At 45.6% G+C, this 55836-nt stretch carries 60 protein-coding genes (1 of these 60 only partly in view); 29 read left to right on the top strand and 31 right to left on the bottom strand.

The genetic code is table 11. The features are described 5' to 3' along the window. Together AC07NA_RS25730 and AC07NA_RS25725 are read right to left on the bottom strand one after the other, a co-directional pair. Positions 1-332 carry the 5' end (the start) of an HNH endonuclease gene (locus AC07NA_RS25730; protein ID WP_494900893.1) on the bottom strand. Its footprint begins 661 nt before the window's first position, so 332 of the gene's 993 nt are visible here — the first part of the coding sequence; its start codon is at positions 330-332; its stop codon lies off the left edge, out of view. 106 nt (positions 333-438) lie between these two features. Beyond that, complete coding sequence (locus AC07NA_RS25725) at positions 439-1587, bottom strand: hypothetical protein (protein ID WP_494900892.1); 1149 nt, start codon at positions 1585-1587, stop codon at positions 439-441. 537 nt (positions 1588-2124) lie between these two features. Between AC07NA_RS25725 and AC07NA_RS25720 the strand changes: the two genes are divergently transcribed. After that, positions 2125-2697 carry a GNAT family N-acetyltransferase gene (locus AC07NA_RS25720; protein ID WP_494900890.1) on the top strand — a complete coding sequence of 191 codons (573 nt, stop codon included), beginning with the start codon at positions 2125-2127 and terminating at the stop codon, positions 2695-2697. A gap of 70 nt (positions 2698-2767) precedes the next feature. Further along, positions 2768-3796, top strand: a complete 1029-nt coding sequence (locus AC07NA_RS25715; protein WP_494900889.1) for an HNH endonuclease domain-containing protein — start codon at positions 2768-2770, stop codon at positions 3794-3796. 223 nt (positions 3797-4019) lie between these two features. Here AC07NA_RS25715 and AC07NA_RS25710 read toward each other — a convergent pair whose 3' ends face one another. Further along, complete coding sequence (locus AC07NA_RS25710) at positions 4020-5435, bottom strand: PAS domain S-box protein (RefSeq protein ID WP_494900887.1); 1416 nt, start codon at positions 5433-5435, stop codon at positions 4020-4022. Positions 5436-5966: 531 nt separating this feature from the next. Between AC07NA_RS25710 and AC07NA_RS25705 the strand changes: the two genes are divergently transcribed. After that, positions 5967-7154, top strand: coding sequence for a glutathione-independent formaldehyde dehydrogenase (locus tag AC07NA_RS25705; RefSeq protein ID WP_494900885.1), 1188 nt, complete (start codon positions 5967-5969; stop codon positions 7152-7154). Between the two features lie 168 nt (positions 7155-7322). On the opposite strand, the gene AC07NA_RS25700 is transcribed toward AC07NA_RS25705, so the two are convergent. Both AC07NA_RS25700 and AC07NA_RS25695 read right to left on the bottom strand, forming a co-directional pair. Then, a complete protein-coding gene (locus AC07NA_RS25700) occupies positions 7323-7943 on the bottom strand; it encodes a TMEM175 family protein (protein ID WP_494900884.1) in 621 nt (206 codons plus the stop codon). Between the two features lie 206 nt (positions 7944-8149). Continuing rightward, a complete protein-coding gene (locus AC07NA_RS25695; protein WP_494900882.1) occupies positions 8150-8443 on the bottom strand; it encodes a putative quinol monooxygenase in 294 nt (97 codons plus the stop codon). A gap of 966 nt (positions 8444-9409) precedes the next feature. Between AC07NA_RS25695 and AC07NA_RS25690 the strand changes: the two genes are divergently transcribed. Beyond that, positions 9410-10309, top strand: coding sequence for a helix-turn-helix domain-containing protein (locus AC07NA_RS25690; protein WP_494900880.1), 900 nt, complete (start codon positions 9410-9412; stop codon positions 10307-10309). 170 nt (positions 10310-10479) lie between these two features. On the opposite strand, the gene AC07NA_RS25685 is transcribed toward AC07NA_RS25690, so the two are convergent. Continuing rightward, positions 10480-10653: a hypothetical protein gene (locus tag AC07NA_RS25685; RefSeq protein ID WP_494900878.1), complete on the bottom strand. Its 174-nt coding sequence runs from the start codon at positions 10651-10653 to the stop codon at positions 10480-10482. A 4-nt stretch (positions 10654-10657) separates the two neighbouring features. Next, positions 10658-10927, bottom strand: a complete 270-nt coding sequence (locus tag AC07NA_RS25680) for a hypothetical protein (protein WP_494900876.1) — start codon at positions 10925-10927, stop codon at positions 10658-10660. Positions 10928-11271: 344 nt separating this feature from the next. Here AC07NA_RS25680 and AC07NA_RS25675 point away from each other — a divergent pair, with 344 nt between their 5' ends. Next, on the top strand, positions 11272-11511 hold the full coding sequence (locus AC07NA_RS25675; RefSeq protein ID WP_345212283.1) for a hypothetical protein: 240 nt from the start codon (positions 11272-11274) through the stop codon (positions 11509-11511). Between the two features lie 141 nt (positions 11512-11652). Further along, a complete protein-coding gene (locus AC07NA_RS25670) occupies positions 11653-12033 on the top strand; it encodes a hypothetical protein (protein ID WP_494900875.1) in 381 nt (126 codons plus the stop codon). Positions 12034-12274: 241 nt separating this feature from the next. Here AC07NA_RS25670 and AC07NA_RS25665 read toward each other — a convergent pair whose 3' ends face one another. Together AC07NA_RS25665 and AC07NA_RS25660 are read right to left on the bottom strand one after the other, a co-directional pair. Next, the gene (locus tag AC07NA_RS25665; RefSeq protein ID WP_494900873.1) at positions 12275-12430 is read right to left on the bottom strand and encodes a DUF5131 family protein; all 156 of its coding nucleotides are present in this window, start codon (positions 12428-12430) and stop codon (positions 12275-12277) included. A gap of 52 nt (positions 12431-12482) precedes the next feature. Next, positions 12483-12989 carry a DUF5131 family protein gene (locus AC07NA_RS25660; protein WP_494900872.1) on the bottom strand — a complete coding sequence of 169 codons (507 nt, stop codon included), beginning with the start codon at positions 12987-12989 and terminating at the stop codon, positions 12483-12485. A gap of 825 nt (positions 12990-13814) precedes the next feature. Here AC07NA_RS25660 and AC07NA_RS25655 point away from each other — a divergent pair. Further along, positions 13815-14141: a hypothetical protein gene (locus AC07NA_RS25655; protein ID WP_494900871.1), complete on the top strand. Its 327-nt coding sequence runs from the start codon at positions 13815-13817 to the stop codon at positions 14139-14141. Positions 14142-14146: 5 nt separating this feature from the next. After that, positions 14147-14296, top strand: a complete 150-nt coding sequence (locus tag AC07NA_RS25650) for a hypothetical protein (protein WP_494900870.1) — start codon at positions 14147-14149, stop codon at positions 14294-14296. Positions 14297-14471: 175 nt separating this feature from the next. Here the strand turns inward: AC07NA_RS25650 and AC07NA_RS25645 are convergent, their stop codons facing one another. Beyond that, a complete protein-coding gene (locus AC07NA_RS25645) occupies positions 14472-15590 on the bottom strand; it encodes a redoxin domain-containing protein (RefSeq protein WP_494900868.1) in 1119 nt (372 codons plus the stop codon). Positions 15591-16101: 511 nt separating this feature from the next. Next, positions 16102-16398: an ATP-binding protein gene (locus tag AC07NA_RS25640; protein WP_494900866.1), complete on the bottom strand. Its 297-nt coding sequence runs from the start codon at positions 16396-16398 to the stop codon at positions 16102-16104. 347 nt (positions 16399-16745) lie between these two features. Here AC07NA_RS25640 and AC07NA_RS25635 point away from each other — a divergent pair, with 347 nt between their 5' ends. The 4 genes from AC07NA_RS25635 to AC07NA_RS25620 all read left to right on the top strand — a co-directional run bounded on the left by AC07NA_RS25635 (position 16746) and on the right by AC07NA_RS25620 (position 20364). After that, a complete protein-coding gene (locus tag AC07NA_RS25635; RefSeq protein WP_345212276.1) occupies positions 16746-16928 on the top strand; it encodes a DUF3606 domain-containing protein in 183 nt (60 codons plus the stop codon). Positions 16929-16993: 65 nt separating this feature from the next. Beyond that, a complete protein-coding gene (locus AC07NA_RS25630) occupies positions 16994-17167 on the top strand; it encodes a DUF3606 domain-containing protein (protein WP_494900865.1) in 174 nt (57 codons plus the stop codon). A gap of 4 nt (positions 17168-17171) precedes the next feature. Further along, positions 17172-19913 (top strand): DNA ligase D, encoded by a 2742-nt coding sequence (gene ligD / locus AC07NA_RS25625; protein WP_494900863.1) that lies wholly within the window; start codon positions 17172-17174, stop codon positions 19911-19913. A 1-nt stretch (position 19914) separates the two neighbouring features. Continuing rightward, positions 19915-20364, top strand: coding sequence for a hypothetical protein (locus tag AC07NA_RS25620; RefSeq protein ID WP_494900862.1), 450 nt, complete (start codon positions 19915-19917; stop codon positions 20362-20364). A gap of 82 nt (positions 20365-20446) precedes the next feature. On the opposite strand, the gene AC07NA_RS25615 is transcribed toward AC07NA_RS25620, so the two are convergent. Genes AC07NA_RS25615 through AC07NA_RS25600 form a run of 4 tightly spaced genes read right to left on the bottom strand, consistent with a single transcriptional unit; the run spans position 20447 to position 21896 of the window. Further along, on the bottom strand, positions 20447-20953 hold the full coding sequence (locus AC07NA_RS25615) for a 2'-5' RNA ligase family protein (protein WP_494900860.1): 507 nt from the start codon (positions 20951-20953) through the stop codon (positions 20447-20449). Next, positions 20926-21072 carry a DUF2256 domain-containing protein gene (locus tag AC07NA_RS25610; protein WP_494900858.1) on the bottom strand — a complete coding sequence of 49 codons (147 nt, stop codon included), beginning with the start codon at positions 21070-21072 and terminating at the stop codon, positions 20926-20928. Before AC07NA_RS25610 ends, AC07NA_RS25615 begins: the two co-directional genes overlap by 28 nt. Continuing rightward, a complete protein-coding gene (locus tag AC07NA_RS25605; RefSeq protein WP_494900857.1) occupies positions 21059-21541 on the bottom strand; it encodes a DUF4385 domain-containing protein in 483 nt (160 codons plus the stop codon). The genes AC07NA_RS25610 and AC07NA_RS25605 overlap by 14 nt, the downstream gene beginning before the upstream one ends. Positions 21542-21545: 4 nt before the next feature. After that, a complete protein-coding gene (locus AC07NA_RS25600; RefSeq protein ID WP_494900855.1) occupies positions 21546-21896 on the bottom strand; it encodes a hypothetical protein in 351 nt (116 codons plus the stop codon). A gap of 975 nt (positions 21897-22871) precedes the next feature. Between AC07NA_RS25600 and AC07NA_RS25595 the strand changes: the two genes are divergently transcribed. The 7 genes from AC07NA_RS25595 (at position 22872) to AC07NA_RS25565 (ending at position 27582) form a co-directional block, all read left to right on the top strand. Continuing rightward, the gene (locus tag AC07NA_RS25595) at positions 22872-23006 is read left to right on the top strand and encodes a hypothetical protein (protein ID WP_494900853.1); all 135 of its coding nucleotides are present in this window, start codon (positions 22872-22874) and stop codon (positions 23004-23006) included. Between the two features lie 324 nt (positions 23007-23330). Beyond that, positions 23331-24194, top strand: coding sequence for an STAS domain-containing protein (locus AC07NA_RS25590; protein WP_494900852.1), 864 nt, complete (start codon positions 23331-23333; stop codon positions 24192-24194). 11 nt (positions 24195-24205) lie between these two features. Next, positions 24206-24616, top strand: a complete 411-nt coding sequence (locus AC07NA_RS25585; RefSeq protein WP_345212247.1) for an STAS domain-containing protein — start codon at positions 24206-24208, stop codon at positions 24614-24616. Then, positions 24597-25010 (top strand): anti-sigma regulatory factor, encoded by a 414-nt coding sequence (locus tag AC07NA_RS25580; protein ID WP_345212246.1) that lies wholly within the window; start codon positions 24597-24599, stop codon positions 25008-25010. The genes AC07NA_RS25585 and AC07NA_RS25580 overlap by 20 nt, the downstream gene beginning before the upstream one ends. Further along, positions 25003-26013 (top strand): PP2C family protein-serine/threonine phosphatase, encoded by a 1011-nt coding sequence (locus AC07NA_RS25575; protein ID WP_494900849.1) that lies wholly within the window; start codon positions 25003-25005, stop codon positions 26011-26013. Before AC07NA_RS25580 ends, AC07NA_RS25575 begins: the two co-directional genes overlap by 8 nt. Further along, entirely contained in the window at positions 26010-27224 is a 1215-nt protein-coding gene (locus tag AC07NA_RS25570) for an ATP-binding protein (RefSeq protein ID WP_494900847.1), read from the top strand. The genes AC07NA_RS25575 and AC07NA_RS25570 overlap by 4 nt, the downstream gene beginning before the upstream one ends. Continuing rightward, complete coding sequence (locus AC07NA_RS25565) at positions 27208-27582, top strand: response regulator (protein ID WP_494900845.1); 375 nt, start codon at positions 27208-27210, stop codon at positions 27580-27582. Before AC07NA_RS25570 ends, AC07NA_RS25565 begins: the two co-directional genes overlap by 17 nt. A gap of 343 nt (positions 27583-27925) precedes the next feature. On the opposite strand, the gene AC07NA_RS25560 is transcribed toward AC07NA_RS25565, so the two are convergent. Together AC07NA_RS25560 and AC07NA_RS25555 are read right to left on the bottom strand one after the other, a co-directional pair. Then, positions 27926-31993 carry a chemotaxis protein CheB gene (locus AC07NA_RS25560; RefSeq protein ID WP_494900843.1) on the bottom strand — a complete coding sequence of 1356 codons (4068 nt, stop codon included), beginning with the start codon at positions 31991-31993 and terminating at the stop codon, positions 27926-27928. A gap of 6 nt (positions 31994-31999) precedes the next feature. Further along, on the bottom strand, positions 32000-33517 hold the full coding sequence (locus AC07NA_RS25555) for a GAF domain-containing protein (protein WP_494900842.1): 1518 nt from the start codon (positions 33515-33517) through the stop codon (positions 32000-32002). 673 nt (positions 33518-34190) lie between these two features. Here AC07NA_RS25555 and AC07NA_RS25550 point away from each other — a divergent pair. Further along, positions 34191-35207 (top strand): SMP-30/gluconolactonase/LRE family protein, encoded by a 1017-nt coding sequence (locus tag AC07NA_RS25550; protein ID WP_494900841.1) that lies wholly within the window; start codon positions 34191-34193, stop codon positions 35205-35207. On the opposite strand, the gene AC07NA_RS25545 is transcribed toward AC07NA_RS25550, so the two are convergent. From AC07NA_RS25545 to AC07NA_RS25535, 3 genes are all read right to left on the bottom strand, one after another. After that, positions 35191-35601, bottom strand: coding sequence for a hypothetical protein (locus tag AC07NA_RS25545; protein WP_494900840.1), 411 nt, complete (start codon positions 35599-35601; stop codon positions 35191-35193). The two genes, AC07NA_RS25550 and AC07NA_RS25545, sit on opposite strands and share 17 nt — an antisense overlap. Before the next feature lie 273 nt (positions 35602-35874). Beyond that, complete coding sequence (locus AC07NA_RS25540) at positions 35875-36291, bottom strand: hypothetical protein (protein WP_494900839.1); 417 nt, start codon at positions 36289-36291, stop codon at positions 35875-35877. 217 nt (positions 36292-36508) lie between these two features. Beyond that, positions 36509-37057 (bottom strand): lipocalin family protein, encoded by a 549-nt coding sequence (locus AC07NA_RS25535; protein WP_494900838.1) that lies wholly within the window; start codon positions 37055-37057, stop codon positions 36509-36511. An 85-nt stretch (positions 37058-37142) separates the two neighbouring features. Between AC07NA_RS25535 and AC07NA_RS25530 the strand changes: the two genes are divergently transcribed. The 4 genes from AC07NA_RS25530 to AC07NA_RS25515 all read left to right on the top strand — a co-directional run bounded on the left by AC07NA_RS25530 (position 37143) and on the right by AC07NA_RS25515 (position 40411). After that, positions 37143-38018: an NmrA family NAD(P)-binding protein gene (locus AC07NA_RS25530; RefSeq protein ID WP_494900837.1), complete on the top strand. Its 876-nt coding sequence runs from the start codon at positions 37143-37145 to the stop codon at positions 38016-38018. 269 nt (positions 38019-38287) lie between these two features. Then, entirely contained in the window at positions 38288-38725 is a 438-nt protein-coding gene (locus AC07NA_RS25525; protein WP_494900836.1) for an antibiotic biosynthesis monooxygenase, read from the top strand. A gap of 223 nt (positions 38726-38948) precedes the next feature. Beyond that, positions 38949-39917, top strand: a complete 969-nt coding sequence (locus AC07NA_RS25520) for an SDR family oxidoreductase (RefSeq protein ID WP_494900834.1) — start codon at positions 38949-38951, stop codon at positions 39915-39917. Further along, positions 39899-40411, top strand: a complete 513-nt coding sequence (locus AC07NA_RS25515; RefSeq protein WP_494900832.1) for a DUF4385 domain-containing protein — start codon at positions 39899-39901, stop codon at positions 40409-40411. Before AC07NA_RS25520 ends, AC07NA_RS25515 begins: the two co-directional genes overlap by 19 nt. 279 nt (positions 40412-40690) lie before the next feature. On the opposite strand, the gene AC07NA_RS25510 is transcribed toward AC07NA_RS25515, so the two are convergent. The 3 genes from AC07NA_RS25510 to AC07NA_RS25500 all read right to left on the bottom strand — a co-directional run bounded on the left by AC07NA_RS25510 (position 40691) and on the right by AC07NA_RS25500 (position 42136). Beyond that, positions 40691-40834, bottom strand: coding sequence for a DUF2256 domain-containing protein (locus AC07NA_RS25510; protein WP_494900830.1), 144 nt, complete (start codon positions 40832-40834; stop codon positions 40691-40693). A gap of 127 nt (positions 40835-40961) precedes the next feature. Continuing rightward, the gene (locus AC07NA_RS25505; protein ID WP_494900828.1) at positions 40962-41621 is read right to left on the bottom strand and encodes a flavodoxin family protein; all 660 of its coding nucleotides are present in this window, start codon (positions 41619-41621) and stop codon (positions 40962-40964) included. A 59-nt stretch (positions 41622-41680) separates the two neighbouring features. Beyond that, a complete protein-coding gene (locus tag AC07NA_RS25500) occupies positions 41681-42136 on the bottom strand; it encodes a ferritin-like domain-containing protein (protein ID WP_494900826.1) in 456 nt (151 codons plus the stop codon). A 191-nt stretch (positions 42137-42327) separates the two neighbouring features. Here AC07NA_RS25500 and AC07NA_RS25495 point away from each other — a divergent pair, with 191 nt between their 5' ends. Then, positions 42328-42798, top strand: coding sequence for an ankyrin repeat domain-containing protein (locus AC07NA_RS25495; protein WP_494900824.1), 471 nt, complete (start codon positions 42328-42330; stop codon positions 42796-42798). A 45-nt stretch (positions 42799-42843) separates the two neighbouring features. On the opposite strand, the gene AC07NA_RS25490 is transcribed toward AC07NA_RS25495, so the two are convergent. Continuing rightward, positions 42844-45069, bottom strand: a complete 2226-nt coding sequence (locus tag AC07NA_RS25490) for a catalase (RefSeq protein WP_494900822.1) — start codon at positions 45067-45069, stop codon at positions 42844-42846. 22 nt (positions 45070-45091) lie between these two features. Beyond that, positions 45092-45643: a YciE/YciF ferroxidase family protein gene (locus AC07NA_RS25485; RefSeq protein ID WP_494900820.1), complete on the bottom strand. Its 552-nt coding sequence runs from the start codon at positions 45641-45643 to the stop codon at positions 45092-45094. A gap of 132 nt (positions 45644-45775) precedes the next feature. Between AC07NA_RS25485 and AC07NA_RS25480 the strand changes: the two genes are divergently transcribed. From AC07NA_RS25480 to AC07NA_RS25470, 3 genes are read left to right on the top strand one after another with little or no spacing between them, the layout of a single operon-like run. After that, entirely contained in the window at positions 45776-47287 is a 1512-nt protein-coding gene (locus tag AC07NA_RS25480; protein ID WP_494900818.1) for an excinuclease ABC subunit UvrA, read from the top strand. Continuing rightward, on the top strand, positions 47266-48306 hold the full coding sequence (locus AC07NA_RS25475) for an AAA family ATPase (RefSeq protein ID WP_494900816.1): 1041 nt from the start codon (positions 47266-47268) through the stop codon (positions 48304-48306). Before AC07NA_RS25480 ends, AC07NA_RS25475 begins: the two co-directional genes overlap by 22 nt. A 57-nt stretch (positions 48307-48363) precedes the next feature. Further along, the gene (locus tag AC07NA_RS25470; RefSeq protein ID WP_494900814.1) at positions 48364-48774 is read left to right on the top strand and encodes a response regulator; all 411 of its coding nucleotides are present in this window, start codon (positions 48364-48366) and stop codon (positions 48772-48774) included. Positions 48775-48822: 48 nt separating this feature from the next. Here the strand turns inward: AC07NA_RS25470 and AC07NA_RS25465 are convergent, their stop codons facing one another. From AC07NA_RS25465 to AC07NA_RS25440, 6 genes are read right to left on the bottom strand one after another with little or no spacing between them, the layout of a single operon-like run. Then, complete coding sequence (locus AC07NA_RS25465; protein WP_494900813.1) at positions 48823-49566, bottom strand: DUF72 domain-containing protein; 744 nt, start codon at positions 49564-49566, stop codon at positions 48823-48825. Position 49567: 1 nt separating this feature from the next. After that, positions 49568-50299, bottom strand: a complete 732-nt coding sequence (locus tag AC07NA_RS25460; RefSeq protein WP_494900811.1) for a DUF3891 family protein — start codon at positions 50297-50299, stop codon at positions 49568-49570. 4 nt (positions 50300-50303) lie between these two features. Next, positions 50304-51803, bottom strand: a complete 1500-nt coding sequence (locus AC07NA_RS25455; protein ID WP_494900809.1) for a DEAD/DEAH box helicase — start codon at positions 51801-51803, stop codon at positions 50304-50306. 11 nt (positions 51804-51814) lie between these two features. After that, entirely contained in the window at positions 51815-53011 is a 1197-nt protein-coding gene (locus AC07NA_RS25450; protein ID WP_494900807.1) for a DUF2252 domain-containing protein, read from the bottom strand. 3 nt (positions 53012-53014) lie between these two features. After that, positions 53015-53989, bottom strand: coding sequence for a gluconolaconase (locus tag AC07NA_RS25445; RefSeq protein ID WP_494900805.1), 975 nt, complete (start codon positions 53987-53989; stop codon positions 53015-53017). A 7-nt stretch (positions 53990-53996) separates the two neighbouring features. Next, positions 53997-55196: a PQQ-dependent sugar dehydrogenase gene (locus AC07NA_RS25440; protein ID WP_494900803.1), complete on the bottom strand. Its 1200-nt coding sequence runs from the start codon at positions 55194-55196 to the stop codon at positions 53997-53999. Between the two features lie 116 nt (positions 55197-55312). Between AC07NA_RS25440 and AC07NA_RS25435 the strand changes: the two genes are divergently transcribed. After that, positions 55313-55774, top strand: a complete 462-nt coding sequence (locus AC07NA_RS25435) for a S1/P1 nuclease (protein ID WP_494900801.1) — start codon at positions 55313-55315, stop codon at positions 55772-55774. Positions 55775-55836 lie beyond the last annotated feature (62 nt).

Here is a 55836-nt window from a genome sequence, read left to right as displayed (position 1 = left end):
TATTCCACAACAGGTTCCTGGCCGGGTAATCGGGTGATGATCCTGGCCATAGGCTTTAATCGTTTACCGACCATTTTAGCTGATCCATCTGCGGCTTTCAATGCCAGAACGACCTGCCCTTTTTCTCTTTGACGTTCTACACCCAAATGGTCAACGAGCATACCCAGCCGGTTGTTGAGCGCCTGATCTATTGTCCCTCCGAATCCCTCATTGCATTGCTTGCAAAGCAGCCATTTAGACCGCCACCTGCCGCCAATGCCATTATTGATAATATGCTCAAGGGAATTATTGGTTTCGTCAAAAGGAACTCCGCAGCTATAACAATTGTCCATAGAATATGCTGATCATGCGCTTAATGCTGCATGATCTAATTTACGAAAAAAATGGCCGGATCATCACCCGGCCATTTGTCTTTACATTTCAGCGCTTTGCAAGACTTTATTGCCTGACAATATTGGGCAGTTCGGCATCAAATAATTCAGCGAACCTTTTCCCGGAAAGAATAAGCCCCTGATATCTGGGATCATTTGCCAGATTGGCCCCCCATTCCGTAGCCGACCGTCTTTGGGTAGGCGTACCGTGATGCAGGACATTGTCGAAATCGCAATCACCGACACTGAAAAATATATCAAGGAATTGCTGCGCTCTTTTCCATTGTCTGGCATGACCTTCGGTATGCGAAAGAAAATAAGCCGCAAAGGCATCAGCCATTAATTCCGTGCGCCGGCTGAGTTCCGCGGAAGGTTTGATACTATAATCGAGTATCCCCAGGTCATATTGGATCTGGTGGCCGAACTCATGAGCCAGGATCGCCTGTGGCGCAATATCTCCGTAGCCTAACTGATCATAGGCACGCAAAAAGCCGTCACCGATAATAAGCTTGTCGGGCACCTGCCCAATGCAGGTATAACGTTTTTCCTGGTGCGCATAGGCATTGAACGTCAGAAAGGGATGATTGCCGTTAAGGTATTCGGGGTAAGTTTTCAACGAAGCAATGACCTCGTCGGCATATTTTTTTGAAAGCTCAGGACTATATCCGAGCTGCGTTCGGTAGGTGGTGTATACCTTTTCCCGGTCGCGCAGCTGCGAACCGTGCGCAGCGACCAAAAGGATATCCCTCGCTTCAATGTCCCAGAAGCGCTTGAGGTCCTTAAAAGTTTCCTTTAACTGGTGGGTGTATTCACCGTTGAGCCCAAAATATTGTTCCCGGGGATCCTTTTCAAACAGCATGGCGACGTAGATCGACAGGTAAGGTAATTTCAGATCTTCCCTGCTGGTCATGTCACGGGCCCCCTGACTCCATCCGGTAAATTGTTTGACAAGCCACACGTTGATCGGCGTTACAACGCTGCATGGCGTGGGCTCAACACCCATTGCGCGAAGTAAAAGATCCCGGTTTTGCTTCTCCGGTTCCGGTGTAAAAGCCAGATCCCGTTTGGTTCCGCTGTCAATAGCGCAGCCGGATACTTCATTTCCCGGTGGCTCAGGGTTTGTTGTCTGGTCCGAATTTTTTCTGCAGCCCCAAAAAAGAACTGCCGCACACACACTGATCACAGCGTACAGTTGAAGATGTTTAATTGATCTCATTTTAGTTAGATGTTAAGAATTAAAGATCTGTCAGCGCAACGAAAGGGTTCAGTTCCAAAGACAGGATACTTCTCCCATCCGGCTACTGTCAGATCAGGGCCGAAATTAGCTTTAAGGCCTTAACCAGGGAATTCTATTATGTGAACCGGCCTTTTGTATATGCCAATTCGGTTGGTTACGCTACCAATTCTTACCCGCCACTGAACCAGGACATCCCGTTCCGGCCGGGCTATCCGCTGTATCTTCTGTGAAGGATGCCGCTGCTATCCCTGATGCTGCCATGCCCCGCAGATCCGGTTCATGCAATCCGCTGCGCTGCTTTTCTTCTCCAGATCCCGGGCCGCGCTGCAAGAGCCCTGCAGGCGTATGCCACCCGCTTTTCGGACAAACCGTACGCTCCGCTAAACCGGCTTGTCCGGCGGGAACATCCGCCCGCAGGGCACTTGCCAGGGGAGCTTTGATTTTGGAAATGCCTGACTACTGCCTTTGTTATCAAATATCTTGACGTGATAAGGCAAACATTCTTATTTTGCGGATATGCTTCGACCTGTCTGCCTTGAAAACGATGACCATCTGATCCATCCGTTCCGCCCTGAGGACCTCAGCGGTTATAGTAAACTGGTGAACGAAATATTCCTTCTGTTGTCCGACGATGACACGCTGCTTTTTCTTCCCGAAAAACGCATGCGGTCGGTCTCCGATGCAGATGCCTGGCTCAAGGGAACGATCCTTAATTTTCATTGCGGACGAAACTTCATCCATTTTATCAGAGATAAGGAAACCGGGAAACTGGTGGGCATGATCGATATCATTTCCCCGGAACTGGCCATGTCTAAATACCGCCTGAGCGAGTATCCTTATTTTATCGAATTTTATCTGGCGGGCCGGGCGCACGGAAAAAGGATTATGTCTTCTCTTCTGCCCAAAGTTGTTGCTGAGCTGCGGAAGCGGGATATAGCTATGTTGGGTGCTGTGGTCAACCGCCGTAATACGGCAGCCCAAAAGGTGCTTTTCCGAACTGGTTTCCGTTACAGGTCGGCCTTTGATCCCATGCAGGACCTCTATGAATTATCGGCAGCCGATTTGATGCCGGTACGGCGGGCAGGGTAATGCTTTGGTGAAGTAATTATACCAGGGATCTTCTTTTTGAATTAGTCCCTTTATAAATATATATTTGAAAATGGATTTGCCTGAGCATAAAAATCTCCCTGTACATTTACTTACCTCATGCTTTAACCATACCGTCACTACGTATAAATTTTATTGGTTTCTTTCTTTACTGCAGCATGTAGAAACGGGACAAACAGTGATTCCTAAATACCGGCTTTTTGCAGATATGGTTGCGCACGCCTGGTACACCGTAAACTATTTCAAGATCTCTTTTGGAAAGCAGGATAGATTGCAACAGGCGATTGAGCAGCTTAAGTCGAGAGAAAATCTGACCATTGACGCAGGCCGACAGGCGATTTACAACTATTTGGATAATACTACTGATAAAGAAACTTTGCGCGATCTGCGCTATTTCAATGGCGAAGTACCTCACCGCTTTCTAAGCCCTTGGTTCCGGGCGGAAGATATGCAGGCAGCTTATGCTGCGTCGACACGTTTCGAAAACCAATGCCTTTACGCACTTTACTCCGATCATATTGAGGTAAACCCGTCCTGGACCGCTTACCTCCAACAGCATGCAGGCATACTTCGTGGTTTTTGCTACTGGCGCCTAACCATGTATCTTCAAGCCAAGAATCCTAATGTGCCGGACATTCCTAATAAACTGATCCGAACTCCGGTCCGTAAACCTTTGACCGAACAACGTAAATTCTGGGATATCGTCATCGGGGAACTCGGAAGCGTAGACTGCATCTATACTAACCGGAAACTTGTAAAAGGTGATTATGCTGTAGAGCATTTCCTTCCCTACGCCTTCGTGTCACATGACCTGATGTGGAACCTGATCCCTGCCGACCGTAGTTTCAATAGTTCAAAAAGCGATAAGTTGCCATCATTAGACCGGTATTTTCAGCCCTATTATGACCTGCAATCTTCGGCGATAGAAATTGTCAGAACGAAAGCCCCGAAAAATAAGTTCCTGGAAGATTATCTGACCATCATTCCTGATCTTTCTATGTTTCAAAGGGACCGGATATGGGAACAAGTGCAACCGCTGACCACAATCGCCAGGAATAATGGCTTTCTTACTTTGCTTTAGGAGCTGACCATTTGCGGAGATACCCGGTTTATTCGATGATCATTTCATGAAAAGTTAAGTATATTATCAATAGTAGACTCCCCGAATGTGGTGATTCATTCACGGCCATTCTCCACTTGTCACTTGCCAGGAATACTGCAAAGAGGAAAAATGATCAGATAATCTAGGACGAAGTAAAGCAAGTTAAAATCGTTCAATTAGAGCATCCCAAATTGAACTAACCCTAGTCATATTTATTTCTTATGATCAAGTCATCTGACACCTGGCTTGTTAACGTTGTGATATCCATTATCACTTTATCGAGCTCTTCCGCCGACCTTTTTAGCATCGGGATGATCTCAGCATTCTGCGAATCCTCCAACTTACAAAGCTGGGCAAGTCCAAGAATACTAGCGACCGGTGCGCGCACGCGGTGAGACTGGATCCAGGCGATCTGGCGGAGGCGCTCGTTCTGTTCTTCTATCTTATGTAAGTATTTTTGTGCCTCCGTAATATCCCTCAACAAACAATTGACACCGATGACCTGATCGTTAAGGTCCCGGATCGGGTTAAAGCTTACTTCATAATACATCCCCTCGTCATCAGACTCGCGTTGTCTGACAAGGCTGAATGCCTCACCGTCGAACGCCCGGTCATAACTTTCAAAAAAGATCTTTAAGTTTTCCTGCATGAAGTCAGCTTTGGTCACCTCGCCCTCGCTTTTACCGGTCAATTCCTTAACCCTATTCCAGAAAGCCTGGTTACCGGTGATGATGTTGGATCGACGGTCCACTGACCAGATCAGGTCGCGTGTATTGTTAATGATCGCGCGAAGGTTCTGTCCGTCATTGTAGATCTGCTCCTGGATCTTTTTTCGTTCCGTGATGTCTACAAAATAAACTGCGATACCGTTTTTGGTGGGGTAAACATTCAGTGAACCCCATACACCCAAAGGTGCATAAAGCTCCTCAAAATGTACGCTAATCCTTTCTGTCATTGCCCGCTCGTATTCTGCGTAGAAGCGGCCATCCCTGCTATTTGGAAAATAGTGCCAGAGATTTTTACCGATGATGTCCTCTTTTTTACAGCACAAGGCAACTTCTGCAGCTTTATTAATGAATGTCACTTCCCAGCGGCTGTTCAGTGCGTAGAAGCCATCTGTAATACTGTCGAGCATGTTCTCCATTTCGGCTGATTTTTCACTGACGATCTGATCAGCGCGCATCTTTTCATCCACGTTAACGACCAGGACCTGCCTTGCACCTCTTCCCTCAAAGATGGTATAGTGAATATATACGCTGACATAGAACCGTTGCCCGGCTTTATTGATATGCAGCCAGCGTCCTGCATCCATATGTTTTTTGGGAAGGTCTTTGTGAAATTCAAGCAAGGCAGGTATTTCCTCAGGCGGGCGGATGTCTGTAAGTTTAAGTTGCAGGAACTCTTCTTTGGTATAGCCATATTGTTCGATCGCTGCATCGTTGACCGCCAGGAAACAAAAGGTCTGATCGTCATAGATGTACATCGGGGTCGGAATGCCGTCAAAAAGTCTTTTGTAATCTTCCAAAGTATTTTTCTGCTGTATCCTCAAACGGAAATAGAGCACCCAACAGCCAAGCGCGACCGATCCCATGAGGACAAAGGCGAAAATAGTATACATGGCATAGAGGTTATAAAGGGTATAGCATGCAAGTTATGAATTCAAGATGATATTCCTTAAAGTTGTTTTAACCAATTTAATTGGAACTCTCGCCAATGGACCAGGTCTTTACTGTATTAAGTGCCAGTTTGTACCATACACTGAACTGAAAAGTTTACGTCTCCACAGGTCTTCCAAGTTCATACTATGTCTTTTTGATATCTTTTCAAAAACCCAACTCATAGAAAGAATCCAAACCATGATGACAAAACTTTTCATTCCCCAATCGCAGTACGATTATTGTCGGTTTTTTTTTAATGAAAATCATACATTTTCATTCGTCACAAAACGAATTTTGATCACTATTTATTTCCCCCATTAATCATACCAAAGCTCTGTGAATTAGCTAATTAAAAAAACCATATTTAACCTTTGGTTAAATATGCTAAGCTTCTAAACTATTATTGTATTTCATGTCCTAGGGGCTTTATGGGAATAGCCTTTGAGCCATTTTAGCTTTCTAAACAAAATTATTCACTTAATCAAAGTTTTATGAAAGCATTAGTTTATTACGGAGCCAAAGACGTAAGGGTATCAGAGGTGCCCGATCCAAAAATTGAACAACCCACTGACGTACTGGTCAGGATCACAACGACTAATATCTGTGGTTCTGATCTGCATATGTACGAAGGACGAACCAACATGGAAGAAGGACGTATTTTCGGCCACGAAAACCTCGGAGAGGTCATAGAGGTCGGTAACGCGGTAGTTAACATCAAGGTCGGTGACATGGTGTGTATGCCATTTAATATCGGATGTGGTCATTGTAAGAATTGCGAGAGCGGACTCACCGCCTTTTGTCTGACCATGAACCCTGGGTTCGCGGGTGCTGCATATGGCTTTGCCGGAATGGGGCCGTATGACGGAGGGCAGGCTGAATACCTGCGGGTGCCCTATGGCGACTTCAACTGCTTAAAACTGCCTGAAGATGCCAAAGAGAAGGAAAACGATTATGTGCTGTTATCTGATATTTTCCCTACTGGTTTTCATGCCACCCAGTTGGCCGGCGTTAAGCCTGGCGATAACGTGGTTATATATGGAGCCGGGCCGGTGGGTTTGATGGCAACCATCTCAGCGGGCATAAAAGGTGCGAACAAAATAATGGTAGTTGATGATCATCCGGACAGGTTAAAACTAGCCGAAGAGTTGGGTGGCATACCGATCGACTTTTCAAAAGCGCCAGCAGTTGAACAGGTCCTTGAATTGACAGATGGTATTGGAGCTGACCGAGGCTGCGAATGCGTAGGTTATCAGTGTTGTGATAAGCACGGACACGAACATAACAATATAACCATGAACGAACTGGTGCAAGCCGTTAAGTTCACAGGATCAATCGGTGTAGTTGGGGTCTTTGTTGCTCCAGACCCAAAAGCAGAAGATTCTCTTGCCAAGAAAGGTCATATGGATTTTGACTTTGGTAATTTTTGGTTGAAGGGACAAAGCATTGCAACCGGACAGGCAAACGTAAAATCTTATAACCGTCAGCTTTGCGGTTTGATCTCTTCAGGTAAAGCTAAACCATCGGTCATCATTTCTCATGAACTTTCGTTGGATGACGCACCAGATGGTTACAAGCATTTTGATACACGCGACAAAGGCTGGACCAAGGTGATCTTAAAACCAGGTAAGCAAGGCACCTCAAAAACACAGGCAGAAGAACGAGAGGCGTTAACTGCATAACGATAAAGCATTGCGTTCTATAAATGGAAAAGCTTGTAAGTTACAATACAGGCTTTTCCTTTTATTCGAAGATATTAAATGGACCTCAACGTGGGATACAGCCTTTTTAGCGTATCCCGTAACGTTTATATATAAACAGCTAGGATCATCTCATAGCTTAATTGACCTTCATCGCCTTTTCCTCTCCATGATCTTCCTTTCACTGAACCGAGGTAGCGCAAAATAGATGTATAATAACACAATAGGAATAATACTTAAAGGCACATTCCACATAGCAATAATTAAGGCAGCTAAATGTAGTGCAGGCGCAATGGCATATTCTTTTGTCAGCAATTTGATAAGCCCGGGATCTGTGTCTTCTTCTAAAAGTCCTTTCTTTCTGGTCGCATACCACCACACGCAATTATAAAATAATGTCATTAGCACCAATGTTGTATGATAAATCAATGCCGCCGTTCGTTCGTCTGGTCTGCCAACATGCCGTGCCAATAATCCTGTAGTAAAAGACTGGAGCGTAACAAACATTAAAAACAAAATATGCAATATGAGCAGGTACTGATCTGTAGGTTTGATATAAATGAACATGTTGTGATGGTTGGACCAGGCAACGCATATAAACAGGAAAGATGCGGCGAATGCAGCATAATGAGGCCAGTTCTTAAAGATCGCTGCCAGCAGATCAGTTCCGCCAGCTGGTTTAGGCAGTTCTGTAGCGAGTAATGTTGCCGCGATCGCTAAGACAGCATCGCTAAAATATTCAAGCCTGTCTGTTGGTCGGTGATTGTACATAAGAACCTTATTGAAATAAATGCTTTGTACCTTAAAATAAAGGGCCGTTGATCATGGCAATTGATCACAACGACCCTTTACTGATCGAACCCGATAATTTACCGGGATCACCGGAATCATCCGAGCTGATCTTATCCGTTATTGTGATATTGGCGGTGGGTGTCGAATGACGGCCTTTGGTCACCGCGGGCTTTTGTAATTAGCGATCACTTAAAGGCGAGTATTTTTACTTTGCCGATTACCGGTGTGGAAACGAGTAGTTCGTCTGCGCTAGCCATTAATGCTTTGGCGATCTCACCGCCGAGGTGAGCGTCCCGGCCGGCCTCATCAGCAAATGTATCGAATATGCCGAAGGTCGAAGATCCGATCTGAAGTGCATACCAGCGAATGGTTCCTGGTTCAGCTTCCGCTAAAGACAAAGCATTTGTAAGAAGGTCAGCAACTTGCTGTTCTTTACCGGGTTTAGCCTCGAATTGGGCCAGTAACGCTAAATTTTCCATTTGATCGATTTTTATAGAAAGGTTCGTTGGCGGCAATATACCGCCATGATACACAGCACACTAATAGTGCCACGATGAGAATTTTATATGTTGGTAATTCACTGACAATAAACAATTGCTTACAGGACGGCAAACACGGTATATCTTTGTATCCTAAAGTAAAATAAAACTGAGCCCGTGGTCTATCATTTCCAAAATGACATTTTATGGCATCAGCCTTTGACTGATCCACATTTGACATACCAAAATAACTGCTTGATAAAAAATGTAATGTTTAAGCCAATAGGTACCATAAAAGTGTCAAATAAGAAAATAAAAGTTTCCGGCGGAAATGACGGAGGTATATCAACAATGTGCTAAAAAAAATTATAAATTTTTAAAAAGTATCGCCGCTATTGTGGTCTGCCTACCAGCTCTAAGAAATGAAGCTATTGTGGTCGTACGTTTATGGCTGTCACTAAGGTCGAAATATTCCGCGCAGTCTTAAAAAGGCGAAGATTCGTAACGCAATCACTATTGAAATTATGCTTGATACACATCGAATTCCAGTTTTGCATCCAGAAAGTAATTCGTAGTTGGATATCAGTAAGCTACGATGTTTTGGTTACAAATCAGCACAAATTTTTCGTCCTGAATAGGCTATTTTTGTTGTGAATTTGTTAGCGGGATGTGGATAACTTTACTAAGTAGGCTAGCCGATTCATGACATTGATATTTATTACAAAACGAATAGTAGTTACAAAAAAGGATAGTAAATATTCGTCACCGTAGTAAGACGGTTTTCATATTTTTACAGTGATTGACCAGGGAGCTACTGAAATGCCATGGAATAAAAATAACTCTAAGAATAGGGCTAAATGTTTAGGAAATGGCTATTCGACGGCACTTTATGATTTCCATGCATCCTAAAAAGGTCTCAATAAGTGTAACTTTATCGGTTTTGACCACAACAATTAAACCTATTATATGGCTATTGTAAATAATATCTTTGATGTTAGCCTGAAAACGATAGGCTTGCTTCATGTGAACGGAGAGAGTCTGAATTTAATAAATTCGGATTCTTACAAGGCTTACATCAAAGCACTTTACCTTCCAAAAGGCTGTAAGATCAAAGTAGACTTCAGCGTATATCATACCGAGGGGCCGGCGCTGTTCTTTATCAGCCCTAATCAGGTATTAAGCATTGAAGGTTTATGTACAGAGTCTGGCTATTTCATATTTTACAACAGGGATTTTTATTGTATCCAGATACATGACGAAGAGGTAGCTTGCGATGGCTTATTATTCAATAATATCAATAACATGCCTATGACTACCGTACCTGAGGAAGAGGCGACCTTTATCAATTACCTTTTTACCCAGCTCGAAAGCGAATTCAGGTTAAAAGAATCATCCCATGAAGAGATGCTTCGCACTTATTTGAAGCAATTACTCATCAAATCAACCCGGTTGTGGAAGCAGCAACATTTTGATGGCGCATTGACAGATCAAAATAATGATCCGGAAACTTTCCGTCACTTCACCCAACTGGTAGAAGCGCATTATAAAGAGAAACATACCGTCGCTGATTACGCGGATCTGATGCTCGTTGCCCCTAAAACATTAACGCACAAATTCAAAAGAATGAATTTGCCACCGCCGAACGAGGTTATTAAAAATCGTATCATCTTAGAGGCCAAGCGACTCCTGGTGCACACGAGCATGACGACTAAAGAAATTGCTTATGAACTTGGATATGATGACCCGGCCTACTTTAGCCGTTTATTTTACATTAAGACCGGTGACTCGCCTTCAGTATTCAAAACTAAATTCTTGGGACAAAATAATAAGCCAAAGGCAGATCCCTACTTATTATCAGAAGCATAGATATTGTTAAGTGATGCATAGCGTATCGCTGACAAAGTGCGGTATATTTAATTCCAGGTATATAACAGACCTAAAGAAAGAGGCCAAAAACTTCGTATGCAGTGTTATAAGGAACCCAAAAGGGTTGCCGTTCGCTAAATGCGATAATTACCTACAAAGAGTAAAACAGATTAGATAACAACGATGAGATAATTCGGCATTAATCTTTTGAGCCGGTGGCCGAGGGTGTTACCAATATTATTTTTTATAACATCAAAGAAACCGGCAATACCACCTCTCCCGCCTTTAGTTTGATCGTCAAGGCCTTTGACTTGATCGCGCGAACCTTTTATGATGCTGGCCATCCTTTCACCGTATGGTGTACCACGCTCTGCTATGGATAACCTGCCGTAAGGTGATTAGCCTTTCCAGTGCTGCCTTACGCTGCGCTATCGATCCTTTTGCATTAAGCATCTCGCGGGAGTCATTCTTTAACTCCGCTGTAGATTGCTGTTGCCTGTATTTTTCCTCTGCAAGCATTTGGGCCAGTTGCTTACTTAGCGTAACCCGGTTAGTTACTGTAGCCTGTTGTTGGGAACCTGCAATGGCTTTTCCGTAGATCCGGACGATAATATACATAACATAAAATTTGACTCGGGATATCACTATGAAGAAATACTACGGCATGAAATATGCTTTAGATAAAAAAGCGATCGATGGCAACCATATATTCAGTGACAGACTCAAAAAACAAGGTGTATAAAGTTGCTTACAAAAGGGAAAATAATGAACATGTGTACAATATAACAGATGAGCAAGGCAGATACTGTGAAATAGCCTTCAATGAAGATTGGACGATATATAGTGTTACCGCTGTCTATTCGCCCGATATGGATACTCGTGAGTTGGGTAACCTGATAATGGAATATGTTCAATCATAATGTTTAATACTATTGTATATTCGCTACGTCAAATGCAGCAACATGGACGATTATAATTTTACAATAACAGTATACGGGGTGGAATTGATGGTGAAGCGCCACCCAAAGCTTAAAAGATTTTTTGAGGTGTTTAATCCCGATACATTTTACCTAATATGCTATAATTATTCGGGCAAATGGGATTTTGTAGAGATGAGGGATCGGTCGAAAAAGATTGACATACCGGAAGTTGGAGGCGCGATTATTGGCTATCTAAATCAGAGCGGGATTCCTATAGATTAAACCTTCACTTTCCTCAACAGTCTCCCAATGATCACGCACCTGGTACCATCTTCAAATTCAACAAGGAAATTACCGTTACGGCCGGATATTGCCATACTACAATGTATGCCATTGTTGTATATTTAAAACCTGATTTAAGCTATGGACATTGAAAAACTGTCGCCATTTTATGGCAAAACTACAGCGGGAACTGAGAGTAAGCAAACTACTGATCAAATATTCAAAGTTAAAATAAATGGACCCAACGTATCTTTCGAAACGTTGGCACTCTATTATTCAAATACTGGTGAGCCGATGGAACTGGCACTCATTTATGAGAACAACACGGGGGTTATGCGACCTTGCGTTTTAAAAAAGAGTCCCAATAGTCATTTCCTGAATTCGAGATACCGATTTGCACTTGAATTAGCAGCGGGAAAAATTGAAGCAGAGTTTGAAAAGAGGAAGGTTCCTTATATGAGATATCTTGATATTGTCGATCAGTTGCTGTCTGATTTTGAGGAGCAAGGACCAAATAGGTAGCCCAAGCATATATCACGATCGTACAAGCGGCAACAAGATAGTTGTGAACACCACCCATCACATTGAACGCGTTGGCACTGGTGATGATAGGAACAAGGGGTTGGATTTAGCTGATTTTTTGTTGAGTGAGTAGTAGCTCACGATATATTATACCATTCAGTTGTGAACCTCCTTTCGCATGTAAAAGATGGTTTTTATCAATGGTTGGATTGCCAGGTTTAACATTAAACTTTGGTTTTCCCTATTGTTTGAAAAAGAAAGGAACAGGGAATTTCTTACGTTGAACCCTAATACTGTCAATCCATTCAAATTTTACCGGCCTTGCTCCATGTTCGGATTCACCTCCTACTATCACCCAATGAATACCTCTAAGCGGTAAGTCATCAATATTCCCCAAAAGCGGTTCGATTGATAAAAATCTTGTTTTTGCTGGAACTAAGCTGAGTTCATCAATTCTTTAACATAGTTAGAATTTCGACATATACTCCCATCCAAATATTATCAGTCCATTTTAATTGGTCTGCAATAGCAATCAATCTGTCCGATCTTTTAGTTAAAAACTGGTATGTATGTTGCGGAGTGGTGTTCATAACTAAAAATACAGATTTTATAAAATCTGTAAGTATTTCGTCATGAAAAAAATCGCTCATTGAATTAACAAATACCACTTTTTCTTTTTTCCAAGTGAATGGAATATTCAATGTAGTTGGACGTAGTGTGATTTTAAATCCATCTTTATACTTATCAACACCCATTGCTTTTAGTCGCCTTGACATAACTATTGCATAGCAAAACTTACAGCCAGGACCGATTTTTTTACAACCTGTAACCGGATTCCACGTTTCCTCTGTCCATTCAATTGATGACAGGATCCGGCGCGGGTGCTGACAACAGTTGATCTGGAATCGATTATAACCAACGGGTATACTGAGGCTATTAAAGACGATGGCGGGCATACAAATATTAGATGAAGTTTATAATCAATCTTCAATTTAAGGATGGCAAAATCAGAGTGGAGCCGGATATTAAAAGCTTGATGGCATCCGCAATACTGGAAAATACGAACGTAAATACTACTTATCAAATTTAGACTCCAAAATAAAAGGTGAGACAAGTTGCATTTATGTAATTAGATCTACCGGAGAGGTGATATTGCTCAATCCTGAACTTAAAGATAAAATAGATGGGTTCGTAAATGTATTCATTCAAAAATTAATTATCAGGGTCGGATCAGATTGGTAGATACCGACCGCGCAAGTTGTGAGGCAAGAAAAACCTTGACGGTTGCAAAAATTACGAATCGCCTATCGAGAAAATGCCAATATTGGGATCTTTTTATACCCAATCGATAAATGATGATTGGACATTTTGAGTCAGTTGTAAATAGAGTATTGCTGTTAGTCACGATGATCCTTGAAAAGCAAATATATCAGCGATACAATTACTGCAAAAATTATTACTTTAAATATCCCGCGTTATTTGACTTTTCGGTAAAAAGAAAAAAAGCACTTGAAACATTTAAAGTGCCTCACATTGTCCGAAAGTATCAGTCTCACTAAACGAGACCGCGGTATCCTTGTTACTCCCAAGCTTTGGCATTTAGGGCATGTTAGTTGATTAGAATTTTCGATTGCAGGGGTAACAACCATTGCGACTATATAAGGTGATTAATATTGGCACTTTTTACGAGGATATGTTCCCTATGGTTTCGCAAAATTTAACATGGGTTAGTGACATTACAACTTCAGGTTTTAAAGTGAAAATATTGTTATTTTCACATCATGAAACGCAGTGACCTCCGTATAGGCAACACAATACTAATTCAAGGTGAGCCTTTTAATGTTGATATGTTTATGATGACCATGGACAACTTGGAGCCAATTCCTTTAACCGAGGACTGGCTATTTTTATTAGGGTTTAAGCTTGACACATTGGTTGAAGGGCAGCCTCCAGTATATTATATTACAGGGCATTATATGTACATAGAGCCGATTACTTTACAGCCAATGGACGGTGGTTATCCGATCTGTAAATATCAATTACAATTTGTTCATCAATTACAGAATCTTTATTTTGCACTTACAGGACTTGAATTAATAATAGATTAAAAAACATGAGACCGGAGGTTGAAATAGTATCAGAACTTGAAGACTTGAAACAATTTATGGAGCATTCAGATAATGAGCATCACGATTTACCAGAAATCGCCGCAAAGATAGTAGCTTTGGAATGGGCGCTGGCGGTGAGAGAGAAATTTAATTAATGCTAATCGATAGGCCGTTGCGTCGCTTGCGGGTAAGTCCATTTAAATAACCTGAGTTATTATGAATATTAGCTAACAATTAGGAAACACTTAATATCCATAATCTTTATTCACGGATATTACCGGTCTAAAAAATCACTTGTTTTAATGTACCCTGAAAAATTTACGATTAGCTCTAATTGAAAATTTCTGCAATTTTGTTCATCATTGTTCCCTCGTCGCCTGTTGAAAGTAATATTTTACCTTCTTTATCAATAAGCACATAGTGGGGCAGGTAATTAACGCCGTATAACGTGCTAACATTTCCGGGCTTACTTGGTGCACGCTCATCAACCACTTGCGTCCATGGCATAAGTTCCTTATCGAGCGCATTTTTCCAACTATTTTGATTTTGATCGTCTGATACACCTACTATGTTCAAACCTTTATCGTGATATTTGGCATACACGCTTTTCCAATTGGGGATAGCCGCCCTGCATGGTACACACCAGCTTGCCCAAAAATCTATCATTACAAAGGTGCCTTTCGTTTCAGATAGACTGAACTTGGTGTTATCCCTTTGTAACAATGCAAAGTTAGGTGCTGGTGTTCCTATATGTTTGTTCACAAGGTTGGCGGCAGTTACAGCGAGGTTTTTATAACATTCCGTTTTTTTTGCATCTCCGGTAAATTGAGCAACAGCGTCTTTGAATCCTGGGGGAGTATTATGATAAAACTGTTTAAATAATTCATAGTAGTCATTATATATATATACCGCTGCTATAGACGAAGGATTTTTATCGACATACTTTTTGATCCAGTTTTTTTGCTTTTCCACCATAAGTAGCTTTAATGAATCCATTTGAATCTGATTATCACCTCCATTTTTATAAATGGATTCCAAGGATGAGTAGTAATAACTATAGTCGGTTTCTTTCTTAAACCTAAGATAAATATCATTTATAGCCGAGCCTTTTTGATTTATTGACCATATCATTACCGAATTATCAGATTGATGCATTGCGCCAATGGTATCAATGTTAAACGTCATGTTTGAATTTTCTAAAAATGCTCGAAACATCCAGGTGCCCGGAGTAATAATAAAGCCATGCCTCTCGGAAATCTTTGCTTTGCCCTGCATTACAAATTTGCCGCTTTTAATAACAGCACTGTCGGCAAAACCACTTAGGTCTGCTTTGTACATCCGTATCATTCCGGAATCTATATCATTAACCGTTCCGTTGATAGTGTACTGCTGACCATGTGCCTCGATAGTTAAAAACAAAGCAAGCAGAATAACAATAGTGTTTCTCATTTTTTATTGTAGGCAGTTTAGCTACTCGATAGGCTAAATATAAAGCATAAGTGTTAAATTATGAAATGTGATGATGTCACTTTTAAGGCCGCTTTATATCATTGTTGCCGGGGACGGAAGTTATTAGTAACAAGGAAAAAGGTGTACATTATTGAACTTTTGACTGATAAAATCTTTAGCGCGGCAATTTCAGCAAGTATGATAGGTAGTTGAGATGTTGCGATTTTTTGTTTACCCAAATATATCTTTCCTGCCTTATCAAGTATATCTTTTTCGGATATCATTTAGATATTGCTGATGTACTGCAAGCGATGAATGCCCCAACAGCTCCATTGTTACCATTGGGTTATTAATCTTATCAATGGCCATCCGAGCGAATGTGCCGGGCGATGTGAGGGGATAATGGTTTTTTGATACATGCCTTTTCCGCGATCAGCTTCAGGTGCTTGTTAACAAATGTGGTAGCAGATCCTTTTTTGAAATCCTTTTAATTCATTATTTCCGAACTCGTTCACATAATATTCCGTTTTTTGATATATACTGGATTTCTTGAAAATATTAGCGTAATGATAGTTCCAAACTCTTGCCTTACATTGAAATCGCCATGTAACTCTGCACTTAAACCTTTCATAAGCCGGATGCCCAATGTACCACGTGGGCTTTCTTGTACTCCTGCTGGAATACCGATACCATTATCTGCAATGCTCAGCTGTAGTTGCTCCGCATTTACTTCCGTCATGGACACGGAAATTCTCCAAGGCTTATTGGGAATGAAAGCATATTTAAGCGAATTTAGTAATGGCTTCATTTAATATTAAACCTAAAGGGATGGCTTGCGAAATATCAAGTTGTAAGGGTATTATATTTGTCTCAAACCGAATGTTGTTGGCGACTCCATAACTTTTCAACCAGATAGCTAATCAATTCCGCAGATATTTCGACATTTCCATTGATTTTAAGTCATCCGACAAATATTATCTTTTTTATGAATGAGTGACATTGCGAAGATTCGGTGCAGACTATTTGTACAGCAGCCCTATATCATTGAGCGCTTCGAGTTTTCCATATTTATTTTATAGGGACAATTGTTTACTTATCTGTTAAAACCATCTTTGCTGTCCCTTGTTATTGAGTTACATCTAACAAGAAAAAACTATGGCAACCAAAGGGGCAACTACAGACCGTAAAAAAGTTAATTCCGGTGAAAAGTACGAAGTAAAGTACGAAGCTGAGAAGTTAGGCGTCAGCACGCAGGCGCTCGTCGGCGCCAAGAGAGCAACCGGCTCCAATGACCGTAAGGTTATCGAAAAATATCTTGCCGATAAGAAAAAGGGATAGCCCAAACGAAGTTTTAATAGAAGCCCCGGAAGGGGCTTTGTTGTCATTTTATCTACCTGTAAAAAATGAACCGAAAGATAAAGGCAACTACTACAGATGCCAGAACAGTTGACATTGACGACGCCTATGCCCTGGAATTTTGGGCGAGGGAGTTCAATGTATCCCAGGATAAAGTAAAAGCGGCAGTATTGGCTGCCGGAACTGCCGGACCGGATGTAAAGCGTGAACTTAAAAAATAACACCATGGGCCTGACCGAATACGCCAAAAAGCGGGATTTTAAAAAGACCGCCGAACCCAAAGCCGGAAAAAGCAAGGATAAGGATAACCTTATTTTTGTCGTGCAAAAGCATGATGCTTCCAGACTGCATTATGATTTCCGGCTGGAGATGGATGGCGTATTAAAAAGCTGGGCCGTTCCAAAAGGACCAAGCCTTGATCCTAAGGTGAAACACCTGGCGATGATGGTAGAGGATCATCCTTTTGATTATTTAAACTTTGAAGGGATTATACCGAAAGGGGAATATGGCGGCGGGACGGTGATCGTTTGGGACGAGGGCACTTATGAACCTATTGAACCGACCAGGGGGAAAAAGGCGCAGGAAAAACACCTGCTTAAGCAACTGGCAAGCGGCCAGCTAAAAATTAAACTACACGGCGAGAAATTGAACGGTGAATTTGCTATGGTTAAAACGCATGGCATGGGCGAAAATGGCTGGCTAATGATCAAACATAAAGATGAGTTCGCCACCAGCGAGGATATTACCAAAAAGGATAAATCCGTGCTTTCAGGGAAGACCATTGAAACCATGGAAAAAACGAGTGAAAAAGTATGGCAAAACGGGCATGAAGAAGATGTGGTTCCCGATGAGGAACTGGCGGAAGATGTAGCAACAGAAGATGCGCCGGATATCGATGTAAAAGCCATTTTAAAAGCCGCGCCAAAATCTAAAGTTCCCGCCAACGTTAAACCGATGAAAGCCACTTTAGTGGATGAACCTTTTGACGAACCGGGCTGGTTGTTTGAGGTCAAATGGGACGGCTACCGGGCGGTAGCCGTTCTGGATAAAAAAGATGGTGCGCAGCTGATCTCCCGCAACAATCTCCCCTTTGAAAAATATTACCCCATCAACGAGGCATTAAAAACTTGGAGCATAAATGCCGTACTTGATGGGGAACTACTTGTATTGAATGAAAAAGGCATTTCTGATTTTGGTGCAATGCAAAACTGGCGCAGCGAAGCGGATGGCAACCTCGTTTACTACATCTTTGACATTTTATGGTACGAGGGGAAAAACCTGATGGAACTATCACTCGTTGAACGCCAGGCGATCCTTAAAGAAATACTCCCGACCGATAACGACCACATCCGTCAAAGCAAAGTTTTCGATGCTAACGGTATTGATTTCTTCGCAGCCGCAGTAAAAATGGGACTGGAAGGCATTATTGCCAAAAAAGCGGACAGCGCTTATACCTCTGATCTGCGCAGTAAGGAATGGCTCAAAGTTAAAGTACAACGCAGGCAGGAAGTAGTGATCGCGGGCTATACTAAAAATGAAGGCACCGGCAAATCATTCAGCGCCTTGGTATTGGGCGTTTATAAAGGGAAAGAATTACAATTTGTGGGTAAGGTCGGTACCGGTTTTTCCGATAAGCTGCAAAAGGAAATGATGGCGCAGTTCAAGCCTTTAATCACTGACGAAAGCCCTTTCAATTATGAAGTAGATGTGGACAAGCCCACTCGCTTCAGGCCGAAAAGAACGGGCGCGAAACCAACCTGGCTAAAACCCGAACTGGTCTGCGAAGTAGGATTTGCCGAAGTAACCGGTGACGGCGTATTTCGCCAGGCATCTTTTAAAGGGATGCGCAGTGACAAAAAAGCGAAAGATGTCGTTTTGGAAACTCCGGTAGAAACCGAAGCAACCCTTGCGGAAGCTGAAACATCAATTCCGGAAACCCTAGAAAAACGCAAATCAACACCGTCAAAAAAGGCAACAAAAGGCAAAGACAAAGACGCCGGTCTGAAGTTGGAACCGATAAAAACCAATGAGCGAAAAACGCTGCTCAACCCCACTGAGGACACACAAACAAAAACCGTTTGCGGTCATCCACTCAAATTCAACCACGTCACAAAACTTTACTGGCCGGAAGATAAGATCACCAAAGGGCAGATGCTCAATTATTATTACAAGGTTGGCGAATATATGATGCCTTACCTAAAAGATCGTCCGATGTCTTTGAATCGCTTTCCGGGGGGCATCCACGGCCAAAGCTTCTACCAAAAGAACGTTACCGACAAAGCGCCGGAATGGGCCAAAACCTTTGACCACATTACCGGAGAAGGTAAGGTCACCAAATACCTGGTCGCGACGGATGAAGCCAGTTTATTATGGATGAATTCTTTGGGCTGCATCGAGATCAACCCCTGGTTTAGCCGCGCCGAAACGCCGGACAATCCCGATTACTGTGTGATCGATCTTGACCCGGACAAACATACTTATGACCAGGTTGTGCAGGCAGCACTGGAAGTAAAAAAAGTCTTAGATGCCATTGACGTTCCCGCTTATCCAAAAACCTCCGGGTCAACGGGTATGCATATCTACATTCCTTTGGAAGGCAAATACAGTTACGACCAATCGCAGATGTTTGCCAATATCATTGTCAAGCTGGTACACAAAGAGATTCCGGATTTCACCAGCCTCGAACGCAGTATTGCCGCACGGAAAGGAAAAATGTATCTGGACTTTTTACAAAACCGCCCAGGCGCGACGATTGCCGGCCCCTACTCGCTGCGACCCAAACCCGGTGCCACGGTCTCCATGCCGCTCACCTGGGATGAAGTAAAACCCGGGTTGACCATTCAAGATTTTAACATCCACAACGCACTGGACCGTCTGAAAGAAACGGGCGACCTGTTCAAAGGCGTTTTGGGTGAAGGTATAGACCTGGCGAAAACCATTAAAAAAGCACAAAGTATATTCGGGTAACATGAAAAAGATCATCAACAACATTATCGGGGGACTGGCCGGAGCCATCGCACTAAACATCATTCATCAAACCGTTAAAGCCGTTGATCATGATGCGCCGCGGGTGGATCTGGTTGGCGAGGAAGCATTAACCAAAGGGATGAAATCCATGGGATTAACTCCGCCGACGGGCAATGCATTATTTTTAGCGACGTTGACGGGTGATGTTTTAAGCAACGCACTTTTTTACAGCACCATAGGTTTTGGCAAAAAGACCTATCTGTTATTGCGCGGAGCAGCTGTAGGGCTTTCGGCCGGAATAGGTGCCGTAACGCTACCCGACCGGATGGGCTTAAGTGATGCGCCGGTTACCCGAACCGACAAAACAAAATTGATGACCGTTGCCTGGTATTTGATCGGCGGTCTGGTCACGGCATTCACTATAAAATCAATTCGCGCTAAAGCAGATTAATCAATATCCGGGCACCTGATAGAATGGCTTCGCAGTCATATCCAAAAGCTTGGAAATGCAGCAAACAAACTAAATGAAAATTCTATAATTCAAAACTAAACGTTCGCTCATGTCTCCATGGACCGTCTAAATAGGTCCATAGATCAGGGCCGGTCGCCTGGATTTTAAAGGGCTTGAAATCGCCGGATAATTGCTTGAGAAGTTCGGATGCATTTTCAGGAGTAGTCTTATTTGAAATAGTGATATGTGGCCGGAATCCTTGCCGATCCTGTGGAATCAAATCTTTTGAAAAATGCGAGCTCAGCATCCGGTGCAACGATATGAGTTCAGGACCATCTATGCGGTAGGCTACCCCAGCGCCTAAATGCATCAGTCTTATGACGTTAAGTTCAAAAGACAGGATCCTCAACCCGGCCAAATATTCATAAGTTGCAGGATCATCAGGCAACTGGTGAAATAAATTCAGATGTGCAGCCAGGAAATTTCGTTCAGGCGGAAAATATCGTTTCCGTTGCATTTCAAAAAAAGCCTGACCATCCGGATCAATGCTTAGCGTTAGTATTAATGGTCTTTTTTCGTTTTCCTGCATTTATCTGAGCAATATTTAACATCATCCCAAACCTTTTCCCATTTTTTACGCCAGGTAAAGGGTCTTCCGCAAACTAAGCAAATCTTTTGCGGCAGGTCCCTTTTTTTAACCCCTCTCATGCTTCCATTGTTTTTTCATTGCGGCATAGGATTCTGTTGCTTCAGCAGCCTTCCAGCAGTCATAGAATATATTGGCCGCCCTTGCTTTTTCGGGATCGCCCGTACCCCGTTCTAATTGCGCATGATTTTTTTCGGCGTCGTCTTTCTTACCACCCTTGTAATTAGCGTAGCGCCTGGCGTGGGTGTAACCCATTTGCAGGTACTTTCGCGCCATATCAGCACCAACAAAATCACCCGCTTCGAGGTATGCTAAAAATAGTTCATAGATCTTTTTGCTACTTTCTTTGGCGACGTCCTCTGATTTAAACCGCCAGTATGGACCAATCTCGCTTTTACAGGGTTCACAGGTCAGCACCCCCTGCTCACCTTTACCCACACGGTAATTTTCGGGATGGGCCCAGTAATCGATGTCCGGATGCCAGGCATAGTTAATTTTATCAAAATTGAGGTAACTGGGTTGATCCGGCATTGGCTTAAAATTCCTTCAATTCGATCCACACCGGTGCGTGGTCGATGGAATGCTCCCAGCCGCGCACATCTTTATCAACCCCGGCGGAAACTAATCTTGCTACCAATACCGGATTAAGCAGGAAGTGATCCAGCCTTAAACCAGCATCGCGCCCATAGGCATTACGCAGGTAGTCCCAAAATGTATAGAAGCGCTCATCAGGGTGTAACTTATGAATGGCATCCGTCCAGCCGGATTTAAGCAGTTGGCGCCAAAGTTTTCGCGACTCGGGGCGGAATAACTCGTTCCCATCTGGACACCTTTGTAGGTGAGTGGTGGCTCGACCATGGAGAAACTGACACAATTCGGCGGTCAAACGCCATTGGGTCGTCCCGGCCAACCGGTGGAACTGGCTTCCATTTACGTGCAGCTGGCCGCCAGCGACGCGAGTTACGCGACGGGCCAGGTCTATGGTGCCGCCGGTGGCGGCGGCCAGCCTTGATCCACAAGCATAAAAAGAAGAGGTTATCTCAGAAATGAGATTGAGGCTCTGAGAATCATCCGTACGATAACTGTCTCAGCCGCCTTAACTATCCGAATAAATCAAACAAAAGAAGAGGCTGTCTCTTAAAGCCTCTTCTCTCAATCAATTGCCATGGCATCACCGCGCCTCATCTTACTTTTTGCTAATTGTTTTTTAGCTTTCCCATAGTAATCATGTTAAGCAGCTGGCCAAAGAAGAGGTAACCCGTCGTGCGTTCCACAAGATTGCCGATCAGTTAGGTTTCAGTGATGAAATGGTGCAGCAGGCTAAACACTCATCAGCAGATTAACCTATGATAAGCCCATTGCCGCATTCGATGATTATCGTTACGTCCGAAGTCTTAAAATTGATAAGTTTTTGGTAACAATGGGCATTATCCGTATGCAGACCAGTAAGTGAAGTGGCTGGATATTCAAAAAGTTTTCAGGCAGATCCATATCATTCCCCACATAATCGAAAAAGCATCATAGCTGATCTTGAAGCAAGGCAGGATAGATTCAGCAAGGAAGTAGCGGAAGACATGAAAAATATTAAAGGTGATGGTTTTTAAGCGGGATTATCCGGTTTAAAATAGGGCCTATTTGTTTTAACTGATCAGATTAGTTAATGCGGCGCTAAAAATGCATTTTATACGTTGAGTCACCCGGATGATCGCTATAGATCGATCTTGCCAACGGCATACTTCAAAGGAAAGCTTCAGATTAAATGCTGTCGATTGCTATTGTAAATACAACGTTTATTATGCGAAACTGGAGGGCATTGAAACATCATATTTTTGATGTCCGCAAAAAAAAGGCCCTGACTTTAATGGACTTAACTGACAAATCAAAAATATCCTACAACTTTCTATCGCTGAAAGATATCATGCCTAAATCCATTTTCGTAAAAAGAGCGTTGGACCCCGAACTGAACGCTGCAATACGTGGACTTGAAGGTCAGTAGGAACGATCTTTAGAAGCGAAATAGACACATCTGAAAATAACAGTTACGACTGGAAAACTAAGCTTGGGACTACATTCAAAAACAAGAAATTGACCTGGTGGTTCCTCCATTGGTTTTGTAATTGTTCATTGTCTGTTCATGCTTCGTTGACCGGTTGTTCCGACCCATTTTACTGGATTTTTTCAATATTATTCATGATCTGTTTTACGGCGCGGAATAAGATTTTAGATTATCAAAGTGATTCTCTACCTTTCCGCATTATTTTAATTCAACTTTGCCAAGTTTGGATCATATAGCTTATCGTTTAACCTGTATTCTTCACTCATGTCACTTAAAACACATCAATTGTTAAAAAACAAGAAAAAAAACATCCTGGAGCTCTGGATGAAGAACCAATTAGCTGATGACGGTTTGCGTGAGGACCTCATCAGTAACGATGAACTACGTAGCCAGTCTGAAGAGCTGATCACAGCTTTAGTCGGTAATTTATCTTCTGAGAATTTCACGAACCTTGATGCTGATGAATGGAGCCCTGTAATTGAAATACTGGGTGGCATCGCTATTACGCGTGCCCGGCAGGGCTTCAGTCCACGAGAAACGGGTAACTTTGTTTTTTCGCTGAAAGAAGCCATCCTGGAAGTATTGCAGCAGGAGATGACCAATGATCCCACGGCTCTTTTTCAGGAAAGCCTGAAGGTTAACCGGATCATGGACAATCTTAGCGTGGTCACTTTTGAAACCTTTATTAAGGGCCGTGAAGAAGTGATCCTGCGCCAGACGGATGAGATCACCGAAATTTCAACCCCGGTGATTCGGGTTTGGGACGGCATCCTGGCATTGCCGATCATCGGCACGCTGGACAGTGCCCGCACACAGATCGTCATGGAAAACCTGTTGCAGGAGATTGTGGAAACAGGTTCGAGCATCGCCATTCTGGATATTTCCGGAGTACCCGCCGTGGATTCACTGGTCGCCCAGCATCTAATTAAAACGGTTAGTGCGACACGTCTGATGGGCGCTGAATGCATTATCAGCGGTATCCGTCCCGAAATCGCACAAACGGTTGTACATTTAGGTATCGATCTTTCCAATATCATCACCAAGGCGACTTTGGCAAGCGCGCTGGCCTATTCCTTTAAAGTGATGCGCCTGGAAGTGAAAAAGACCGGAACAGTTAGCAAATTTTAATTTCTAAGCTCATGGATAAAATTCCTATTCTCCGGATGGGAGCCTTTTTATTGGTGACAATACAAGTTGACCTTTACGATCGGCTGGCCCTCAACCTGGAGGCCGACCTGGTACAAATGGTCAACAAGACCAATGCAAAAGGGGTTTTGATCGATATTTCGGCCGTTTCCATTGTGGATTCATTTATGGGACGGATCATCGGCAATATTGCCAGCATGTCCAAGATACTTGACGCAGAAACCGTGGTCGTGGGCATGCAGCCTGCGGTAGCAATTACATTAATTGAGCTGGGCTTGCCGCTGAAAGGCGTGCACACCGCTTTGGATATGGAAAAAGGCATGAACCTGCTGAAGTCCATGATCGACGAGACCGAAGAGGACGCAGACGAAGACCAGACCGCAGATGATCTTATCGCTGAATAAAGATACCATACAGATACTCAAAGAGCAGGACGTGGTTTTTTTGAAGAACCGCGTTAAGGAAACCGCGGTTAAGATAAAAATGGGACTGGTCAACCAGACCCGTTTACTGACCGCCTGCAGTGAACTTGTGCGCAACATGATGCGTTATGCCGATGGCGGCGTCTGTATCGTGGAGGTGGTTTCCAGCGGGCGCAACAATGGTGTCCGCCTGACCTTTTCCGACCGGGGTCCCGGCATACCGGACATTGCCGCGGCCATGCGGGACGGTTTTTCTACGGGTAAAAGTCTGGGCCTGGGGCTACCCGGCTCCAAAAGGCTGGTCAATGAATTTGATATTAAAAGTAAAGTAGGTGAAGGCACAGTGGTAACAATCTTAAAATGGGCCAATGGTTGATGCAACGCATATCAGTTTTACGGCCAATGACCGCAGTTACTTTTCGCTGATCAAAAAAGAAATTCACCGCATAGCTACCGATGGCGGCATTGCGCCGGCGCGGATCAACGCGCTTGACCTGATCGTCGCAGAGATGACCTCGAACCTGTTTAAATACAGCGACGACGGCGAACTGCTGATGGGCGTGTTTCCCAATGGCGGCAATCCTTATGTCGAACTGATCAGTATTGATAATGGCCCCGGCATGGTCAATCCAACCAGGATGATGCAGGATGGTGTCTCGACCTCCAACACACTTGGCCATGGCCTGGGCAGCATGAAACGCCTGTCCGATACTTTTGAATTATACTCGCAGATCGGCTGGGGCACCATAGCGCTGAGCCGGGTGTACAGCGACCCTGAAAGAATAAAAGAAAAAAACAAGGTGATCATGCGTCCGATTGTGGTCTACAAGCCAGGAGAAAAAACAAGCGGCGACGGATTTACCTTTAAACAAACCGATAAATTTCTAAAAATGATGCTGGCTGACGGACTGGGGCACGGCCCGGAGGCAAACTTTGCGGTCAACGAGGCGGCCAACGCCTTTAAAATCTTTCCGGATTATAGTCCGACAGAAACGATCCGGTTCATACACAGCAGCATCAAAAAGACCCGGGGCGCGGTGATCAATGTCTTAGGGTATGATTTTTCACGCAGGGTCTGGACTTCTGCCGGTGTGGGAAATATCGCAGCACGTGTATTCGGGCCGGTTAATTTTAAAAACCATATGTCATATAATGGTATCGTGGGACATAATATTCCCAATACCATGAATGACCAGGATTACGCCGTCGAAGATTATAACCAGGTCATGCTTTGCTCAGACGGAATTAAGACACGGATCGAGCTGACGCGCTATCCGATGATGTATAAGTATGACCTGACCATTTTAGCCGCCGCTATTTATAAAGATCACGCCCGCCGGAATGACGACATGTCGGTGGTAATCGCAAAAGTAAAATGACAGCAATCGTATCAATTACCCTGGAAAATGAAATGGACCTTGTGCTGGCACATAAGCGGTCTATGAAAGTCGCGGAGCGCCTGGGCCTGACCGTTGCCACGCAAACCACATTCGCCACGGCGGTATCCGAGATCGCCAGAACGGTAATCGAACACACAGACACCGGCATCCTGGAGATCGGCCTGGACCAATACAAAACCCGTTACAGCCTGGTAGCTAACGTAACTTTTGAAAAAGAGATCAGGTTTACCAATGCGGATTCCGGGTTCTATTACGCGCAAAAGCTGGTACCTGAGTTTGAGTTGAGTGAGTCAGCAAACAGCAACCTGATCACCTTGAAGATCGGTTTACCCCGTTCCTTAAAACTTGATCCTGTCAAGGTCAATATACTTAAAAACCATTTTGAGGAGGAATCGCCGCTGAACGCCTACGAAGAAATCAAACAGCGGAACGCGACGCTAAACCGGCTCGCGACAGAAAAAGATGAAGAGCTACGCCAGTCTAAACTGATCGATGAAAAGAAAACAGAGTTCATTTCTGTTGCCAGTCATGAGATTAAAACGCCCTTGACCATTTTAAAGGCGTATACGCAACTGGCCAATGCCACGAAAGAACCTGTTAGTGATCATTTACGCGGGTTATTAAACAAGATCGATATCCAGTCGAATAAGCTGCATGCGCTCGTACAACAACTCCTGGATATTTCCAGGATAGAAAACGGCAATCTCCAGTATAATATTCAACCGGCGAACCTCAATGAGTTTTTAAGAGGACAGATAGCAGTAATGGAGCACATTTTACCCCATCACCGTTTTGAGATCATTTTAGGGGATGATGTCCAGGTGCTGATCGATGAGCTCAGAATGGAGCAGGTAATGGCCAATCTTTTAGGAAACGCAGGCAAATATTCCGACAAAAATACGCGGATCTTACTTCAGACAAAAAAGACTGTACCCGGATCAGTTACTGTAACTATTAGTGATGAAGGGCGCGGGATGTCTGCCGAGGTCATGACATCTGTTTTTGATAAATTTTACCGGGCAAAGGATGTTATAAAAAGCCACACCGGGCTTGGGATGGGACTGTATATAACCTCCAAGATCGTTACTGACCACCAAGGTAAGATTTGGGTGGAAAGCGAAGAAGGAAAAGGATCTGCCTTTTGTTTTACATTACCATTGATCATAGAAAAAAATGAACGTGAAGGTTAAGAAAATACTCATCTTTGATGATGACGAGGATATAGTTAGTATATGCACTTATATACTTGAAGAGGATGGTTGGGAGGTACTGGCGTATGAAGATTGTAATCACCTTACGGAACGGATCACTTCATTTGCGCCAAATGTAATCCTGATGGACAATTGGATTCCGGAAGAAGGAGGAGTGACAGCTACCCGAAAGATCAAGGCTAACAGTTCTCTGGCGCATATTCCTGTTATCTATTTTTCAGCCAACAGCGATATTGAAATGCTGGCAGCGGATGCAGGTGCGGATCACATACTATCCAAGCCCTTCGATCTTGATCAACTTCGTCACATAACGACCCAGGCTATTGAAGCCCACTGACATGCTATATTGCAATTCAATCAATATTAAAAAACGGTATTCAATTATTGACTGGACATTCCGGTAAGCTGCACTATGCAGTTCCGTACTATCTGGTCAGCGAAGTGCATTGAGGTTTTTATATTCAAATTTACAAACCAGGTCTTAGCATGCTCAAAATGCAACAGAAAGCACTGCATCCGTTTTCGGAAAACGATGGTCAATGCCCCCAGAATATTCACTTAAAAGACTAATAAAAGTATTCTGTAATGAATGCTTTTAAATTTGGATGATTTAATTTTGAATATAAATAAACCAACCCGCCAATGGTGTTACTTATTCAAAACAGGCCGATAACCTGGGTTTATTCTACTTTATCGACCGGCACCTTGAACCAGAATACGGAACCCCTCCCCTCCTCACTCTCGACCCCAATATCACCATGGTGCCGTTCAACGATCTCCGCACAGATGTAAAGACCGAGGCCCAATCCGCCAAAATGCGTCGATGATTCCTGGACGCGGTAAAAACGATCGAACAGGAAATTCCGTTTGTTGTCCGGCACGCCGATGCCAAAGTCCTGCACCGTTACTTTAAAGTATGCGTCTTCCACGCCGCAAGTAATAACGATCTGGTCAGCACCGGGCGAATACTTGATCGCATTGGTCAGAAAATTATTAACAACTTGCTCCAACCGGGTGCGGTCTGCGTTAATTTCTGCCACGTCATCGCAAGAAAAAACCAAGCGATGTGTTCCGCCCTGCGCACGTACTTCCTCAATACTTTCCCGTAGCATGCTTACGGCATCAAATCGGGTATAATTCAGCAGCAGTTTTCCTTCCTGGATTTTGGTCACATCCAACAGATCGTCTAACAGCACAGTTAACTTGCCCGTTTGCCTCTCCGCCTTATCTATGAAGGATACCATCGGGTCCTTCCTGTCCATTTTCGACGCCATGCGCTGCAATATCTGCAAAGAACCTTTGAGGCTGGTTACCGGCGTTTTCAGTTCGTGGCTGGCTACGCTCATAAATTCGTCCTTTTTACGCATCAATTCCTCGGTTGCCTCCTGTGCTTTGATCAGGTGAGTTTCTGCTTCCTTTTGCCGGGTGATGTCAATGATCGAGCCCACCAGGCGGTAGGGCGTCCGGAACTCATCTTCCAGAATACTGCCGCGATCGAGAATGTAGGCGTAGGTATTGTCCGCTTTCAGGAAGCGGTATTCTGCCGACCAGTGTTTTTCATGGTGATTAATAGCGTAGTAAACGCTGTCCTGTACCCGTTCCCGGTCTGCCGGATGAACCTTTTCGAACCAAAAGCCGATATGATTACTGGCTTCATCCCGTTCGTAACCGAACATGACCGTGAAGTTCTCACTGCGCCACATGGTATTATTGATCAGGTTCCAGTCCCAGATGGTATCATTGGTGGCTTTGGCTACCAGGTTAAAACGTTCTTCGCTTTCAGTCAACTTCCGGGTACGTTCGAAAACCCTGTCCTCCAACTGGTTATTGAGGTCTTTCAATCCTTCCCTGGCCGTGATCAGTTCGTGGTAATTTTTCCGGAGCTTTTGTTCCGCATTGCGCCGGTCGGTAACATTGGTTAAACTGATAACAAAACCGTCATCCATTTTGGCTGTGACCACCTGATACCAGTCATTGGACAGGGTTTGCAATTCGGTATGAAGGGCTTTCCCGCTTTCGACTACCTTGACGAATTGATCAAATGCAATGGTGTGCGAAAGATCAGCAAATTCCTTTACGGACGGCTGGGCTTCCATCATCTCTGCGGATTTGCCGACAAGGCGCAGTGCCGCATTATTATAAGCGATACATTTAAAATCATTGATCTTACCCGAGCGGTTACGCGTTTCCCTGAAAGCCAGGATAGCCGCCGAACTGGCATTGAATACGCCCGAAATTATGTTATTCAGCTCGGTAATGACCGTAATATCAATGAAACTGATCACGACACCATCCCGTTGCTTGTCTTTACGTACGTAAGGCATGATGCGCATCAGGTAATTAGTCCCATTCTTGACCCTGATTTCCTTTTCCGCCATTTGTTCGCTCGACAGTACGGTGTGGATATCGTTCACCAAATGATCGTATTGTAAATTACTGGAAATATGGCTAATAGGTCGGCCTATGTCTGCTTCAATCAGGTTAACGATATGAATGGCCGCAGGGTTGAATTTGCGGATCCGCATACCCGAGTCGATAAAGATCTGGCCGATATCCGTGCTTTTAAAATAATTGTCCAGGTCATCGTTTAGCTCTATTAATTCCCTGATCTTAACCTGATGCTCCGAGTTCAGCGTGTGCAGCTCTTCATTCAAGCTTTGAAGTTCTTCATTACCCGACTGCAATTCTTCATTGGCCGAAAGCAATTCCTCGTTACTGGACTGCAGTTCCTCATTGGTGGTCTCCATTTCTTCGACCGCCATTTGCAGATTTGCCCGAGTCTCATTTAGTTCAGCTTCCACCTCGAGTAAATGTTCCTGCTGATGCTCCGGCCCTACCGTTTGCAGCGTAATACCTTCTTTAGTGCCCGGCTCGGCTTTAGTTTCGGTAAACATCAGCAGCGTGTAGCCAGATGGGGAACCTCCTTCAGGTGGCTTAACGGTAATCTGCAAATACAGTTCTTCATTTTCCCGCTTGATGCGTATTTTGTTGAGATAGGTCTTTTTATGCTCTTTCCAGGCCCGCCGGATAGCGGTATTCAACACGATCGCAACATCCCGGCTGACCAGGTTCAGGATATTCAGGTCGAGTTTCTTTTCCGGCAGGTTCAAATACCTGCGATAATTGCCGATTGTGTCCTGAACAATATAGCTCTTATCGATAAAGATCGCCACCGCATCAAATTCCTCGGTCATCAATTCCAGGAATTCCTGCTCAATGGTCTTTCCAGAATCGATCGTTTTCAGGGGCCTCCTCTCGGGCACTTTTAAAGATGGGGCGGCAGCGGTGTACGTGTGGTGCAGGCCATAACTGATCGTACCTGATTTTTGGTAGATCTTCCATTTGCTGCTGATCTCGGTGATCCCCTCTTTGATGCTAGCTGCATTCTCGCTGGAACCCAGGAACAGAAAACCCTCCCTGTTCAAGGAATAATGAAAGGTCGCCACCACTTTCTGCTGCAACAGGCTATTCATGTAGATCAGCATATTGCGACAGGTGATCAGGTCATTTTTGATAAAAGGCGGTGATTTGATCACATTGTGCCGGGCAAAAACGATCTGTTTGCGGATGGAAGGTATGACTGAATAATTTTTACGGTCTTTTACAAAATATTTTTTGAGTAATGCTGCCGGGATTTCCTTGGCCACCGTCAGCGGGTAACTGTTCTTACCGGCGATCTCGATACTTTTTTCATCCACATCGGTCGCAAAGATCTTTACTTCCAGGCTTTTGCCGGCCTGTAATAAACAATCGTTGATTAGTACAGCAATGGAGTATGCATCTTCGCCGGTGCTACAGGCACAGACCCAAACCTTCAGCAGGTCGCCATCCTGCTTTTGCCGGATCAGCTCCGGGATTATATCCTTGGCCAAAACATCAAAGGCTGCCTTATCACGAAAAAACTTGGTCACGCCGATCAGGAAATCCTTGGCCAGCAGGCTGACCTCTCCGGCGTCCTGGTGCAGCAAGTCCACATAATCCCGAAGATCGGGAACTTCGACAGCGGCCATACGCCGGGCAATGCGGCGCAAAATAGTAGGCGTTTTATACAAGTTAAAATCTTGATCGCTGTTTTGGCTGACCAGTTGGAAAAGCTCACTCATCAGTCCGTCATCCACTTGTTCCGCTGCTAGTTCAGGCGCGGATTTCTGCTGCACAAAGTTGTGCAGTTCCAAATGCATTTTTGCAGGAGGCAGAATAAAGTCGGCATTACCCGAAGTGATGGCGCTATTAGGCATACCGTCAAATTTAGCGGAGGACGGTTCCTGGACCATAACCATCCCCCCGGCTTCTTTGATGGCTTCGATCCCCTTGGTACCATCGGTACCGGTTCCCGAGAGCACAATGGCAATGGCTTTATCTTTTTTATCCTTGGCCAGGCTAAAGAAAAATGTATCTATAGCTGTATTCGGCGTTTTATCTTTGATTTTGTCTGCCAGTTTTAACTGATGCCCTTTAATAGTCATCAGCTTCTTGGTCGGTATAATATAAACACAGTTACGCTGAAGTTTCTCGTCATTGGCCGCTTCCAGCACTTTCATACGGGTGTGTTTGGCCACTAGTTCGGCCAGCAGGCTCTTGTAATCCGGGGAAAGATGCTGGATTACCACGAATGTAAAACCGGAATTGTCCGGCATATGGTCAAAAAATTCATGGATGGCCTCCAGGCCTCCGGCGGATGCACCGATGGCCACGATATACCGGTCCAGCGACCTGTGTTCTGGAATTTTAAAGGTTCTCTTCGCCACGCCTTCTTAGTAATTTGCTTGCTTGGTACTGAATTCATAAATAAAGGTTCTCAGATTTTCTGCTGTTTCCAGTTCCTGAACGGTCCAGGCATCCGACGTATGGTGTACCTGTTGTTGCCATATCTTAAATGAGGCACGCGGGTGGTATTTTGTGCCATCAGGGTCAAAGTTGATCGTCTTGGTCGGATCTCCGCCCCAATTTATCGTTTGTACCACTTCCGGGCGGAAGGCCAGAATATACTCTCCTTTTTCCTTCGCGATGGCAATGGCCAGCAAACCGCTGGACTTCGCCGCGTAAGGCACAGCCTCGTCAAAAAGCTCGGGTAACTGATCGGTGCAGAATACCCGTTCAATATTTTTATTTTGCAGCCAAAGCAGGAGATTTTCAACCATGTCGTGGTCAGGCACATCCCCCAGAGTGTAATAGCCGCCCCGGTAAGCAGCTACTGCGCCGGAGGCCTGAAACATACTTAGCAAGTTAGTGCCGTTCTCGTTTAGCAAGCCGGTTACCAGGTCGTCTTCCGCATACACCTGTGCGATTAGCGCGGTTTGTTGTTTTTGCAGCTCGCTTTCCACGTCGAACAAAGTTTTATTCAATATGGCGGATATCCTGTTGGAGATGACCGACGAGATCATTTCGCATACGGAACACAGTTCAAAGCTTAGGTAATGAGGCTCCAGATGATGACAAGCGATAAGCCCCCACAAGGTATTATTATGGATGACCCGAATTGACATCGAAGCGGACACGTTCATGTTTTTCAGGTATTCCAGGTGCACGGCCGCTACACCCCGCAGGTTACAATCAGAAAGATCAATGAAAGCGCGGGTAACCGGATTAATGACCGGATATAGTCTCACCGGCACATACTGGCGGTCAGGGATTAGCCGGTAAGGATTTTTCAAGTAAAGTTCCCGTGCCTGTTTGGGTACATCTGAAGCCGGAAAAGTGTGCCCCAGGTAGTTCTCAAGGTTTCCTTCTTTCTCTTCTGCGATGACAGTGCCGTTCCATTCCTCATCAAAACGATACATCATCACCCCGTCAAAACCAGTGATCCTTCTTAATTCATAAACCGCTGTCCGGCTGACCTCTTCGATCGTTTCGGCAGATTCCATCGCGGCCATCGCATATTTGACCTCATCATAAACATTGGTAAAAGACCGTTCTGTTCCGGCGTCCTCTTTTTCTATCTCCAGAATGATCAGCTTCTCTTTAAAATGTGCAAGCGCCAACAACCGTTTGCCGGCAATGGTCAACGTCAGCGGTATCTTGACTATTGAGCGTTCCGCAAAACGTTGCTGCAACTCTTTCAGTTGCCCCGTACCGGCATAAACGCTGAACAAATTGCTGGTGATCTCCGGCAAATCGGCCTGGAAAAGCCCGGCACAGTTTTCACTGACCTGCAGGATCCGGTAACTACCAGCGTCAAGTACTACCAGGTACCCATATGTTTGGATCACATTGATATGATTCAGGGGCAAACTGCCACAAAATTCTGAGTCATAGTTATTTCTCTTAGCCATTCACGTTTTTTCTAACAGGGATCTTTTGCATTTTTTTAAACACAGCTAAAGCGTCTTGCACGCCGTTAGATGAACGGTGAATAGACGGGAATATAGCAGATGCAAGGCTAAAATATAGATTTCTTATAAGGAAAACAAATTGCCTTGGCGGATACAACCCATAGGAATACCCTACCCGGAACCATGAAATTCATAAAAATTACATATCACCTGAATGATGTCGATCAGCAAATCTATAAAATCTTTGCATAGTGCTTTGGTTTTCACGTACCACCGAAAGGTACTGAAAGGCAGTTGCCCTTATCATAATGACGCGAAGCTTTCATTAATGGCGATGCCAGCTAAGAATATGACCATGGATTTGAAGGCGACTCTGCCGAGTTTCTCCGCCGGATAATAGACTTCCTTACAGCTTGATTTATCTGTAACGTAAAATTCATCCGTACTTTCGTTCAACTGTATGTGAAACCTGAATGGCTTACCTTCATGGCTCACATAGACCTGAAACAACTACAATTTGGGCCGGTTCATGGAATTGAAAGAAAAAGTATTATTCTCCGCATCTATCGTAAGTTCTTCATGCCGCGAAAATAACCTATAAATACCCTTTTAAATTGTTTATCTGCCTTCTTATTTTTATGAAACCCAATCTGAGATATCGTGTTATCTCTTTATGAAAATTGCTTGTTTATTACTCTTTGCGGGGATCGCTTCCGTCGCGCAGGCACAACATCTTATTGAAGTCGCCTCCTTCGGAAAAAACCAGCCCATTGGCTGTAAGGTATCCCCTTCGGGACGTTTATTTGTCGGCTTTCCGCATCATGAGCCTTTTCTTTACGCGCTGACCGAGATCAAAAACGGGCAACGGGTCCCTTATCCTGATGCGGCTTATCAAAGCCAGTTCAATAATGTACAGGATCTTTGGACTGATGAACAGAATAACCTATGGGTGCTGGATTCAGTGCCTGGTGGCGGCGTGGCAGTTGGAACATTCAAGTTGGTACAATTTGAGCTCGCCAGCAATACCGTAAAAAGAACGTATACGTTTGACGATTTAGATAAAACAAAAAGCGCCCTAAACGATGTCCGGGTAGATCATTTGCACCATTTAGCTTATCTATCCGATCCCGGGCTTTCTGCGATTGTCGTGCTGGACCTGAACAGCGGTAAAACCCGGCTGGCTTTGCAAAATGACCCGGCTACTAAAGCTGATCCTGCTTTCAAATTGCATTTGGATGGTGAAGAGGTGGTTGATGATAAGGGTAAAGCCTTTTCGTCCAATGTCAATGGGATCGCATTGAGTACAGATAATCAATATTTTTACTTCAGGGCCATTAACCAAACCTGGCTGTACCGCATCAAAACGGCTGACTTGGCAAGTGGGGAAACCACAGGAAAAGTGGAAAAAGTAGCACAGACAGGTGTTTGCCATGGCATGACGGCTGATGCTAAAGGCAATGTGTTTCTGAGTGATTCACCGAATTACGCCATTACGTATGTCAGCCCAGATGGTAAATTACATACATTGATCAAAGATGCCCGTATCAGCTGGCCCGACTCCATGGGTGTTGGCCCTGACGGTTACCTGTATTTCAGCGCGTCGCAGCTAAACAGGCTGCCTAAATTCCATAAGGGAGCGGATAAAACGGATTACCCCTACCGGGTTTATAAAGTTAAATTACCTTGGTAGTGTTGCCAAGCTCATCATTCGTTAACGGTACATACCAGTTGGCTCCTAAACCTTGAAGCTCGCGCCATCTGTTTTTTCGTACATAAGTTAAATGAAGTCTTTTTTTAGCCGCTGTAAAAAACTGCCTTAACATTTGTGCTTTTGCCTGATCAGGCCAGTCAAACAGATTAATGCTATTTAAATTAAGCCTTTTACCATTTGTCAGGATTATGGTAATGGATACGTTCGGCTTATTGTTGGTTTCGTAATCGTAACAATAAATCCCGGCAATTTCTCTTTTCAAATATCTGGTAAAATCGCCTTGGCTATCGCTGATAAAAATTGATTTCACATCAAAGTAAATCCGGACGGTCTTTGATAATGCCTTGGTGATCAGCGATGCAATAATGATCACGATCCCTAATGAGAGCGCCAGGCGGCCGTGCTCAAAAAAATGGCGGATGAACAATACATAAAACAAGACTGCCGGAACAATTCCAACAAGTACTGCCAGATAAATTACTGCATACGGCAGCGTAAAGACTTGCTCAAAAACAAAATCAGGGGTGCAATATTTTCGGTGCGCTGACATGGCCTACTTCCGTTTAAAGATCAGCGTATGTTGACTTTACCATTCCAATAAATGGCCTCAATCCGCGACGGATATTCCGGCCCGGTTATTTTTTTTTTATGTTAAACAGGATCCTTTTTTGTTTTTTGAATTCACCGGATCAAATCTCAGATCGCCTTTGGCATCCGGCTCATCAGCTGATGGCGAAAATTCCTGGTTACCAAATTTTGAAAAGATATTCACCTTACTCGCCAGCAAGTAACCATCTGCTAATTGCAAAGTGGTTGCCTTGTCGGCTATCGTAGTTTTATAACTGATCATTTCATACGCTTTTTGCGCCAGCGCTGGATTTGAGCAAGAAAGTGCCACATGCAAGGAAAGGAGCGTTAAAAAGATTTTCATATTGAGTAGTATGGTGCAGAACAAACAAGCCGGCACGGCGAATGTTGTAATGACATGGAAAATTGGCAATTTTACTGATCGGTTATCGACGGTGAAGAGCTGCGCCTGGAAGGGTTGAATATCTGGGATCATCCCTGGAAAGCTTCCGGTGAATCAATTTTAGTCAACGATCCGATCTATCAGCAAAGCCACCGGATGAATGTCTATAAAATTACTGAAGGGGCCTTAACTGTTCACTTTGCCGCCGGTGAATTTTCCAACATGGTATGGGGTATTTATTTGCCCCGAAACCACGCAGGTCATGAGCCATTATAAAACGAATCTTGTGCAATGACTAAACATTAAAAAATCATTGTTGATTCGTCCAGACTAATTTACTCACGTCGTAACCAAGGGTTACGGCCTGTTTCAAATAGGCAGTTTGTACAGCGGCTGGTATCGATTTCTCCCGTGATAACAGCCACAGGTAATCCAGGTTATTGCCGGCTACCATCGCGTAGCGGTATTCCGGATCGATGGCGATGACGTTATAACCGGCATAGAAGGGTCCGAAAAAGGAAACTTTTAAACGGGCGGTATCAGGGCTTTTAACAAACTTTGCTTTTCCGATACTTTCCTTCCATTGTTTTTTGAGGTAATGATAGCCTTTGTTATCTACCCGGATCGAGCCATCTGCGTTCAATGAATATTCCGCGGTCACGTTGTCCAGGTTTTTTTCAAACTTAAAATCCATCCGTGCGATCTCATACCACTTGCCTAAGTAACGGTCTTTCTCAAAAGGACTCACGGCCCTGGCGCCCTTAGGTATACTTACACATGATGCAAAATTTATTGCGATCGCTGCTGCGCCGATACCAAGTACTACGCCTGCCTGCCATTTATTCCATCTCCTGATCATGATTGAATAACAAAAGTCAGCACCTGCGGTTTGGCGGGGCCATGTATTTCCCCGAACAAAAGGGCCCGCCGCCCGTTACCTGGTTATGGAAAAAGAGATCGTAGTAGCAGGCGGCACCGGTAACCTCGGCGGCCGGATCATTAAAGCTTTACTAAGCAAAGGTACAAAGGTGCGGGTCATCATTCGGCCGGGCAGTGATGGGCAAAAAGTAGCGCGACTGGACAGTTTAGGCGCAAAGATTACTGAGGTAGATATGACTGATGCTGCAGCACTGGCCGATGCTTTAAAAGGGGCATCTTGTGTTGTTTCCGCGCTTGCTGGCTTGCGGGACGTCATTGTAGATACGCAAGGTCCATTGCTGGAAGCAGCAGTTAAGGCTGGCGTGCCGCGTTTTATTCCCTCTGACTTTTGTACGGACTATACACAGTTGGCCGACGGGGAAAACCGGAACTTTGACCTGCGACGGGAATTTGCCAGAAAGCTGGATCAGCAGCCGATCACGCCAACCAGTATTTTCAACGGTGCTTTTGCCGAACTGCTGACCTATAATATCCCGCTGCTTGATCATAAAGAGCAAACCATCGGCTATTGGGAAAAGCCGGACTGGAAAGTAGATTTTACGAGCATGAATGATACGGCTGCGTTTACCGCTGAAGCTGCCCTGGATAACACAGCGCCGCGCTACCTGCGTATCGCCAGTTTCCAGCCCAGCCCCAGGGAATTGGCGGAGCTGACAGGCTATACGCTCAAAGACATAGGCACCCTTGCCGGACTCGACCGGTATAACCGCCAGCAACGGGCGGAGCACCCCGGGGGCGAACAGGAACTGTACGCCAAATGGCAGCAAAGCATGTATATGCACAGCATGTTCAGCGCCCACAATCAGGTGACGGACAACAGCCGCTATGCGAACTTGGCCTGGAGTAAAATTGAAGATTATATTCAACCCCGTAAATCATAATATAATTCCATGGACCAGCTAAAGGAGAACTGTGAGGCATGAAAGGATCTAAGCCTCAGTGCTGATTATCCGGCGGGTGAACATTAGCTTATTTTACGCGGATCGCATTCAATTACTGGAGTTACCTTAACAGCTATTCTTACCCATGGTACTGCAAGATAAATATGTAAATTTGGTCAAATCATAAACTATGCCGGTACACGTCGCTATTACCCTTAGAATTTTTACCCGGTAAGGAGGACGAATTCAAACAGGCACTCCGGAAATTCATGGGTGAATCTTTTACGCAAGGCGGCGTGCATGGCGCAAGCATGATCACATCATTACCGGGTGATGAAAGCGAGATCGGTATTCTGCGGACCTTTCAGGACCAGGCCGAACGGGATGCTTTTTACCAGTCCGAGCAATTTAAGAAATGGGAAGCCTATGCCCTGACGCTTACGGAACCGCCGGTATATCGTGATCTGAATGGTCTTGAGTCCTGGTTCCTTTCCACCGGTGCTCCACCCCGCTGGAAAATGGCGCTGGTGATTCTGCTCGGCGTATTTCCTACCAGCCTTCTTCTTTTCTACACCGTAGGTCTTATCATTAAGGATTTGCCCGTGCCGGTTCGTTTACTGATTACATCCGCTTGTATGGTTGGCTTATTAAACTGGCTCGTTATGCCGTTTCTGACCAAAGCATTACACCGGTGGCTTAAGCCGTAATTACCTCACAGATTTAATAACGGCAAATCAAAAAAGAAAGTGGAGTCATCCTGACAAGTACTTTGTACACCAATGCTTCCATCCTGCGCTTTAACGATCTCGGCAGCGATCAATTAAGTTAATTACTTAAATAGAAACCATACGCCTCATATTACGTTTGACCATAGTATCGGATCACCATAATTAAGTTTCTTAAAATAGTGATCATCCACATCAAAGCGCTATGAATTTACATAAAAAAACCATTGTTATTACCGGGGCTTCCAGCGGCGCAGGCCGGGCAGCCGCACTTGAATTTGCACCACTTGGTGTCCGCCTGGTTTTGGCTGCGCGGAATGAAACTGCTTTAAAGGAGCTGGCAGAAGAATGTGTAATGCTTGGTGCCGAAACACTTGTGCTGCCGACAGACGTGGCCGACCCGAAAGCCATGATCAGACTGGCGGATGCGGCGGGCGAATGGCATGGTAACATTGATATCTGGATCAATAATGCGGGCGTACTGGCTGGCGGTGATTTTGACGTCACGCCCATTGAGGTACATGAACAGGTCATTAAAACGAATTTGCTGGGCTATATGAATGGCGCGCACGCGGTGCTACCCATATTTAAGCAGCAACGTTATGGCGTGCTGATCAACAATATTTCCATCGGCGGATTTTTGCCGGTGCCGTATGGCGCCGGGTATACGGCAAGTAAGTTTGGCTTGCGTGGTTTCTCGGAAGCGCTGAAAGCGGAGCTCAGCGCTTGGCCTGATATTTACATTTGTGATCTTTTTCCGGCGTTTTTGGATACTCCGGGCATTTTGCATGCAGACAATTATACGGGTAAGGTATTAAAACCTGCCCCGCCGGTTTATGACCCGGTGCGGGTAGCCCAAGCGATGGTAAAAGTCGCCGCCAATCCTAAGTCCAATACCTATGTAGGCAGCGCTTCCCTCCTCCTAAAATTCTCTCACGCGCTGTTTCCTGAACTGACCACCAAAATGACCGCGCTGGTGATGCGCAATTATTTCAAGGTTGCGGATGATATCGCACCGACCATCGGTAACCTTTTTAATACGGTTGATTACGGGATGAGCGTGCACGGGGGATTTGGTATACCGGGCGCGCCAAAAGCGCACCGTAAATATATTGCCGGCGCGCTGCTGGCAGGCTTTGCGGCGGGGTTTCTGCTATGGAGTTCAAAGAAATAAACGCCAGCGGTATGGTCGACAAACCCAGCTATCTCAACTTCGATACTAAGGCTTATGCCTGGAAGCCGGATATTGATTACCGCAAGCATCCGGAACTATACCGTGTAGGCAAAGGTGAACAAGGTGTGCTGATCTGCGAACCTTATAAGAGCGAGATCGGTCCGTACTGGCGGTTCAAAACAGTAGAAATTGCTAAAGAGAGCAGTGCAAAAATATATGAGCTTTTTCTGAACTATTTGGAAAAGAATAACTTTGTTGGCGCTGATATGGCGCGTAAATACTTGCAAATGGGCTTTACCCGCGCGCAGCGTTACGCCAATTATAAGGGTGGTAAAAAGTATGATAAAGAGCACGATTATGCTGCTTTGGCGCGCGGAACCGGCGAAGAAGAAAAAGCAAAAGCCGCGGCCATATTCTTTGATCAGTGGAAGCAAGCTGAAAGCCATCCGGAATATGCAGAACAAAAAAAGCAGTGGAAAAGCATCAGAGGATAAAACGATACATAAAAACAATTATGATCGAGAGCGGCGAGTTTGCAGGTTTGAATTTGAAAACGGCCGACCGTAAATAAATAATATCTGCTATTTCCGCAATGCGCTGATAACCCCGGCTGCAACAATGCCGCCTATGGTATACCAGGCCACCGTCAGTAACTCGGTTTTGCCGCTCCTGGTAACCAGCGCGTCACTCAAGCCCATTGCTTTGGGAAGTATCAAAGCACCGATACCGGCGACGGCACCTTGAGTGGCGCCTGCTAATAAAAATTGTTTCTTTTAATTATCCCTGTGTTGCCTGCAACTGTCAGAACAGTATTTGACCTCATCCCAAACTTTTTCCCATTTCTTTCTCCAGGTAAAAGGGCGTTGACAGAACACACATATCTTTTGCGGCAGGTGCTGCTTTTTTACGCCTTTCATGTCTATTGGCCGGTTATTTTATAGCATATTCTATTTAAAATAACTAAATGCACATCATCGTTCAACATCTCCTCGACGGGCATGGCAGGCCTCCTTCTCGTGCTGCCAAGAATCAACCTAACACTTTTTATTCTTCGTCACTTTCCGCTTTTGCTTTTTCCGACGCTTCCAGCAAATTAGTCGGAATAGGATTATCATGAAGCAATTTAGCAAACCAGGCCAGGTTCTGTGTCATATAGCGTAATGATTTATTGGTGTACAAATAACGTTCGCCGCCTGCTTCTACGTAATCTTCCTCACCGCCGGCCAGACCTACCCAATAGGTATTTACGTTCGGTGGAATGGTAAAACCGACTTCCTGCATGGCCCAAAGCACTTGTGCCGCACAGCTATGCGCGCCATCTTCGTTGCCAGTAACCAGGCAGCCGGCCACTTTGTTATAGGGCATGAACTGACCGTTCTCTTTACTGATCAGGTTTTCGTCACGAAACACAGCATCCAAACGCTCAATAACTTGCTGCGCGGTCGAAGCTAAATGTCCCATCCACACCGGCGCGGCAATAATGAAAACATGACAGGCTTTGATCTTTTCCAGGATCAATGGCCACTCGTCTCCTTCGCCTTCGTCAGCGGTATTGCCGGTGAGTACTTGATAATCGTTCAGACGGATGATCTCGGTTTCAAAACCCAGTTCGCGGAGTTGTAGTGCAGCCTTTTCGGCCAAGGCACCTGTATTGCTGAAATTTGGTTTACGCTTTAGCGTACAGTTGATCAATAATGCTTTCATGGTTGGTTTTAAAACAACAAAAGCCGCCCGTATGGGCAGCTTTTGTTTGGTTATTATACTTATTTCGACGCGTCGCGCAACGCTTTGATGCTATCGTGCGCCGAATTGATCTCGTCTGCCTGGGCTGAAACTTTTTCAGCAATTTCTCCGCTCAGCTCACCGCTGGTCAATGCCGTTTGATATGCTTTTTTGATCGCGTCCTCACCTCTTTCCGCTTCGTTCAGGATACCCTCACGATCACTGGCACCGAAGATCGATTTAACGTCGATCCAGGCACGGTGCAAGGTACCGGCAGCACTGGTACCGGTTTCGATCTCACCGCCATTGCTTGCGGCGAGGGCTGACAATTCCTGGCTGAACTTACGGCTTTGTGCCGAATAGCCCTGGAATATCGCTTTCAGGTCCACATTTTCATCGTTGATATCGGCTATCGCCTTTTCAAAACCGGCTACGCGGTCATTATTGATTTCTGTCAGTTCGTTTAGAACGTCGATTGTTTTTTCTGTAGTTGCCATAGTATTTTTAAGATGTTTAGTAATTAATTACAAGTAACGTGCCAGTAATGACGGAGCAAGAGGCCAACCTTAAATGTAACCCAGGGCCGCTATGCATTTTAGTGTCCAGTTGGCATCATGCGGCTAATACACGGATCAGGTGTTTAATAAAACATTCTGCGCTGCCATGCCTTTACTAATAAAACTTTGAAATGACCAATTATAATGATGTACTGATACATGCGGCACGTAAAGGCGAAGTGCCCGTAATTAAAGAATTATTAGACCAGCAAACAGATATAAACGCACGTGATGAAAAGGGTTATACACCGCTGATCATCGCCTGCTATAATAACCAGTACGAGGCTGCAAAGCTGTTACTTGAAAACGGTGCGGATGTGAACGCAGCTGATAACGGGGGCAATACAGCGTTGATGGGTGTTGCCTTTAAGGGTTATCCTGATATTGCGGAGCTATTGATCAGTCACGGTGCTGATTTGAACCTGCAGCATGGCAATGGTGGCACGGCCCTAATGTTTGCAGCCATGTTCGGCAGAAATGACCTGGTGCGACTGTTAGTCGGGCATGGTGCCGATAAAACTATTGTTGATACACGTGATCTGTCGGTTACTGATCTGGCGGCGCAGCAGGGCAATCAGGAAGCACTCTCGCTATTAGCATAAATAAAAAGCCGCCCCTGAAACAGGAGCGGCTTTTTGGCAGGTTAGTTATGCCGGGATTTTTCTCGGTTTCTCGCGCTCCCAAAAACGGTGCTGAGCTATGGTCTTTATAAATAAGGTGGCTAATTTCTTAGCGTCATCGCCGACCAGGATACCCTCTGTAAGTACGGTTTCTTCGCTATAGTCTTCAGGCAATTTCTTACTGAAGTATGTCGCTTCCAAAACCTGCGCCGCATCGCTGTCGGCGGCAATCGCCTTGCAATGTTTAAAGACTTCATTCAGGAAATGCACCGCATCGGCGTCAGCTTCCAGCGTGGCTACGCTGTTGGTGCCACCGGGTACATAAACTGCGTCAAATAGCACAGATGCTGCGCCCAGTAAACTTTCGTCCACATGGATCTTAACATCATTGTCAGCCGTGATAAAACCTAAACGCGGAGCTATGATCCCTACTACACCACCGGCCGATTCAACGGCCGTCTTAACAGCGGTCAGTGATTTTTCATTGACGCCGTCCGCGGCTAATATCGCGATCTTACGTGTTTTAATAGAATCTTTCAAAGTGTTCGCCATGCTAAGTGCGGGTGACTGCACCAATGAACTTTCTACCTGTAAAGAAGCATAATCTGCCGGGTTGCCATCGGCCGGAATATTCTGGTTCAATTGTTCTGCCAGGTTTTCCGGGATATGGATGCCAAGGGCATAAGCCACAGCGCCTGCCAGACCTTTATCGATCTGCGCCAGTACCGCCAGCATACGCTCGCGAATCGCCACTGTCTTTACTTTACCTAACTCAAAGCTCAGCGCGTCAGTGATGTGGTTCTTTTCCGGTTCCGACTGGCTGTTAAAGAACAACCTGGCCTGGCTGAAGTGATCGAAGAAGCTTTTGCTTCTTGCCCTGACTTTGCTGGCGGAAATACGTTCAGGATAGGTCACAAAACCACCTTCAGCTTCCTTCGCTTGTCTTGGGTCATTGCCCCCGATCGCATTTGGACTATAGGCCGTTTTACCTTTATTGATGGTTTGACGCATAAAACCATCACGCTGATTATTATGTACCGGCACGATTGGGCGGTTAATAGGGATCTCCTGGAAATTCGGGCCGCCCAAACGGGTCAGCTGGGTATCTGTATAGGAGAACAGCCGGCCTTGCAGTAAGGGGTCGTTACTAAAATCAATACCCGGTACGACATGTCCTAAATGGAAAGCTACTTGTTCAGTTTCTGCAAAGAAATTATCCGGGTTACGGTTCAGTGTCATTTTACCGATACGTTGAACCGGCACCAGTTCTTCGGGAATCAGCTTGGTCGGATCGAGCAGGTCGAACTCGAACTTGAACTCATCTTCTTCCGGCACGATCTGTACACCCAGCTCCCATTCCGGGAAGGAACCGCTGTCGATGGCGTCCCACAGGTCGCGTCGGTGAAAATCGGGGTCTTTGCCCGATATGTTCTGCGCTTCGTCCCAGGCCACGGCATGTACGCCCAGCAATGGTTTCCAGTGAAATTTAACAAAGCTGGCTACGCCTTCGGCGTTTACAAAACGAAAAGTATGTACACCAAACCCTTCCATCATGCGGTAACTGCGCGGCAACGCGCGATCGCTCATTGCCCACATGATCATGTGGGAAGATTCGGGTGTCAGGGAAATAAAGTCCCAGAAAGTGTCGTGCGCTGAAGCTGCCTGCGGAATTTCGTTATCGGGCTCCGGTTTTACGGCATGTATCAGGTCAGGGAATTTGATGGCATCCTGGATAAAGAAGACCGGCATGTTATTCCCCACCAGATCGAAATTACCCTCCTGTGTATAAAAACGTACGGCGAAACCACGCACGTCACGCGCGAGGTCGGTCGAGCCTTTTGAACCGGCTACTGTAGAGAAGCGCACGAAGACAGGCGTTTCTGCTGCGGTATCGTTCAGAAACAAGGCCTTGGTTAAAGCTGACTGCGATTCATAAACTTTGAACACACCATGGGCGCCCGAACCACGGGCATGCACTACCCTTTCCGGAATACGTTCGTGGTCAAAGTGCGTGATCTTTTCACGCAGTATAAAATCTTCTAACAAGGTCGCCCCGCGGTCGCCCGCCTTTAAAGAATTTTGATCATCATTGATCTTCAAACCTGTATTGGTGGTCATAAACTCACCCGTACTATCCGCGGTATGGGGAGCGAGGTTTTCTATCTTATCGTTAACGGGTTGCGTGCCTTTGTTAACATTTTTTGTATCGGCGGTTTTATCTTCACCTTTCCCGGTGACTTTTTTTGTTGCCATTATCTTATGTATTGGGATTAGGTTAGGCTTCTTCTGAAGCCTTATAGTTCACGTCGTTTTCAGCGACATCGGTCAATAGCTGATCGGCTGCCTTTTCTTCGGTCAGGGTTTGATACAGCAGTTCCGCTACCTCATCCAGCCCAAGTGTTTTAGCTAATTGCGTCAGGCCGCCATAAGTCGCGATCTCATAGTGCTCGATCTTTTGTGAGGCGAGGATAATGCCCACATCGCGCGTGGCAGTACCGGATTCGGTACTTTCGACGATACCCTCTCCTTCTTTACTCAGACCTTCCATAGCGTCGCATTTTTTGGCAAGCGGTTTTTCGCCCAGCAGTTCAAATACTTTTTCCAGGCGGCTGACGTGATTTTTAGTTTGTTCCAAATGGGCTTCGATGGCGCTGCTTAATTTAGCAGAGGTGGCGGCTTTGATCATTTTTGGAAGACCTTTTACCAAATGGTTCTCGGCCCAGTAAATGTCCATAATGCCGTCCTTGAACAACTCCAGTAAGGCGGGTTCCGCCGTGGCGGTAGTTTTGGTGGCGAACTTTGGTTCGGTACCGGTTTCGTTTTTCATAATGATGATTGATGAATGATGGGGATGGTATCTGCAGGAAGCGTTTTAATTTCTAATTAACATTTAAAACTATTGGTTGTTTCCATTTGAGAAAATATTGTCAAACAAGGCGGCGGTCTTGTTGTCTTAAACATGATGAATAAGAAGCAACAATTCGACGGCTTTGTAAAAGTCCGCGGCGCGCGGGAACACAACCTGAAAAACGTCAGCCTGGATATTCCACGGAACGCATTGGTGGTGTTCACCGGTATTTCCGGATCAGGAAAATCTTCTCTGGCATTTGGCACTCTGTATGCGGAAGCGCAACGCCGCTATCTCGAATCGGTATCACCCTATGCCCGCCGGCTATTTAACCAGATGGCCGTACCGGAGGTCGATGAGATGGAAGGCCTGCCCCCTGCGGTAGCCTTGCAGCAGCAGCGCGGCGGAACCAGCATCCGTTCATCTGTCGGCAGTGTAACGACGCTTGCAAATCTCTTGCGGATGCTTTATTCCCGGGCAGGAGATTATCCCGCCGCCCAGGGAATTATTTATGCAGAGGCCTTTTCACCTAATACCCCGGAAGGTGCCTGCCCGGATTGTCATGGTTTGGGACGGGTTTACGAGGTAACGGAAAAAAGCATGGTACCCGACGATACGCTGACGATCCGGGAAAAAGCTATCGCTGCCTGGCCAACGGCATGGCAGGGACAGAACCAACGGGATATTTTGACCACCATGGGCATCAGCATTGATACACCCTGGAAAGAACTGCCTAAAAAAGACCGCGACTGGATTTTGTTTACGGAGGAGCAGCCTGTGGTACCGGTTTACTCCGGCTATACACATGAAGAGATACAGCGCTTCATCAAAAACAAACGCCAGCCCGATTACATGGGCACGTTCACGGGTGCGCGGCGTTATGTGCAGCATACCTTCGCCCATACCCAAAGCCAGCTGATGAAAAAACGCGTAGCGCAATTCATGCTGAGCAGTGAGTGCCCCTTATGTAAAGGCAAACGTTTGCGGCGGGAATCATTATCCGTTAAGTTTGCGGGTTATGACATTGCGGAGCTATCGCGTTTGGCGTTGAATAAACTGGCGGTTATATTTCAGCCTTATGCGAATGGCGAAGCACCGGCACTGAAGAAAATGGCTGTTGCCCATCCCGAAAAAGTACTTGTGGCACAACGGATCGCAGAGGATTTCCTGGGACGTCTACAGGTCATGCTTGACCTTGGTTTGGGCTACCTCACGCTTGAGCGCAGTACGCCTACCCTTTCGCCCGGCGAATTGCAGCGCCTGCGGTTGGCGACACAAGTCCGCTCGAATTTGTTTGGTGTTGTTTATGTGTTAGACGAACCCTCAGCGGGTTTGCACCCGGCAGATACGGAAGCTTTGCTAAGGGCATTGGACAAATTGAAAACCTCGGGCAACTCGCTGTTCGTGGTAGAGCATGAAATCGATGTGATCCGTCATGCCGACTGGATCGTGGATGTCGGGCCGGCCGCAGGTGAACAAGGTGGGCATATCTTATACAGCGGCTTCCCGGATGGATTAAAGGATGTTCAGGAGTCTGTCACGCGACGTTATATCTACGACGACAGCGCAAAGGTAATATCCGCGCCGCGAAAACCGGCAGATTGGCTACAACTGGAAGCCTGACAAGAAATAACCTGGTTGGTTTATCAGCTGCATTTCCATTAGGCGTGATGACCAGCGTGACCGGTATTTCCGGTTCGGGCAAAAGCACATTGGTCAGCCAGGTTTTGGTAGAGCTGGTAGCTGACCAATTGGGGCTGAAAGTGGACATCACCGATGAAACAGATGCCGATCCGCTGGAACGCACGGAAGTGGTCACGCTTGGCGGGCGCATTACCTCCGGCATGAAAAATATCAAGCGGCTGGTCGTGGTCGATCAGAAACCTATTGGCCGCACTCCGAGATCTAATTTGGCAACGTATACGGGTCTATTTGATCATGTGCGTAAGCTTTTTGCATCGACCAAAGCGGCTAAGGCGAAAAAATACGACGCCGGCCGTTTTTCTTTTAATGTGGTTAAAGGACGCTGCCCGCATTGCGAAGGTGAAGGGTTCGTAATGGTGGAACTGTTGTTCCTGCCCAGCGTCTATACCCCCTGCCCGACCTGCGGCGGCACGCGGTATAATCCGAAGACTTTGGAGATCACCTATAAAGACAAGAACATCGCAGAAGTTTTGGGCATGACGGTAGATGAAGCGGCAACCTTTTTTGATGAAGATCCATCCGTCAGCCGGGCGCTGGAAGTAGTCAGCGAGGTCGGTTTGGGCTATCTCCGCCTGGGTCAGCCAGCCACCGAGCTTTCGGGTGGCGAGGCGCAGCGGATCAAGCTGGCAACCGAGTTGCAGCGGACGCAGCACGGCCAAACGCTGTACGTGCTCGATGAGCCGACAACAGGATTGCATCCTTCGGACGTGGAGCGGCTGATGCTGCAACTTAACCGTTTGGTGGATGCAGGCAACACCGTGATTCTGGTGGAGCATGATATGCAGGTCATTGCTGCCAGTGACTGGGTGATCGATATCGGGCCGGGTGCCGGTGAAGATGGCGGAACGATCGTGGCCGAAGGGACACCATCGACCATTTTGAAAAGCAAAATAAGCCGGACGGCACCTTATCTTAAACGTGTTTTGGTAAGCCGCTGATGACTAAGATGAAATGGCACAGGAATTGCGTTGTAGTAATACACCTAAATTAAACCTATGTGCCGAGTTATCGTAATTGACGACAATCCGATGGATCATCTGATCATGAGAAAAACGCTCGAACGTTTTGACATTTTTCATGATGCCTTATTCAGTTTTAGTGGCGAGGCCATTATTGCCTTCCTGGAAGAATGTTATGATGAACCTGCTGTATTGCCGGATCTGATCTTTCTTGATCTGAATATGCCATTCAGCGGGCGCGCGTTTTTACAACATATGGGAGTCTTATATAAGTCGCTGCACAAGCAACCAGCAATTTATATCCTGAGCTCATCAATTGATCCTGCGGATAAAGAACTGGTCAACGCGTATGAGTTTGTTAAGGATTTCTTAGTTAAACCTGTCAGCACCGAAGCATTATTCCGTATCGAAAGTGCTTATCGATCTGAAAAAAGACTCGCCAGTTAAAACAGTCCTGCTAACGGAACTTAACAAGATTGCTGATGATTATCAATTCTATTTCAATGCTGATTTTAAGGTTCGCAAATTACCCAACGCATTACCAGCCGTATTGTTAAAATAGGCGTATACCGTTTTTCCTTCCTCCTGAAACTCCCGGATATAACTGGCATATTCGGACAGGAAGTCATCCTCGTAACTGCCGCGGTACCCGCCATTAGGGCCGTGAAAGCGAAAGTAGACATGATATGCTTCAGTGGACTGCATCGGTGCTGCTGAGGCTGGGAGGTCATGGATCACCATAGTTGCGTTAAAGCTATCCAACAGTTCATAGGTGGATTCATTATACCATGACTTATTTCTGAACTCTACGGCGACCGGCCAGCTGTCTGTCAAATTACTATCCTGTATGGTGGCTAACAGATTTGTCAACTGCGGCAACGCCGCACTGGTCAGACTTGGCGCGAACTGAACCAGCAGCGTCCCTTTTTTATGGCCAATACTATCGATCCGTTCGAGAAACGCAGCCACATCTACCGGCGCGAACACGAGGTTATTATGATGGGTGATCTCCTTCCATAATTTAAAGGTGAACCTGAAGTTCTCTGGTACTTCCTCTGCCCATCTGGCAACTGTCTTAGCGACCGGCAGTTTATAAAACGAACTGTTGATCTCGATGGAATTGAACAGGGAGGCATAATAGGTCAGCCGGCTTTTGTCCGCGAACGCAGGTGGGAAGTCGCGCTTTGGTATCGGTGACTGCAAGCCACTGGTACCGGCATAGAAAGTTGCTGTACGCATATTATTCTGGTTTAACAAATTGCCATCGTTTCTCAATGACCACGGCGTCACGGAAAGCCTTGCGAAACTCAGCCGGATCTTTAAAAGATAAATGTTCTAATAACCTTGTTTCGAACCATAATTCAAATTTTGTTTCCTCAAAAGGCCATGGTGTGACAGTCAATTTGTTTTTGCCAAATTGCAGCAACTGGTAATGCCGCTTATCAGGTCCATTACTGATTTCTACACTCCTCGCTTCCGGCTGGTTCTCGTGCTGGCAAAGCAGCAGTGATAATGCATCGCACCATTCCAGCAGGCGGTAATCCCGCTCCGCCTCCTTGATCGTCATTCCTAACTCCTTCCTCCACGCTTTCTGCAAAATTTCCTGTTCTTTAATAAATCTTGCAGCCGCCGGATCATCTTTTGCAAAGCTTTCATACACAAATACGATGTGCATGCTACAGAGCAAAGCGATGTACCGGCTTTTTGACAACGCGAAATCCATGGTCTGGCAGCAATGTCTGTGATCGAACCTCCGCATTTTGAAATCGACGGGTCCGCCTTGTGGTGTTAGCAGGTCGTCTCTTTCCAGTTCTACCTGCGCATCATCATGTTCGGCAATGGCCAGCAAGGTTTCCAGCCAGCGCTCTCTCCGGATGCTTTTATCCCAATGTGATGCGATCTGTGCGGCGAGCATCCCGTGTGCACGTTGGGTGATGATTTCCCATCCCTTTGCTGTATAGTTGACGATCATGGTATTAACTGGCGAGTTGGTGTAATGCGCGGCGGCTCATGATCCTGGTGAGTAAGGCCTTTAGCCGTGTTTTATAATCTTCCTGTAACCATTCGGTGTAATTTTTGGTCACCCTGCCCAAGCATTTGGCGTATTGCTTTACCCGCCAGTTGATCTCTTTTTCTAATAAACCGGTCAGCATCAGGGCATGTTCCAAACTACTGCTGTTGTCCGCGCATATCAGGGCATGCTGCCTGACCGCGTTGTGAATCACTATCTTTGATTTAAGTTGGTTAGCGATGGCATCGTGATGCGCTTGCTGTATGTCAAAGGATAACTGGATGCTATTGGGGAAATGCGCGCGCAGATCAGCAGGCAGTTGATGCGCCTCAAATTCGGTCTTACTGTGCAACGCTTCGTAATAGGCCTCCGGCCGTTCAAACACTTGTTGCCAGTCCAGGGGCGCGTTCCATTCACCAAAACGGTCTGTGTTATTGCCAAGGTCGATGATCGTGAAGGTTTTCTTTTGTGGCAGCCTGCGGGAACCACGCCCGATCATCTGGTGGTACAGCGTGAGTGAGGTGGTTGCCCTGTTGAGTATAACAGCCTGTACGGTTGGCTCGTCGAATCCGGTGGTCAGAATAGATACGGAAGTTAAAATAGCGCCCTTAGTTTTTTTGAACCAGGCCAGTATTTTTTTCCGTTCATCGTCTGGTGTTTTACCATCGAGGTGGCGTACCGGATATCCAGCTTCGTTAAAATGGCGGCACACCTCTTTCGAGGCAAATATACCATTGTTAAATATCAAGGTTTTTTTATTTTTTGCATGCGATTCGTAACTATGGAGCAGAAGCTCCAGCATTGCAGGCGAAGCATATAAAGCGTCAGAAGTGGCGATGGTAAAGTCACCATTGATACCTGTTTGCAGCGAGTTGAGTTCCACATCATAACGCCAGCTAACAGGTTTGGCCAAAAATCCTTCATGGATCAGGTTGCCGATACTTTCTCCTACTACCAGTTCGTGGTAGTAATTTTTCATCGGTTTGGAGATATCCGAACTGAATGGCGTTGCGGTTACGCCGATCACACGCGCTTTTTCAAACTTCGAGAGTAACTTTTGAAAGGAATTGTGGTGCGCTTCGTCTATAATGACCAGGTCGATTTCCGCCGGATTGATCAGACCGCTTTTGATCCGGTTTTTCAAGGTTTCTGCCATCGCTACAAAACAACGATGTTGTTCTTTGGCTGACAATCGTTTAACCGCACTATTGATCACCTTATTTTTAACAGCCAGCGCTTCTAACGCGGCAGAGGTCTGGCCGCAAAGTTCCATCCGGTGGGTCAGTATCATTACCTTGCCGCCAAACTCGCTGATAAACCGACCGGCGATCTCCGAGAAGATACGGGTCTTGCCACCACCTGTAGGCAGCTGGTACAGCAGTCTTGTCTGTGAGGGCAGATCAGCCAATCGTTCAAACAATATGCGGATGTCACGTTCCTGGTAAGGATATAATTTATGTCCCATTTAAATTTCTGTTAGATCATGGTATGCTTTATTTCACAAAATTCCCGGTAATACTGCCCGAAGGTTACAGCGGCGTCAAAGGCGTAACCGGTAAGTGCCTGTTGCCAGCCGTCATCACAGCCGAATGCGATCAGGTCATCGATATTCGACGATCCCTGTATTCCACCACTGCGCAATTGAGCCGATGCAGTCAGCATACCCATATCTTCGATCACGCGGTACAGATTACGGTAGCTCTTCTTAAGCAGCTTAAACTTGAGCGTATCCTTCACTGGCTGCAACTCCTGGATCATATAGGACCTGTCGCGAAAGCTGGTGGTGCTCAATAAGGAAGCAGACGTATATTGCATGCGCTTCTGTATGCCAGTCACCCTCGCCGCTTCATCGGCCCATTGCAGTTGTTGTACAGGCAGGTGCGGCAGCACGGAAGATGGACGGCATTCCTTCATATCGATCAGCAGGTAATGGTCATCCACGCTCTTGCTCTTCAGCAGGAACAGGTAGCGCCGCAGGCCAAGACTCCCCGTACCAGCAAGACGGAAAACGACGCTTTCCGCATGATAATTATAAGGCGCGTCCCGGCTTGTTTTTAACCATTCCTGCAGGTGCGCGATCAATTCAGCCTTCAGCTTTTTATCTACCTTGAAATGACGCTCATCCTCCAGGGACAACATAATACGTCTCTTCTTGCTGACAGTACGTTTTTTAAGCAATTCCTTATAACTCCGCTGTTTTACGGCCTCCAGGAAATCGCAAACAATTCCTTTGGCCGTACGAGGCTCTATACAGCGGGCCTTGCCGACAGCCAGTGTAGTCGCATAACTTTTCAGGTACAATGCCACCATGTTCCGGGCTTTTTCAGGCTCAATGTTCAGGGTTTCGAAAGCGATGAATATACTTGTTACCATACGGGCCAGCTCCCAGGCGGCCGGGGCCAGCAGCGCTTCATCAAAATCATTGAGGTCGAAATACACCAGCTTATTGTCGCCACGGTAGCTGCCAAAGTTCTCGATGTGCAGGTCGCCGCAGATCCAGGCCAATGGCGATAAAGGCAGCGGCGCTGCCGCTGCTACATCTTCATAAAACAAATGGCAAGTACCGCGGTAAAACCTGAACGGGTTCTCGGCCATCGCTTCATACTTTAACTTTAAAATATCCGGCAACAGGCTGGCATTAAATGCCGTTAACCTTTTCTGTAGATTTGCCATTAATTATTCTACCGCCTGAAATACCGCAAGCTGCAAGGAAAATTCCTTCGACGGCACCAGCGTTGGATTGGATAACTCATTTAGTTTCGAGTTTAGTACCCAGACTTTACCCGCCGCAATCAACCCTGTCGAGGGCTGCGCAAAACGGTCGGCGCCGCCGGTAGCTTCTTTAACTTCCGCTGAAGACCAATTGTCAGCGCTGCTGATTTTAAATACTTTATTGACACCTTTATTCTGGATGAGTATGAGGTTTCGCTGGTCATCGATGATTAAACCATCAGCACCGGGAAAAAGCGTTTTGATCTTGACTATCGATGCAGTGTTCGGATTACCGATGGGCACTTTGATGATCGTGCCTGAGCTATTATGATCGACCAGCAGGTAGCCTCCGGGATGATAAACAATACCGTTGAGACCAATGTCAATAGATTTGAATAACTCGTTTTCGGCAAATACGGTCGCTTTACCATTGATATCAACTTTATAAATCACCGGAGAGAAGCTGTCCGTAAGATATATATTTCCTTTCCCGTCAAAGCACAGATCATTAATGAAATGCTTGCCGTTGTAGGTTTTTGAAAGATCAAAATCTGCTATCTTCTTTGCCGACTTGAGGTCAATGGCAATGAGGCGCGCCATTTTGCGAAAAGTGGCCGGCGAACTGTATATACTGTAATTGGAATCCGGATCTGCCAGGCAAACCCAGAGTTTATTTTTTCCCGGCTCCACCTTCATGCCAAAGCTGGAATTAAGATCTTTGTCTTGATAAAACGCTTTATAAGTTCCCTGCTGGTCAACGGTTCCAATAGTCCCTATTTTTACAGAGCTTACGTAGTAGGTGCCGGTTGCAGGGTCCAGCGCCACGCCTTCCGGGTAGAGTTTATCAGCCTTGAAAGTAATACGGGGTGTTTGGGCCATTAAAAGGGTGCCGCTCAGGCAAATTATGGTTGCGGTCAGGATATTTTTCAGCTTTTTCATATAGGGATTATTTGCTCGCATTTACAGAATAGATCACACCGCTTTCATCGTCGGACATGTATAACACACCTTTATTCGAAATGGCCAGTCCGGCTGGTCTGCCAAAACGGGTCTGTCCATCCGGGCTTAAAAAGCCGGAGAAGAAATCCTCCACACCTACCGGCTGCCCATTCTCAAACTTGATGCGCTGCACCTTATAGCCTTCCGGATTCTTCCGGTTCCAGGAACCGTGCCAGCAAACCAGTGCATCGTCTTGATAGTCTTTTGGAAAAGAAGTCGCCATCGTCAGGAAGCGAAAATCAATGGGCGCAGAATGTGCTGGGAATTCCATCACCGACGGAATGGTCGTTTTGGCGTAGGCGGCTTTGGTCGTACCTAACGGGTCCTCACGCGTTTCATCGACCTGTTGTTTCTCATACACCCGCGGCCAGCCGTAATCACCGTCCTTTACTATGCGGTTCAGCTCTTCCCTGGGCTTATCATCACTGCGCCAGTCAGTACCATTATCGCAACCCCAGATCTCTTTGGTCTGTGGCTGCCAGTCAAAGCCGATAGTGTTACGCAGGCCGCGGGCAAATATCTGACGGCTGCTGCCATCTGGCTTGATTTGCAGGAGCGTTGCGTGTTCAGCGTTAGTCTCCCCGCAGTCGTTACAGCTGCTGCCCACGGTCATATAGAGCATACCATCCTGTCCGAAATGAATCACCCGGTTATCGTGCTGGGCGCCTTCCGGCAGGTCTTTTATTAATGTTGAAGTATCGCTTAAACTACCATCGCTGTTGATCTTTGCGCGTTTAAGGTCCGTGCTGTTGCAGGCGTATAACCAGCCATCTTTAATGGTGATGCCATGCACACCCAGGAATTTAGCCCAAACCGTTGTGAGCTTTTCAAAGCGGCCGTCACCATCATTATCTACCAGCAACAAAATATCGCCTACATCCCGCCGCGTTACATAAATACCACCGTCATCGCTGATAGCCATCATGCGCGGTTTGCCGAGGCCTGTAGCGGCCACGCCAGCCTTGAATCCTGCCGGCACCTTGATACGGCTTAACAGGCTTTCTTTAAAATCTTCGTGTTTGGGGTAAAAGGTGCTGACGGAAACGGTTGTCGGCGTTTCGGCTGGCAGACCTTTCTGGGCATAGCTCTCAAATTGAACTAGTCCGATAAGCGTTAGCATACAGATAGCATGTCGGTGTAATTTCATAGGTTGGTCATGTTTGCTATAGTAACCGCCAAATCAGGCCTTGGTTTTACTATTAATATAAATAATTTCCCAGCAATTAATCGGTGCTTTAGCAAGGACAGATGTATATTCGCCGCATGAAATTACGCTACCTCTTCACTGCTCTTACTGCTATATTCCTTCTATCTTCCTGGTCATTCAAAGGCCACCGCGCGATAGCAACGATAGCGCAAAATCACCTGGAGAAAAATACGGCTACCGTGGTAGCCGCTTACTTGCAAGGTCAAACCATGGAAGAGGTCAGCACCTGGGCGGATGAAAACAAGAACCCAGCCTCCTCGGCCTGGCATTTTCTGAACCTGCCGTTAGGTCTGAGTCATGAACAATTCGTTAATGCGGTGCAGCAAAGTGATCATAACGTGTATACCGCCATCCTGAAAAATGAGGCCACGTTGAAGGATGGCAATGCCACACCGGAACAAAAGAATAAGGCTTTAAAATATCTGATCCATCTTGTTGGCGACGCCCACCAGCCCATGCATGTCGCGGGAAAAGAAGACAAAGGTGGCAATACTATTCAGCTTCGTTTTGTATTATAGGTCTACCATAATTCCAAACTTTAATCAAAAAGATTTTTTTCAAGCTGTTCTCTTATACTTTT

The sequence above is a fragment of the Mucilaginibacter sp. GW821-FHT07G05 genome, assembly GCF_059418565.1.
The sequence above is the reverse complement of the archived record's forward strand: the minus strand, read 5'-3'. Positions and strand labels throughout refer to the sequence as shown.

Excerpts from the sequence above, each read along its gene's own strand:
- AC07NA_RS25725 (WP_494900892.1), bottom strand. The coding sequence starts at position 1,587 with ATGAGATCAATTAAACATCTTCAACTGTACGCTGTGATCAGTGTGTGT.
- AC07NA_RS25720 (WP_494900890.1), top strand. The coding sequence starts at position 2,125 with ATGCTTCGACCTGTCTGCCTTGAAAACGATGACCATCTGATCCATCCG.
- AC07NA_RS25715 (WP_494900889.1), top strand. The coding sequence starts at position 2,768 with ATGGATTTGCCTGAGCATAAAAATCTCCCTGTACATTTACTTACCTCA.
- AC07NA_RS25710 (WP_494900887.1), bottom strand. The coding sequence starts at position 5,435 with ATGTATACTATTTTCGCCTTTGTCCTCATGGGATCGGTCGCGCTTGGC.
- AC07NA_RS25705 (WP_494900885.1), top strand. The coding sequence starts at position 5,967 with ATGAAAGCATTAGTTTATTACGGAGCCAAAGACGTAAGGGTATCAGAG.
- AC07NA_RS25700 (WP_494900884.1), bottom strand. The coding sequence starts at position 7,943 with ATGTACAATCACCGACCAACAGACAGGCTTGAATATTTTAGCGATGCT.
- AC07NA_RS25695 (WP_494900882.1), bottom strand. The coding sequence starts at position 8,443 with ATGGAAAATTTAGCGTTACTGGCCCAATTCGAGGCTAAACCCGGTAAA.
- AC07NA_RS25690 (WP_494900880.1), top strand. The coding sequence starts at position 9,410 with ATGGCTATTGTAAATAATATCTTTGATGTTAGCCTGAAAACGATAGGC.
- AC07NA_RS25685 (WP_494900878.1), bottom strand. The coding sequence starts at position 10,653 with ATGGCCAGCATCATAAAAGGTTCGCGCGATCAAGTCAAAGGCCTTGAC.
- AC07NA_RS25680 (WP_494900876.1), bottom strand. The coding sequence starts at position 10,927 with ATGTATATTATCGTCCGGATCTACGGAAAAGCCATTGCAGGTTCCCAA.
- AC07NA_RS25675 (WP_345212283.1), top strand. The coding sequence starts at position 11,272 with ATGGACGATTATAATTTTACAATAACAGTATACGGGGTGGAATTGATG.
- AC07NA_RS25670 (WP_494900875.1), top strand. The coding sequence starts at position 11,653 with ATGGACATTGAAAAACTGTCGCCATTTTATGGCAAAACTACAGCGGGA.
- AC07NA_RS25660 (WP_494900872.1), bottom strand. The coding sequence starts at position 12,989 with ATGCCCGCCATCGTCTTTAATAGCCTCAGTATACCCGTTGGTTATAAT.
- AC07NA_RS25655 (WP_494900871.1), top strand. The coding sequence starts at position 13,815 with ATGAAACGCAGTGACCTCCGTATAGGCAACACAATACTAATTCAAGGT.
- AC07NA_RS25650 (WP_494900870.1), top strand. The coding sequence starts at position 14,147 with ATGAGACCGGAGGTTGAAATAGTATCAGAACTTGAAGACTTGAAACAA.
- AC07NA_RS25645 (WP_494900868.1), bottom strand. The coding sequence starts at position 15,590 with ATGAGAAACACTATTGTTATTCTGCTTGCTTTGTTTTTAACTATCGAG.
- AC07NA_RS25640 (WP_494900866.1), bottom strand. The coding sequence starts at position 16,398 with ATGAAGCCATTACTAAATTCGCTTAAATATGCTTTCATTCCCAATAAG.
- AC07NA_RS25635 (WP_345212276.1), top strand. The coding sequence starts at position 16,746 with ATGGCAACCAAAGGGGCAACTACAGACCGTAAAAAAGTTAATTCCGGT.
- AC07NA_RS25630 (WP_494900865.1), top strand. The coding sequence starts at position 16,994 with ATGAACCGAAAGATAAAGGCAACTACTACAGATGCCAGAACAGTTGAC.
- ligD (WP_494900863.1), top strand. The coding sequence starts at position 17,172 with ATGGGCCTGACCGAATACGCCAAAAAGCGGGATTTTAAAAAGACCGCC.
- AC07NA_RS25620 (WP_494900862.1), top strand. The coding sequence starts at position 19,915 with ATGAAAAAGATCATCAACAACATTATCGGGGGACTGGCCGGAGCCATC.
- AC07NA_RS25615 (WP_494900860.1), bottom strand. The coding sequence starts at position 20,953 with ATGCAGGAAAACGAAAAAAGACCATTAATACTAACGCTAAGCATTGAT.
- AC07NA_RS25610 (WP_494900858.1), bottom strand. The coding sequence starts at position 21,072 with ATGAGAGGGGTTAAAAAAAGGGACCTGCCGCAAAAGATTTGCTTAGTT.
- AC07NA_RS25605 (WP_494900857.1), bottom strand. The coding sequence starts at position 21,541 with ATGCCGGATCAACCCAGTTACCTCAATTTTGATAAAATTAACTATGCC.
- AC07NA_RS25595 (WP_494900853.1), top strand. The coding sequence starts at position 22,872 with ATGGACTTAACTGACAAATCAAAAATATCCTACAACTTTCTATCGCTG.
- AC07NA_RS25590 (WP_494900852.1), top strand. The coding sequence starts at position 23,331 with ATGTCACTTAAAACACATCAATTGTTAAAAAACAAGAAAAAAAACATC.
- AC07NA_RS25585 (WP_345212247.1), top strand. The coding sequence starts at position 24,206 with ATGGATAAAATTCCTATTCTCCGGATGGGAGCCTTTTTATTGGTGACA.
- AC07NA_RS25580 (WP_345212246.1), top strand. The coding sequence starts at position 24,597 with ATGATCTTATCGCTGAATAAAGATACCATACAGATACTCAAAGAGCAG.
- AC07NA_RS25575 (WP_494900849.1), top strand. The coding sequence starts at position 25,003 with ATGGTTGATGCAACGCATATCAGTTTTACGGCCAATGACCGCAGTTAC.
- AC07NA_RS25570 (WP_494900847.1), top strand. The coding sequence starts at position 26,010 with ATGACAGCAATCGTATCAATTACCCTGGAAAATGAAATGGACCTTGTG.
- AC07NA_RS25565 (WP_494900845.1), top strand. The coding sequence starts at position 27,208 with ATGAACGTGAAGGTTAAGAAAATACTCATCTTTGATGATGACGAGGAT.
- AC07NA_RS25555 (WP_494900842.1), bottom strand. The coding sequence starts at position 33,517 with ATGGCTAAGAGAAATAACTATGACTCAGAATTTTGTGGCAGTTTGCCC.
- AC07NA_RS25550 (WP_494900841.1), top strand. The coding sequence starts at position 34,191 with ATGAAAATTGCTTGTTTATTACTCTTTGCGGGGATCGCTTCCGTCGCG.
- AC07NA_RS25540 (WP_494900839.1), bottom strand. The coding sequence starts at position 36,291 with ATGATCCCAGATATTCAACCCTTCCAGGCGCAGCTCTTCACCGTCGAT.
- AC07NA_RS25535 (WP_494900838.1), bottom strand. The coding sequence starts at position 37,057 with ATGATCAGGAGATGGAATAAATGGCAGGCAGGCGTAGTACTTGGTATC.
- AC07NA_RS25530 (WP_494900837.1), top strand. The coding sequence starts at position 37,143 with ATGGAAAAAGAGATCGTAGTAGCAGGCGGCACCGGTAACCTCGGCGGC.
- AC07NA_RS25525 (WP_494900836.1), top strand. The coding sequence starts at position 38,288 with ATGGGTGAATCTTTTACGCAAGGCGGCGTGCATGGCGCAAGCATGATC.
- AC07NA_RS25520 (WP_494900834.1), top strand. The coding sequence starts at position 38,949 with ATGAATTTACATAAAAAAACCATTGTTATTACCGGGGCTTCCAGCGGC.
- AC07NA_RS25515 (WP_494900832.1), top strand. The coding sequence starts at position 39,899 with ATGGAGTTCAAAGAAATAAACGCCAGCGGTATGGTCGACAAACCCAGC.
- AC07NA_RS25510 (WP_494900830.1), bottom strand. The coding sequence starts at position 40,834 with ATGAAAGGCGTAAAAAAGCAGCACCTGCCGCAAAAGATATGTGTGTTC.
- AC07NA_RS25505 (WP_494900828.1), bottom strand. The coding sequence starts at position 41,621 with ATGAAAGCATTATTGATCAACTGTACGCTAAAGCGTAAACCAAATTTC.
- AC07NA_RS25500 (WP_494900826.1), bottom strand. The coding sequence starts at position 42,136 with ATGGCAACTACAGAAAAAACAATCGACGTTCTAAACGAACTGACAGAA.
- AC07NA_RS25495 (WP_494900824.1), top strand. The coding sequence starts at position 42,328 with ATGACCAATTATAATGATGTACTGATACATGCGGCACGTAAAGGCGAA.
- AC07NA_RS25490 (WP_494900822.1), bottom strand. The coding sequence starts at position 45,069 with ATGGCAACAAAAAAAGTCACCGGGAAAGGTGAAGATAAAACCGCCGAT.
- AC07NA_RS25485 (WP_494900820.1), bottom strand. The coding sequence starts at position 45,643 with ATGAAAAACGAAACCGGTACCGAACCAAAGTTCGCCACCAAAACTACC.
- AC07NA_RS25480 (WP_494900818.1), top strand. The coding sequence starts at position 45,776 with ATGATGAATAAGAAGCAACAATTCGACGGCTTTGTAAAAGTCCGCGGC.
- AC07NA_RS25470 (WP_494900814.1), top strand. The coding sequence starts at position 48,364 with ATGTGCCGAGTTATCGTAATTGACGACAATCCGATGGATCATCTGATC.
- AC07NA_RS25465 (WP_494900813.1), bottom strand. The coding sequence starts at position 49,566 with ATGCGTACAGCAACTTTCTATGCCGGTACCAGTGGCTTGCAGTCACCG.
- AC07NA_RS25460 (WP_494900811.1), bottom strand. The coding sequence starts at position 50,299 with ATGATCGTCAACTATACAGCAAAGGGATGGGAAATCATCACCCAACGT.
- AC07NA_RS25455 (WP_494900809.1), bottom strand. The coding sequence starts at position 51,803 with ATGGGACATAAATTATATCCTTACCAGGAACGTGACATCCGCATATTG.
- AC07NA_RS25450 (WP_494900807.1), bottom strand. The coding sequence starts at position 53,011 with ATGGCAAATCTACAGAAAAGGTTAACGGCATTTAATGCCAGCCTGTTG.
- AC07NA_RS25445 (WP_494900805.1), bottom strand. The coding sequence starts at position 53,989 with ATGAAAAAGCTGAAAAATATCCTGACCGCAACCATAATTTGCCTGAGC.
- AC07NA_RS25440 (WP_494900803.1), bottom strand. The coding sequence starts at position 55,196 with ATGAAATTACACCGACATGCTATCTGTATGCTAACGCTTATCGGACTA.
- AC07NA_RS25435 (WP_494900801.1), top strand. The coding sequence starts at position 55,313 with ATGAAATTACGCTACCTCTTCACTGCTCTTACTGCTATATTCCTTCTA.